The organism is Acidaminococcus sp., from assembly GCF_050873445.1.
GTDB lineage: Bacteria > Bacillota > Negativicutes > Acidaminococcales > Acidaminococcaceae > Acidaminococcus.
The window spans coordinates 1-44,057 of sequence record NZ_JBNMIU010000011.1; the positions used below are offsets into that span (position 1 = coordinate 1).

Annotated in this window: 37 protein-coding genes and 1 rRNA gene; 33 read left to right on the forward strand and 5 right to left on the reverse strand. The window is 53.4% G+C overall.

Annotation, left to right across the window (positions count from 1 at the left end):
* The first annotated feature begins 205 nt into the window (after positions 1 to 205).
* The 7 genes from ACR0QW_RS03215 to ACR0QW_RS03245 all read left to right on the forward strand — a co-directional run bounded on the left by ACR0QW_RS03215 (position 206) and on the right by ACR0QW_RS03245 (position 7,028).
* Positions 206 to 955, forward strand: coding sequence for a glycosyltransferase family 2 protein (locus ACR0QW_RS03215; protein WP_432642285.1), 750 nt, complete (start codon positions 206 to 208; stop codon positions 953 to 955).
* An 18-nt stretch (positions 956 to 973) separates the two neighbouring features.
* On the forward strand, positions 974 to 1,903 hold the full coding sequence (locus tag ACR0QW_RS03220) for a glycosyltransferase family 8 protein (protein WP_432642286.1): 930 nt from the start codon (positions 974 to 976) through the stop codon (positions 1,901 to 1,903).
* A gap of 24 nt (positions 1,904 to 1,927) precedes the next feature.
* Positions 1,928 to 3,124, forward strand: a complete 1,197-nt coding sequence (locus ACR0QW_RS03225) for an O-antigen ligase family protein (RefSeq protein ID WP_432642287.1) — start codon at positions 1,928 to 1,930, stop codon at positions 3,122 to 3,124.
* Between the two features lie 7 nt (positions 3,125 to 3,131).
* The gene (locus ACR0QW_RS03230) at positions 3,132 to 3,878 is read left to right on the forward strand and encodes a glycosyltransferase family 25 protein (RefSeq protein ID WP_432642288.1); all 747 of its coding nucleotides are present in this window, start codon (positions 3,132 to 3,134) and stop codon (positions 3,876 to 3,878) included.
* Positions 3,879 to 3,964: 86 nt separating this feature from the next.
* Positions 3,965 to 5,020, forward strand: a complete 1,056-nt coding sequence (locus ACR0QW_RS03235; RefSeq protein WP_432642289.1) for a glycosyltransferase family 9 protein — start codon at positions 3,965 to 3,967, stop codon at positions 5,018 to 5,020.
* 13 nt (positions 5,021 to 5,033) lie between these two features.
* Positions 5,034 to 6,008 carry a glycosyltransferase family 8 protein gene (locus ACR0QW_RS03240; protein ID WP_432642290.1) on the forward strand — a complete coding sequence of 325 codons (975 nt, stop codon included), beginning with the start codon at positions 5,034 to 5,036 and terminating at the stop codon, positions 6,006 to 6,008.
* 24 nt (positions 6,009 to 6,032) lie between these two features.
* A complete protein-coding gene (locus ACR0QW_RS03245) occupies positions 6,033 to 7,028 on the forward strand; it encodes a glycosyltransferase family 8 protein (RefSeq protein WP_432642291.1) in 996 nt (331 codons plus the stop codon).
* Between the two features lie 139 nt (positions 7,029 to 7,167).
* On the opposite strand, the gene ACR0QW_RS03250 is transcribed toward ACR0QW_RS03245, so the two are convergent.
* A complete protein-coding gene (locus tag ACR0QW_RS03250) occupies positions 7,168 to 8,997 on the reverse strand; it encodes a phosphoethanolamine transferase (protein WP_432642292.1) in 1,830 nt (609 codons plus the stop codon).
* Between the two features lie 194 nt (positions 8,998 to 9,191).
* On the opposite strand from ACR0QW_RS03250, the gene ACR0QW_RS03255 reads away from it, so the two are divergent.
* From ACR0QW_RS03255 to ACR0QW_RS03310, 12 genes are all read left to right on the forward strand, one after another.
* Positions 9,192 to 9,575, forward strand: a complete 384-nt coding sequence (locus ACR0QW_RS03255) for an HI0074 family nucleotidyltransferase substrate-binding subunit (protein WP_432642293.1) — start codon at positions 9,192 to 9,194, stop codon at positions 9,573 to 9,575.
* A 164-nt stretch (positions 9,576 to 9,739) separates the two neighbouring features.
* Entirely contained in the window at positions 9,740 to 10,999 is a 1,260-nt protein-coding gene (locus tag ACR0QW_RS03260; protein ID WP_432642294.1) for an ATP-binding protein, read from the forward strand.
* A gap of 12 nt (positions 11,000 to 11,011) precedes the next feature.
* Positions 11,012 to 13,039 carry an LTA synthase family protein gene (locus tag ACR0QW_RS03265; protein ID WP_432642295.1) on the forward strand — a complete coding sequence of 676 codons (2,028 nt, stop codon included), beginning with the start codon at positions 11,012 to 11,014 and terminating at the stop codon, positions 13,037 to 13,039.
* A 75-nt stretch (positions 13,040 to 13,114) separates the two neighbouring features.
* Positions 13,115 to 14,281 carry a nucleotide sugar dehydrogenase gene (locus ACR0QW_RS03270; protein ID WP_432642296.1) on the forward strand — a complete coding sequence of 389 codons (1,167 nt, stop codon included), beginning with the start codon at positions 13,115 to 13,117 and terminating at the stop codon, positions 14,279 to 14,281.
* Positions 14,282 to 14,290: 9 nt separating this feature from the next.
* The gene (locus ACR0QW_RS03275; protein ID WP_432642297.1) at positions 14,291 to 15,289 is read left to right on the forward strand and encodes an NAD-dependent epimerase; all 999 of its coding nucleotides are present in this window, start codon (positions 14,291 to 14,293) and stop codon (positions 15,287 to 15,289) included.
* 128 nt (positions 15,290 to 15,417) lie between these two features.
* The gene (locus tag ACR0QW_RS03280) at positions 15,418 to 16,824 is read left to right on the forward strand and encodes an alanine/glycine:cation symporter family protein (RefSeq protein WP_432642298.1); all 1,407 of its coding nucleotides are present in this window, start codon (positions 15,418 to 15,420) and stop codon (positions 16,822 to 16,824) included.
* A 174-nt stretch (positions 16,825 to 16,998) separates the two neighbouring features.
* Complete coding sequence (gene tig, locus ACR0QW_RS03285; protein WP_432642299.1) at positions 16,999 to 18,321, forward strand: trigger factor; 1,323 nt, start codon at positions 16,999 to 17,001, stop codon at positions 18,319 to 18,321.
* 21 nt (positions 18,322 to 18,342) lie between these two features.
* Positions 18,343 to 18,936: an ATP-dependent Clp endopeptidase proteolytic subunit ClpP gene (clpP, locus tag ACR0QW_RS03290; protein ID WP_432642300.1), complete on the forward strand. Its 594-nt coding sequence runs from the start codon at positions 18,343 to 18,345 to the stop codon at positions 18,934 to 18,936.
* A gap of 48 nt (positions 18,937 to 18,984) precedes the next feature.
* The gene (clpX, locus tag ACR0QW_RS03295) at positions 18,985 to 20,262 is read left to right on the forward strand and encodes an ATP-dependent Clp protease ATP-binding subunit ClpX (RefSeq protein WP_432642301.1); all 1,278 of its coding nucleotides are present in this window, start codon (positions 18,985 to 18,987) and stop codon (positions 20,260 to 20,262) included.
* A 69-nt stretch (positions 20,263 to 20,331) separates the two neighbouring features.
* A complete protein-coding gene (gene lon, locus ACR0QW_RS03300; protein WP_432642302.1) occupies positions 20,332 to 22,650 on the forward strand; it encodes an endopeptidase La in 2,319 nt (772 codons plus the stop codon).
* 1 nt (position 22,651) lies between these two features.
* On the forward strand, positions 22,652 to 23,281 hold the full coding sequence (gene yihA / locus ACR0QW_RS03305; protein WP_432642303.1) for a ribosome biogenesis GTP-binding protein YihA/YsxC: 630 nt from the start codon (positions 22,652 to 22,654) through the stop codon (positions 23,279 to 23,281).
* Positions 23,282 to 23,386: 105 nt separating this feature from the next.
* On the forward strand, positions 23,387 to 24,046 hold the full coding sequence (locus tag ACR0QW_RS03310) for an NUDIX hydrolase (protein WP_432642304.1): 660 nt from the start codon (positions 23,387 to 23,389) through the stop codon (positions 24,044 to 24,046).
* Here the strand turns inward: ACR0QW_RS03310 and ACR0QW_RS03315 are convergent.
* Both ACR0QW_RS03315 and ACR0QW_RS03320 read right to left on the reverse strand, forming a co-directional pair.
* Positions 23,973 to 25,217 carry a type II secretion system protein GspD gene (locus tag ACR0QW_RS03315; protein ID WP_432642305.1) on the reverse strand — a complete coding sequence of 415 codons (1,245 nt, stop codon included), beginning with the start codon at positions 25,215 to 25,217 and terminating at the stop codon, positions 23,973 to 23,975. The genes ACR0QW_RS03310 and ACR0QW_RS03315 overlap by 74 nt on opposite strands.
* Complete coding sequence (locus tag ACR0QW_RS03320) at positions 25,214 to 25,723, reverse strand: hypothetical protein (RefSeq protein ID WP_432642306.1); 510 nt, start codon at positions 25,721 to 25,723, stop codon at positions 25,214 to 25,216. The genes ACR0QW_RS03315 and ACR0QW_RS03320 overlap by 4 nt, the downstream gene beginning before the upstream one ends.
* 142 nt (positions 25,724 to 25,865) lie before the next feature.
* On the opposite strand from ACR0QW_RS03320, the gene ACR0QW_RS03325 reads away from it, so the two are divergent.
* Together ACR0QW_RS03325 and ACR0QW_RS03330 are read left to right on the forward strand one after the other, a co-directional pair.
* Positions 25,866 to 27,098, forward strand: coding sequence for a GspE/PulE family protein (locus ACR0QW_RS03325; RefSeq protein WP_432642307.1), 1,233 nt, complete (start codon positions 25,866 to 25,868; stop codon positions 27,096 to 27,098).
* Between the two features lie 9 nt (positions 27,099 to 27,107).
* Complete coding sequence (locus tag ACR0QW_RS03330) at positions 27,108 to 27,764, forward strand: trimeric intracellular cation channel family protein (protein ID WP_432642308.1); 657 nt, start codon at positions 27,108 to 27,110, stop codon at positions 27,762 to 27,764.
* 60 nt (positions 27,765 to 27,824) lie between these two features.
* On the opposite strand, the gene ACR0QW_RS03335 is transcribed toward ACR0QW_RS03330, so the two are convergent.
* Both ACR0QW_RS03335 and ACR0QW_RS03340 read right to left on the reverse strand, forming a co-directional pair.
* The gene (locus ACR0QW_RS03335; protein WP_432642309.1) at positions 27,825 to 28,316 is read right to left on the reverse strand and encodes a YajQ family cyclic di-GMP-binding protein; all 492 of its coding nucleotides are present in this window, start codon (positions 28,314 to 28,316) and stop codon (positions 27,825 to 27,827) included.
* A 9-nt stretch (positions 28,317 to 28,325) separates the two neighbouring features.
* Positions 28,326 to 29,882: a DUF4127 family protein gene (locus ACR0QW_RS03340; protein ID WP_432642310.1), complete on the reverse strand. Its 1,557-nt coding sequence runs from the start codon at positions 29,880 to 29,882 to the stop codon at positions 28,326 to 28,328.
* A gap of 127 nt (positions 29,883 to 30,009) precedes the next feature.
* Between ACR0QW_RS03340 and uvrB the strand changes: the two genes are divergently transcribed.
* The 12 genes from uvrB to ACR0QW_RS03400 all read left to right on the forward strand — a co-directional run.
* Entirely contained in the window at positions 30,010 to 32,004 is a 1,995-nt protein-coding gene (gene uvrB / locus ACR0QW_RS03345; RefSeq protein ID WP_432642311.1) for an excinuclease ABC subunit UvrB, read from the forward strand.
* Positions 31,997 to 34,816 (forward strand): excinuclease ABC subunit UvrA, encoded by a 2,820-nt coding sequence (gene uvrA, locus ACR0QW_RS03350; protein ID WP_432642312.1) that lies wholly within the window; start codon positions 31,997 to 31,999, stop codon positions 34,814 to 34,816. Before uvrB ends, uvrA begins: the two co-directional genes overlap by 8 nt.
* On the forward strand, positions 34,813 to 36,666 hold the full coding sequence (gene uvrC / locus ACR0QW_RS03355; protein WP_432642313.1) for an excinuclease ABC subunit UvrC: 1,854 nt from the start codon (positions 34,813 to 34,815) through the stop codon (positions 36,664 to 36,666). Before uvrA ends, uvrC begins: the two co-directional genes overlap by 4 nt.
* 116 nt (positions 36,667 to 36,782) lie before the next feature.
* Positions 36,783 to 36,944 (forward strand): rubredoxin, encoded by a 162-nt coding sequence (gene rd / locus ACR0QW_RS03360; protein WP_071142263.1) that lies wholly within the window; start codon positions 36,783 to 36,785, stop codon positions 36,942 to 36,944.
* A gap of 74 nt (positions 36,945 to 37,018) precedes the next feature.
* Entirely contained in the window at positions 37,019 to 37,831 is an 813-nt protein-coding gene (locus ACR0QW_RS03365) for a Cof-type HAD-IIB family hydrolase (protein ID WP_432642314.1), read from the forward strand.
* 67 nt (positions 37,832 to 37,898) lie between these two features.
* Positions 37,899 to 38,765 (forward strand): RNase adapter RapZ, encoded by an 867-nt coding sequence (gene rapZ / locus ACR0QW_RS03370; RefSeq protein ID WP_432642315.1) that lies wholly within the window; start codon positions 37,899 to 37,901, stop codon positions 38,763 to 38,765.
* A gap of 10 nt (positions 38,766 to 38,775) precedes the next feature.
* Complete coding sequence (locus tag ACR0QW_RS03375) at positions 38,776 to 40,152, forward strand: gluconeogenesis factor YvcK family protein (protein WP_432642316.1); 1,377 nt, start codon at positions 38,776 to 38,778, stop codon at positions 40,150 to 40,152.
* A gap of 2 nt (positions 40,153 to 40,154) precedes the next feature.
* On the forward strand, positions 40,155 to 41,084 hold the full coding sequence (whiA, locus tag ACR0QW_RS03380) for a DNA-binding protein WhiA (RefSeq protein ID WP_432642317.1): 930 nt from the start codon (positions 40,155 to 40,157) through the stop codon (positions 41,082 to 41,084).
* Positions 41,081 to 41,935, forward strand: coding sequence for a polysaccharide deacetylase family protein (locus ACR0QW_RS03385; protein WP_432642318.1), 855 nt, complete (start codon positions 41,081 to 41,083; stop codon positions 41,933 to 41,935). Before whiA ends, ACR0QW_RS03385 begins: the two co-directional genes overlap by 4 nt.
* Before the next feature lie 94 nt (positions 41,936 to 42,029).
* Complete coding sequence (gene scfA, locus ACR0QW_RS03390) at positions 42,030 to 42,173, forward strand: six-cysteine ranthipeptide SCIFF (protein ID WP_071142269.1); 144 nt, start codon at positions 42,030 to 42,032, stop codon at positions 42,171 to 42,173.
* Positions 42,174 to 42,251: 78 nt separating this feature from the next.
* Positions 42,252 to 43,661: a thioether cross-link-forming SCIFF peptide maturase gene (gene scfB / locus ACR0QW_RS03395; RefSeq protein WP_432642319.1), complete on the forward strand. Its 1,410-nt coding sequence runs from the start codon at positions 42,252 to 42,254 to the stop codon at positions 43,659 to 43,661.
* A 273-nt stretch (positions 43,662 to 43,934) separates the two neighbouring features.
* Positions 43,935 to 44,057 (forward strand): 16S ribosomal RNA (locus ACR0QW_RS03400); the annotation flags it as partial.

A 44,057-nucleotide genomic window follows, 5' to 3' on the forward strand; every position in this document is an offset into this window, starting at 1 on the left:
AAAATAAGCCCCTCGAGTGAGGGGCTGCCAGGAAATGTAGTGCGGTTGGTAGCCTTTAAATCTAGGGCCTTAAGGCCGAGGCAGGTAACGCGGCTTATAGCCGCAGAGCAAACTACCCGTTATACGGGTAGTTTTGATTTTGCTTTTTCTTGCCTTCCCTCTGGCTTTACGGTAAACTAATAATGAGTATATAAAGGAGAAGACCATGGGAACCTGTACCGTAGCCATTTTAACCAAAAACGAAGAAAACCATATCCTGGATGCCATTGCGTCTGCCAAACTCTGTGCGGATCAGATCTTGGTGGTGGATGCAGGCAGCACGGATCACACCGTGCCCCTGGCCCGGGAAGCCGGAGCCTGCGTGGTTTTCCGGGAATGGGACAACGACTTTGCAGCCCAGCGGAATTTTGCCTCCCAGCAGGCTTCCGGGGACTGGATTTTGTACCTGGACGCCGATGAGCGGATGACGCCGGATCTGGTCCGGGAAGTGAATGAGATCAAAGCCGGCCGTATGGATCACCAGTATTCCTTCAAGCGGATTAACCGGGCGTTCGGCCACCAGTTCCATTTCGGTGCCTTTGGCCCGGATCGGGTGAAACGACTGTTCCCACGGGATACCGTGGAATGGGTGGGGAAGGTCCACGAGCGGCCTGAATGTCGGCTGCCCATGAAGAATCTGCCGGAAGCCCTGCTACACCATACCTACGATTCCTATCAGCAGTGGTGGAACAAAGCCGGACAGTATACCACCCTGTGGGCGGAGGAAGCCTATGCCCGGGGCAAACGGGCTACGGCCGGAGCAGCGGTGCGCCATGCCCTGGGGGGAATGCTGAAGGTATATCTGCTCCAGGGCGGATTCCTGGAAGGCAGCATGGGCTTCATTGCCACCTTGCAGCACGGATTGTATACGGCTGTGAAATATATGAAACTGATGGAAAAACAGCAGGAAAAATAAACCAAAGGGGGTGCTGGTATGGAAGAAATCGCTGTAGTACTGGCAGCCGATGACAACTATGCCCAGCATGGAGCGGTGGCCTGTGCTTCCATCCTGGCCAACCATAAAAAAAATTTGCCCATCCATTTCTACTTTTTCAGTGATGGCATCAGCGAAACCAAGGAGGCGGCCCTGGCGGCTACTGTAACCCAGCAGCAGGGATGCATCACGTTCATTCCTACAGGCAGCCTGGAAATCAGGGCCCATACCAGCGGCCATGTGAACCGGTCGGCCTATCTGCGCCTGCTGATCCCCAAACTGGTCCCCCGGACTGTAGATCGGGTGATCTATCTGGATACAGATCTGGTGGTGCTGGATGATATCCAGGAGCTGTGGGACATGGACCTGGCGGGGAAACCGGTAGGTGCCGTGCCCGATCTGGGCATCCTGGCTTCTTCCCGCATGCGGCGGCAGAAGGAAGAAACCCTGGGCATCCCGGAAGGGGAGCTGTATTTCAATTCCGGTGTCATGCTGCTGGATGTGGCTGCCTGGCGGAAAGAAGGATACGGCCAGCAGGTAGTGGCATGCGTGGAAAAGGGGAATTTCCGGCATCACGACCAGGACGGACTGAACAAGGTGTTCTACCGCAACTGGCAGGCACTTCCGCTGCGCTGGAATGTAATTCCTCCTGTATTCACCCTGCCGGTGAAAGTCCTGAAGAAATCACGCTGGCGAAATCTGGCTCTGGAAGCCCTGGAGCGGCCCGCTGTTTTCCATTGGGCCGGACGGTACAAACCCTGGGAATTCCAGCCCAAGGGGCGGTTCAATGAAAGCTATTACACCTATCTGGAACGGACAGCCTTTTCCGGGGTATCGATGCCCCAGCCCGGGAGGGATATGAAGGGAAAATCCATTGCCCGGCAGCAGCTGCGGCTGAAGCTGGCAGAATTATGGAAGAAGTTGTTTTGAAAAATTAAGGGAAGTCTCACACCAATGATTATAGGGGATAAATTTGAGAGTCTGGTTTTGTTTTTATTGAATGTTTATATATTCTTTTTGAGTACGACGAACTGGAATGCGGGACTGAGTATCAGCGCAGGGTTACTGACTCTTATTGCGGGGTACGTTTACTTCTCAAAAAAAAGCACAATTCAGTGGAAAGAGAAAAATTTTCTGTATGCATTTGGCTTTTTTACGGCCATGGTTGTACTGGCGTCCTTTTTATCGGGGACAAAGAATGGAAGAACAGCCATAAAGCTGTTTTCATATTCTATGCCCATGTTTCTGTTTTATTTTTTGTTGCAAAGAAAGGATCAGAGAATAGCCAAATTATGGCCAGGCCTTCTTGCAGGACTTTGGGTACTGAATGGATATGGAATTCGGCAATTGTTTCAGCATGGTCTGAGTCAGCGAGTCCATGGACCTGTAGCTTCACCCAATACCTATGCCATGGTGTTGGAAGTGGTTATTCCTTGGTTGATTTTTGAAGCCATTAAATACAGGAGAAATCATCAAGTAGGACGCTATATCCTATCGCTTGTAACCGTGGTAGTATCAACGATGCTGCTTTTTACCAGTTTTTCCCGTGGCGGGATTATAGGCTTCCTGATTGGTGGTATTGGAGTTTTCCTGGTCCAAAAACTGGCACAGCGAGAATGGTGTATCCCAAGAATTGTCGGCCTGTTTTGTGTGCTTATTTTTATATTGACGGGGCTTTTTTTTAAAACAGCTGCTTTCTATAATAATCGTTCTTATGATGGAGAAAGAAAACTTTTGTGGACATCGGCTTATCATATGTGGGCTGATCATAAAGTATGTGGCGTTGGAATTAGTACCTGGAATACTGTATATCGTCAAAAGTATATTCTTCCAGGAGCAAGAGAACCGGGTTTGATGCTGCCGCACAATAATATTGCGGATTTCTTTTCAGCGACAGGTACCTTAGGAGGGATAGGGTATCTGGTTTTTATGGGATATACTTTTTATCTGCTTTTAAAAAAACGATATGATGAACCTGACAACAATTATCTGCTTGTCATGTTCTGGATTACCACGGCTTTTTTTATTCATGGGATGGTTGACAATACCATGTTCTCTAAATATGGACTTCGTTTATATTATGCGTTATGGGGAATCACGCTGGCATCATTTGCCTATAAAAATAATATGATTGATGGGGATAAGGAGTAAGAAATCGATGGGATTTTATCATTACGTAATCAGTGATAAAGTAATGAGCGAACGAAAAAAGAACATCATTCGTAGCTTTACTCAATGGGAAATTACACCAAACTTTTTTGATGCTGTAATTGGAAAAAATTTAACACAGAAGCAATTGAAAATGCTTTCGTGTGATTATGGATTACTTAAATTGGGTGCCATTGGCTGTGCTTTATCCCATTTGGGGATTTATAAAAAATTCTTGAGTACGGCAGAAAAGTATGTCTATGTTTTTGAGGATGATGTTCAACTTACAGAAGATTTTATCAGGCTCCAGCCTAAAATCCAACAATTCATGAACAAACGGACAGAATCTACCGTATTGGCTCTTTATAAATTTGATGGGTTGAAGAAAAAAGTCGAAAAGTTGGATGATGGTGTATATATTATGAGAAGTCTGGCAGGAACTGCGTCTCACGCTTATGTAATTAACAGGGGCGCTGCAGAAAATTTGCTGAAAGCACAGACACTTGTACGAATAGAAATGGATGCTTGGGCGATTTATCAAAAATTAGGATTCCTAAATCTTTACTGTGTAAATAAGGACTTAGTGAGGTTAAACGAAAATCTGAGTTGTGTATCTACTATCGAAATTGAATCGGATGGATTAAATAATACAAAAATCAAAAATCAAAAATCAAAAATCAAAAATCAAAAATCAAAAATCAAAAATCAAAAATCAAAAATCAAAAATCAAACAGTATCATTTTCGATATTGGTATGATCAATTATCAGTCGCTGATAAGATTCGATTTATTGTCCGGCGTTTGTTAAGACATATTCAGGAGTTATATTACGAAAAAGAGTAGAATGGAATATAAAAATATTTTTATTGATGGTATTATGCATATGGGGGATATGGTCATGACGGCATCTGTGCTGCCGGTCCTTCGGAAAAATTGTCCAGAAGCGACTATTACATATCTCTGCAGTGCCGATCTGGCTTTTGTGGCTAATCTGTTGGATGGGGTAGATCAGGTAATCCCTTACCGATATAAGAGCAAAGGCGGATATATGGATGTGTATCGTATGGGACGGCAGTTGGCTAAATACAATTTTGACCTGGGAATCTCTCTTGATCCAAGAGAACGGGTTACTTTAATGAAATGGTTTGCGCAAATCCCTGAACGAATCAGTATGGAACAGGCATTAGGATGGAAATTGGGTTGGGAAAAATTGTTTTATACCCGAGATCTTTCTCTGCCACAAGGCTGGAAGTACCAGGAGCATTCCATGGCATCCAGTTTTCAGCAGATGATGCGAGACTATTTTGGAGATCCGGAAACGGGTTTTATTCCACCCAAATTGAAGGTAACGGAAGAGGATAAGGAATGGGCACAGGACTTGTTAAAAAAAGTGCCGGCAGGCAGTAAAAAAATTGCCATTTGTTTCCAAACTACAACCCAAACGAAAGACTGGCCTGTGGAAAAATTCAGCGCTTTGGGTAACTGGCTCCAGACTCAATATGGAGCAACCCTGCTTCTTACAGGCATTCCGGCCCATACCCAGCGGGCAGAAGCAATCATGGCCGGGTTACAGAACCATCAACAGGTTATCAATCTGGTGGGAATGACCACATTTCAGCAATTGGTAGCGCTTTTGTCTCAGGTAGATCTGTTGATTTCTCTGGATACAGGGACAGCTCATATCGGGGCAGCAGCAGGATGCTCGGTGGTAACTATTTTTACTCACAATTCTCCTGTCATCTATCGAGCTCCTGGGTATCATTGTGAAACAGTGAGTGCTCATTTACCATGTTCAGGAAAGCATATCTGCATTGGGCCGATGAGATGTAAAAAGACAGACTGCGTAGATGGGGTAACCCTGGCTATGGTCCAGGAAAAAGTGAAAAAATTTTTGGGATAGAGAAAGGAAGTTTATGGAAATTCCGGCTAAATTAGAAAAGAAATATGTTTTGTTGGGAAACCAGGCAATTTTGCAAGATAATCAGGCCATCCATATTGGCTATGGAACAGATGAGAATTTTGTTATGCCTATGGGTGTTTCCATAGTTTCGGTACTGGAAAATAATCCTGCATATTCTTTTATCTTTCATGTTATGACGGAAGGTCTTAGTGAGAAAAGTGTGGGACAGCTGGATGCGCTGGCTTCCACTTATCCCAATTGTGTCATCTGTATCCATGAACTACAATTACAGATCCTGGATGGGCTGCCAGTTTTTTCTTCGCTGGGCCGGGCATCTTATTATCGGATATTCCTGGAAAAACTGGTGCCTGAAAGACTTTCCCGTGTCCTGTATCTGGATGGAGATATTGTCTGCTTGGGAAATCTGAACGAATTGATAAAAAGAGATTTTTCCAATGCAATCGTCATGGTAGTCAAGGATAAGCCCGTTACTGCGGAAAAACAGGAAAGGAAATTCCATCTGACTGATTATTTCAATTCAGGTATGCTCTACATCAATCTGGAGCAGTGGAAAAAACAAAAAGTGGCAGAGCATCTTCTGGAAGTATTTTTTGCGCACAAGGAAGAACTGAATCATGTGGATCAAGATGCATTGAATATTGTTCTGCAGGGGTATAAAAGGTTGCTGGACGAGAGATTCAATTTTATTCCGGGGGATGACCCGATTGAAGAAGTTCCTGAGGGGACAGTGTTCCTTCATTATGCAGGCACTAAACCATGGTACTATTGGTTGGATTTCCCATTACAAAGATATTTTAAAAAATATTATGCGGTATCGCCCTGGAAAAATCAGCCTATGGATCGGCCGCGTAATTACCGGGAGATGCATTACTTGTCCCGTTTTTATCGAAAGCAGGGGCAGTTTGGCAAAAGTTTCTATTGGGTACTGAAATATCTGGTGACGAAAGTAGGAACAAAAATAAAATAAGGGTGAAGATATACAGGAGATGTAATGAAGACATTTGAACCTGTTTTTTTCGATTTGAAAAATTTCATCAAAAAACAGGAAACTTTTGATGCCTTGCCGGCAGAGAGCGAAAATCCCTGGCATGTGGCCTACAATGTAAATGACCCGTTTTTCCAGATCATGGGGGCATCCATGGTTTCCGTCCTGGAGAATAATCCGGGGCAGCCTCTGGTGTTCCATCTGTTTACCGACGGGTACAGTCCGGACAACGCCGACAAGGTCCGGCAGGTGGCGGAAAAATGGCACTGCCGCTGCGTGCTGTATGAGTTGAATATGGAACCTTTCCAGGATTTCCATGTGAAGGTGGCCCGGTTCTCTCGGATTACCTACGGGCGCCTGTACATGGCTAAGGTGCTGCAGGCGGAAACGGACCGGTTCCTGTATCTGGATGCGGATACCATGGTGATCCGGTCATTGAAGCCGCTGTTCGTCCTGGATATGACGGGGAAGGCCATGGGAGCCGTTTCCGAACGGCCGAAAGATGCGGCCTACCGGGGCGGGTACCTGAAGCTGAAGAACGGAAAGTATTTCAATGACGGAATCATGATCGTGAACATCCCCGAATGGGAAAAACAGGGCATTACGGAAAAGGCTTTTTCTTTTCAGAAGGAACCACGGGAACGGTTCCTGGGCCAGAGCCAGGATGTGCTGAACCTGACCTTTGACGGGAGCAACCTGTTTCTGCCGCTGGTATACAATGAATTCGGCGGGGGCGAAGATGACCGGGGCCAGGGAGTGATCATCCACTGGACAGGACGGCGGAAGCCCTGGCAGATGGTGCTGGCATCCTTCGATGCCCAGTGGCGGAAATACAATGCCCTGTCACCCTGGGAGACCATTACAAATACCTTACCCATCAAGAAGCCGGAGAACTACCACGACTTCAGACAATGGGCCAAGTTCCGCAAAAAAGAAAGTCTGGCCGATTATCTGTGGGGTATGGGTTGGTATGCGATTTTGAAGATCCGGTATAAGTTGTAAAAGCGAAAGCTGTTTTAATGAAATGGGAAAAATTCACTTCTAAGAATATTTATTATTTTAGAAAATGAATAATATAACTAATTGTTAAGACCGGACTATAATTGACCTAAAAGGGCGGGAATGTCTTTTGCTTTTTTTGTTACTTATCTTCAGCAATATGTTTTTTCCCGTGAAGAGTCAGGGCATTTTCCCGCGTGATGGCATACTCTTCCCGAGTCAGGTCATACCGTACATCATAATAATTGGAGGGAGCCTGGAGCAGACCTGACATGGTATCGAACAGCAGATCATTGGTGAATATAGCCTGCTGATGTTGGCGCAGCACGGATGCTGTTTGCGGGTACGCCTGCTGGTAAGCCGGAGAAAGATAAATCCACAAAGGAATCCGCACCATGTTGAATTTGAAGGGTGAGGCCGTATGGGTTAGCTCTAGGTCTTCTCCGTGATCAGATACGTATACCATGACTTGCAGATCCAGTTGTTTCAATCCTGTTTCAAAGATTTTCTGCAGGATGTCATCGGTGAAGCGGAGAGAACGGTCGTACCAGATGGCTTTTTCGTTCTTGGATAGGCTGGACCAGTGCTGCTTCTGCACGTAGGCTTCCGGAATCCGTTGGTCGCATCGGAAATGGCTGCCGGTGATATGGAGAACAACAAAGTTATTCTGCCCAGCAGGTACTTGAGCCAGGGCCGGAAATAGCACATCATCGTCTCCATTCAGCCATTGGAGATGATCCGCCTGTTGTGCGATGACCGTGATTCCGGCATCGGATACGCTGCTTTTTCCCTGGGTAGAGATCCAGTAGGTTTCATATCCGGCTCGTTTTGCCAGAGTTAGCAGATCCACGGCATATTTCAGCGGCTTTCGGTTGTATTGGTTGGCACTGGTCAGGGCTTGGGTGACGGCCATGACTGTATTGGGGAAATTGGAATAGGCATGAGGATAAAAGTAAAAATTTGGATCCTGTTTCCGGCTGGCTTCCCAGGGTGTAGTATCCATGGATGTGGCAGCAAAAGCGGACATCTTGTCCCGGTTGGCACTTTCACCCAGTACCAAAATGATGGTTCCGGGAACTTTCTGGCTGGTTAGATTTTCAATGCTTTCCAGCTTCAGGGTCTGGGTACTGCGTGGCAGGTTACGGTGTAATTCTGTAAACGCTCGAAGAGGACCGCCTTTAGCATACAGGTGGGCAACCCGGTCCATGGGGAAAACAGACATCATATAATTGATAAAGAAAAACAGGATGGCCAGGGTGAGCAGCCACCAGGATTTTTTATGCCGAAAGGAAACGGCAAGGGGAAAACAGGTATTCCGAAAGGTGTGGAACAGGAAGATAAAGAACAGAATCAGAGCTGTCAGTAGTCCTAGCAGGAAAGGAAAAGAAAAAATTGAAGTCAGATAGTTATAGGTTTCCTGGGGTGTGGTAGCCAAAATGGACAGCAGGACAATTTCATCTAGGAGATTTCCGTAATGGAGAAAATAAAACAGGAATCCGCAGGCAGAGAGCATAAGAAAGAAAATTAGGGCTGTATACAGGAAGCGGAGCAGGACAGCGGTTCTTCCAGTCAGCGGAATCAGCCGTTGGAACAGGCAGGTGGTAAGGTAGAAAACGGAAGGGAAGATATAGTAGTTTCCTATATCTTTCTGGAAATAATCTGGAATATGGGAAAAAACGAAAAGGTAAGGGAAGAGCCAAAGCAGCGTACAACCCAGGGCGAAGTGGCGGCTTTTTTGGAAGCCACTTTCCTGACTGGAAAAAAGTTCACTGCTCTGCATCAGCAGGATGGAACCAAACAGGAATAGAAAGCTGCGGATGAGTCGAAGCCAGGTAATATGGTGCAGAGAATGCAGTGGAGACTGGAAAGCAGCTGCAAACAGGAACAGGAAGACAAGTGCAATCTTCAGGAAAATTTTGGTACTGTGCAGAAGCTGGGAACGGGACGGATGAGGAATGTGTATGGAATTCAATTGGAAAACCTCCATAGGTGATAATTATGTGAAATTGTGAAATAAAAATTCACTTTTCATCATATAGTATATAATCAATTCTGTCAATTCAGGACACAACCGTCCCTAGAACCAAGATTTTGTCCACATCCTCTAATAGATATGTCTTTTGCCAGTGAAACACTGAAGCAGAGAATTCACAAGGAGGGTATCGTATGGAAAAAATTCAAGAACGATTAGAACTCACCCAAAAGGTTTTGAACAAACTCCATGAATTGGCTTCTAAAACTGAATTAAGTGATGTGGAACGGGATGCATTGATCCAACGATTTGAGTTTTCTTTTGAAATCCTTTGGAAATGTGCCAAGGAATATCTTTATGCAGAAGAAGGCATCGATGCAGCATCGCCCAAAAAGGTGATCCGCTGCTGCCGGGAACTGGGTCTCCTGGATGAAGAACAGACGACACAAGCTTTGCAGATGGCCGATGACAGGAATTTGACGACCCATACATATGATGAATCGTTTGCCAGAGCTGTGGTGGAACGGATTCGGACATATGATCACCTGCTGCAGAATTGGCTGGAGAACCTTCAATGAAGAAAAATTCAGACCTGGGAACGGATGCCGGGCCCAGATTTCTTTCTTGTTTTCGTTTCAAACGCAAATGCAACGATAAAAGCTTCGTTGCATTTGCGTTTCATTTATTGCTATAATAATATGAAACGCAAATCAAACGAAAGCAGTAGAAAGGAGATGGAACTGTGGAACGAGAAAACAGCAGTCTGGAATATAAGGAAGCCATTACGAATTCGTTCCTGAAAACAGTCAGTGCTTTTGCCAATTATCAGGATGGCAGAATCATCTTTGGTGTACGGAATGACGGGACGATTTGCGGTATGGCAGAGCCGGTACAGACCTGCCTGGATATCGAAAATAAAATCAATGACAGCATCTCTCCTGCTCCTGAATATACGCTGCAGATCAATTCGGAGAACCGGACGATTACACTCTCTGTTCAAAAAGGAGAGAATCCTCCGTATCTCTATAAAAACAAAGCCTATCGACGCAGTGATTCTGCCAGCGTCGAGGTGGATCGGCTGGCGCTGAATCGGCTGATCCTGGAAGGCAGTCACCAATATTTTGAAGACCTGCCTGCCAAACAGCAGCAGCTGACCTTTTCCACCCTGCAGAAGGAAATGAAGCGCCAAATGGGGATCAGGACCCTCAATGAGGATGTTTTGAAGACGCTGGGGTTTTATGCTTCGAAAGGAACATATTCCCATGTGGCTGCACTGTTTTCGGATCAAAATCCCTTTCCCGGGATCGACATGATGATTTTCGGTTCTTCCATTGATGAAATCCGAGACCGTATCCAATGGAGCGGGGCGTCCGTATTGACTTTGTATCATGAGGCGACGGAAAGGATTATCAAAGAATACCGGGTGGAAAAAATCCAGGGAATCGAGCGGAAAACCATCGAGAAAATACCGGGAAAAGCAGTACGGGAAGCCATTGCCAATGCGCTGGTCCATCGGACGTGGGATATCCCGACGGCCATCCGTGTGGCTCTCTATCCGGATCGGGTCGAAATTACCTCGCCAGGAGGTCTGCCGGCAGGGATTACCCAGGAAGAATATCTGCAGCACCAGATTTCGATCTTACGGAATCCCAAACTGGCCAATGTATTTTACCGTCTGGGTTATATCGAAGCTTTTGGGACGGGAATCCAGCGGATCCGCTATGCCTATGTACGAAGCCAGGTGAAACCGGAATTCCATATTACGGAACATATTATCCAGGTGGTCCTGCCACTTTTGGATGCGCTCCCTTCTCTGGATCAGGAAGAAGAAAAAATCAAAGCCCTTTTTACGTCTAATACGCTTCTGAGCCGTCAAGATATCGAAAAGGAAACGGGATTTGAAAAAAATAAAGTTATTCGGCTGCTGAATCGGATGAGTACCAAGAAAGCCATCCGGCGCATCGGTAAAGGGCGGGGAACAAAGTATTCCCTGCTGCCATAAAGGAGGTCTACTTTGTTTTCCCTATTTTTTGCATCGCTGCAGCAAGACGCGAAACTGTTTTTGTTCTTTCCCATCCTGTGTGCCATCTTCCGTCTGATCTTCATCAAAGTGTACAATCCCTACCGCAGCCTGAAGGGGAAGGGTCAGGTGCTCTGGCACTGCTTCCGCTACGGGTTCTGGTGGGGCATGGATTTCAATGCCTATGTGTTCCTGATCCCTCTGGTGCTGCTGTCTTTGCCCGGGGCCTTTTTTCCGGTGTGGCACCGCTGGGGGGATACCCTGCGGCTCTTGGGCGGACTGGTGTACAGCCTGGTACTGTACCTGGCTTTTGCGGGAAAGATGCTGTTTTACAAACATTTCCATGACATCTTCAACCAGACCATGAAACTGGGGGCCAAAGCAGAGAAACACAATCTGGCGGATATCTTTTTCCACCAGGATCACGGCGCCTGGATCCTGCTTGGCGTCCTGCCTTATCTGGGGGTATGCGCTGCGTGCATCCAGGGGCTGCTCCAACTGCCCAGCTTCCAGTATCTGGACTTTTTTTCTCCCATCCTCCACTACGGCTACAACACGGTGATTTTCCTGGGGGCCATTGCGGCCTTTTACTGGTTCCGGTACGGGGGTACCTTCTGGCACGACAACAAGCCGGAATGGGATACCATCCCCAGTGTGGTGAAAAAGGATATTTTCTTTGCCAAGGCCACGGTGGACGACCTGGTGGCCCTGGAACAGGTACTGAAACACAAACTGAACCCGGCTTATGAGCATACGGATGAACAGGATCTGACAGCTGTCCAGCCTTTGCTGACGGAAAAAACGCCCATTGCCCGGCTGCCCAACCCGGCCTACGGGTTCAAACGGACGGCCGGGGGACCTCGGATCACCAAGCCCACCCACATTTTCCTGTTCGTGGGGGAAAGCTATCTGCAGCAGTTCTTTGAGCCGCAATTTGCCTGCCTGAACCTGGTGCAGGGGGGCAAATTGCTGATGGAAGACCCTCATACGGCCAGTCTGACCAGTGCCCTTTCGGCGGGGATCATTTCCCGTCCGTCCATCGTCAGCCTCATGAGCGGCATCTTCGACGCAGGCCTGGAACTGAACGAAAAGGAAAGCTTCTGGAAGAACAACCTGCCCACGGCCCTGCCCCGGCAGCTGAAGAAACTGGGCTATCATTCCACCTACTGGTACGGAGGCAATGTGACCTATGGCAACTTCAACCAGTTCGCTCCGGCCTGCGGCTTCGATCAGGTGATGACGGCCACGGACTTCTGCGGCCCGGATGCACCCAAGACCTGGGTGGGGGTCTACGACAATGTGTTCCTGGAAAAGGCGGCAGAGCTGATCAGGCAGCAGGAGGAAGCGAACGGTCCCTACCAGTTCCACTTCCTGTATACCACCAGCTACCATGGGCCCTTCAAGATCCCTCTGGCTGAGTATGGGTACGACCCGGAAAAGGTCATGCCCGATGCCCCCCGGGATATCCGGAAAAACAGGGAAATCCAGAAAAACCTGGGGACGTTCTGGTTCTCGGACCAGGCTCTGGGCAAATTCATCCGCACCATGCGGAAGGCCTATCCGGACTGCCTGTTCATCCTGACGGGGGACCATTCCGTCGATATGAGCCCGGTGCTTGCCAGGACATCCCTGATGGGCCGGGACTGCAATCTTCGGGAACGGCACAGCCCGGTACTGCTCATGAATCACCGGGAGCTGGACAAGTTCAGTTTTGCCGGCAACACCATCGGCAGCCACATGAATATTGCGCCCACCATCTTCGAGCTGATCGCCCCCAAAGGGTTCACCTATTATTCCCTGTATCCGTCCCTGCTGGAACCCATCGACCATGTGGTATCGCCCTACCACTGGCTGCGGAAGGATGCCTACGGCAGCTACGGCCAGGATTTCTTCCAGCCGCTGGGAAAGGATCATGGGCCGGAAGACCTGGCGGAGGGACCGAAACCTTATACGGATGAGCGGGAAGCCTGGCTGGATCTGACCGGCTATCTGGTCCGTCATCCGGAACTGCTGGACCGCTGAGAAAAGGGAGTGTTGCATTTGCTACACTCCCTTTTGTGGTATAATGAACGTATTGCAGGAAAGGAGTTGCCACTTATGAAAATCGCGATTGCAGGTACAGGGTATGTGGGCCTTTCCAACGGGCTCCTGCTGGCCCAGCACCAGGAAGTGGTGGCGCTGGATATCGTACCGGAAAAAGTACAGATGCTGAACGAAGGGAAGTCCCCTCTGGTGGATGCGGACATTTCCCGTTTTTTGAAGCGGAAAGACATCCGGTTTCGGGCTACCCTGGATCCCCGGGATGCTTTCACAGATGCGGCATACATCATCATTTCCACTCCTACCAACTATGATCCGCAGAAGAATTTCTTCGATACTTCCTCTGTGGAAACAGTCATCGGAGAAGTGCTGGATATCAATCCCCAGGCCGTGATGGTCATCAAATCCACAGTGCCGGTGGGATATACGAAGCAGATGCGGCAGCAGTTCCATACGGACAACATCATATTTTCCCCGGAATTCCTGCGGGAGGGGAAAGCGTTATATGACAACCTCCATCCTTCCCGGATCGTGGTGGGAGAGGATTCTCCCCGGGCCCGGAAGTTTGCGTCGCTTTTGGCAGAAGGTGCCGAGAAGAAGGAAATCCCCATGCTGTTCACCGGGTCCACGGAAGCTGAGGCCATCAAACTGTTCGCCAATACCTATCTGGCCCTGCGGGTGGCCTATTTCAACGAACTGGATTCTTACGCCGAGATGCGGGGGCTTTCTACCGTCCAGATCATCAAGGGTGTCTGCCTGGATCCCCGGATCGGTGATTTTTACAACAATCCTTCCTTCGGGTATGGGGGCTACTGCCTGCCCAAGGATACGAAACAGCTGCTGGCCAACTACCAGGATGTGCCCCAGAATTTGATTTCGGCCATTGTGGCGGCCAACCGCACCCGCAAGGACCACATTGCCGACGAGATCCTGGCCCGGAACCCCAAAGTGGTGGGGGTGTACCGGCTGACCATGAAGAGCGCCTCGGACAATTTCCGCTCTTCGGCCATCCAGGGGGTCATGAAACGGATCAAGGCCAAGGGCATCCCGGTGGTGGTCTACGAACCCACTCTCCACGAACCGGAATTCTTCCGTTCCAAAGTGGTGAACGATCTGGCCGCCTTCAAGGCCCAGTGTGATGTGATCGTAGCCAACCGCTGGTTCGGGGACCTGGCGGATGTGAAGGAGAAAGTCTATACCCGGGATCTGTTCGACCGGGATTAAGGAGTTACCATGGAATCATTTGATGCCAATCAGAAAATCTTCATTACCGGGGCTGCCGGCTTCATCGGCTACCACCTGGCCAAACGGCTGCTGAGCCTGGGAGCCCGGGTGGCCGGCCTGGACAATATGAACGCCTATTATGATGTGCAGCTGAAAAAGGACCGTCTGGCCCGGCTGGAACTGTACCCGGCCTTTTCCTTCACGGAAGGGGACCTGGCGGATGCGGCAGCTGTGAATCGGATCTTTGAGGAATTCCAGCCAGACATCGTGGTGAACCTGGCCGCCCAGGCCGGGGTACGCTACAGCATCGACCATCCCCGGGAATACATCGATTCCAACATTATTGGTTTTTTCAACATCCTGGAGGCCTGCCGTCACTACCAGCCCAGACATCTGCTGTTCGCCTCCAGTTCTTCCGTATACGGGAACCAGAAGAAGACACCCTTTGCCACCACGGATAATGTGGATCATCCCATCAGCCTGTATGCGGCCACGAAGAAATCCGACGAACTGATGGCCTATACCTACTGCCATCTATACGGGATCCCCGCCACCGGGCTCCGGTTCTTTACGGTGTATGGGCCTTTTGGCCGGCCTGATATGGCTTACTTCAAATTCACCAATAAGATCATGGCCGGGCAGCCCATCACCATTTTCAACAATGGGGATATGTACCGGGATTTCACCTATGTGGACGACATCGTTACCGGCATCCAGGATATGCTGTGCAATCCGCCCGGACCCAATGAGGAAGGGGACCGGTACAAAATCTACAATATCGGCAATAACCATCCGGAAAAGCTCATGACCTTCATCGAGACTCTGGAGGAAGCCATCGGGAAAAAGGCGGAAAAGGAATTCCTGCCCATGCAGCCCGGGGATGTGTACCAGACCTATGCGGATGTGAGCGAACTGGAGAAGGATTTCGGTTTCAAGCCCAAGACCACCATCAAAGAAGGTCTGAGTAAGTTCGCAAAGTGGTATCGGGAGTATTATCATATGCAGTGACCAGTTCCTTTTGTTGTATACTGTATTATTTTCTGCAAAGGCAGTTATAATCGTGTATAATAATATGTAATATTGTACGGTTTTTCCGATGAGGACGGAAGAACCCATGAAAGGGAGGACTACAATCAATGTCACAACTTCTCACCACGATCGATGACGTCATGTATTACCCCATCCTGATCATCGTCCTGCTGGTGGCTGGTCTGTTCTTTACGGTACGGACCCGGCTGATCCAGTTCCGGTGGTTCCGGCAATGCATCCGTGTCGTCATGCAGAAACCCAACAAGGAAGGTTCTGTTTCTTCTTTCCAGGCCCTGATGGTTTCCACCGCATCCCGGGTAGGGACCGGTAACATCATCGGTATTTCTACCGCCCTGTGCCTGGGCGGCTTCGGTGCCGTGTTCTGGATGTGGGCCATCGCCATCATCGGCGGTGCCACTGCCTTTATCGAAAGCACCCTGGCCCAGGTGTACAAACGGCGGGATGCCAACGGGGACAGCTACGGCGGCCCGGCGTATTACATCGAAATCGCCCTGCATAACAAACTGCTGGCCAGCGCTTTCGCCTTTTTCCTGATCATTACCTACGCCGGCGGTTTCAACGCCCTGGCTTCCTACAACCTGCAGTCCACCTTCAGTGTGTACGGGTTCTATGACAAAGCCACCACGCCCTGGATCATCGGGGGTGTCCTGGCACTTTTGGTAGGCTACTGCCTGGTGGGCGGCGGCAAGCGGATCATGCGCGTGACCGAAATCCTGGTTCCTTTCATGGGCGTGCTGTACGTGCTGCTGTCTCTGGTGATCATCGTGATGCACCTGAACATGGTTCCCACGGTGCTGGGTGCCATGTTCGCCGATGCCTTCGACTTCCAGAAGATCCTGGGCGGCATCAGCGGCTCCTGCCTGATGTACGGCATCAAACGGGGCCTGTATTCCAACGAAGCCGGTGTGGGGTCTGCCCCTAACGCCGCTGCTGCTGCCGATGTTGCCCATCCGGCACAGCAGGGTCTGGTGCAGATGCTGTCCGTCTTCATCGACACCCTGCTGTGCACCTCCACGGCTCTGATGTGCATGTTCTCCGGCGTGGTTCCCACCAAGGCACTGGCTGGTGCTCCCTATGTACAGAAAGCCACCCAGGTGGACTTCGGGTCTTTCGGACCAATTATGATCACTGTGGCCATGGTACTGTTTGCCTTCACCACCCTGATCGGCAACCTGTTCTATGTGGACAACTGCCTGGCCTACCTGAACGGCAAGAAGACACCCGGCAAGGGCTTCATGAAACTGTTCAAGCTGGTGGCTGTGCTGGTGATCTTCGTGGGCGCCGGCATGTCCATGGATAATGCCTGGGCAGTGGCTGATATCTGCATGGGCTTCATGTGCCTGATCAACGTTCCTTCCATCCTGGCCATGAACGGGACTGCCATTGCCGTCATGGACGACTATGGCCGCCAGCTGGATGCAGGGGTGGAAAACCCTGTATTCAAAGCCAAAAACATCGGGCTGGATGAATCCGACCTGGAATACTGGAAATAAGCGTTTTCCCAAAGCCGCTTCCGCTCCTCACGGAAGCGGCTTTTTCTGACTTTTGGTTGCGTATTTCAACCTTTTGTGCTATGCTATATGAGCGGTTTTTTAAGCAATTACAGACAGACTGTTAAGCATCCAATATGAATAATGGCTGACAGCATGTGAGGAGGATTTTTTTAAATGAGCGTTTCCGTAGAAAGAAAAGGTAATGAAGCAACTCTGAAAGTATCTTTGCCGGTAGAAGACGTAGCCAAAGCCTTTGAAAAAGCAGTTGCCAAGATCAATAAACAAGTAACGATCCCTGGCTTCCGTAAAGGCAAAGCACCCCGCCGGGTACTAGAACTGCACGTTGGCAAAGATGCCGTCAAAGAAGAAGCCTTTGAAATCGCTGCCAATGAACAATATAGAGAAGCCCTGAAAGAAAACTCCTGGGTGCCTGTTTCCGATCCTGAAATCAAAGATTCCACCTTCGAAGAAGGCAAACCCATGGAAATGACCCTGACTGTGACCCTGCGTCCGGAACCGGAACTGGGTGAATACAAGGGCCTGGAAGTGGAAAAGAAAGAAAAGGAAATCACTGACGCGGATGTAGATCAAGAAGTTGAAAATCTGCAGAAACGCGCTACCAAAATGGTAGAAGCTCCGGAAGGCAAAGCCCTGGAAAAAGGCGACCTGTCCATCATCGATTTTGCCGGCACCATCGACGGCAAGGCTTTTGAAGGCGGCGAAGGCAAGGGCTATCCTCTGGAAGTGGGCAGCGGCAGCTTCATCCCCGGCTTCGAAGATCAGCTGGTAGGCCTGAAAAAGGGCGAATCCACGGATGTGGACGTAACCTTCCCGGAAGATTACGCAGCCAAGGAACTGGCTGGTAAAAAGGCTGTATTCAAAGTTACCGTACAGGACGTGAAAGTCAAGGACGTTCCTGAAGTGACCGATGAACTGATCGCTGCCAACAGCGACAGCAAGACCGTTGCTGAATTCCGTGAAAAGACCATGGACCGCATGAAGAAGGCTGAAGCCCAGCGCGCCCAGTCCGCTTACGAAGCTGACCTGATCAAAAAGGCTGTGGACAACGCCAAATTCGAAGTCCCTGATGTGATGGTTACCCAAAGAGCCAACCAGATGATGGACGAACTGGCCATGAACCTGGAACAGCATAAGATGAGCCTGCCCCTGTACCTGCAATATCTGGGCAAAGATGTGAAGACCTACCGGGATGAACAGAAACCTGTAGCTCTGGAAAACATCAAGACCGATCTGGTACTGGATGCCATCGCTCTGAAGGAAGAAATCAAAGTTTCTGAAGACGAAATCCGCAAGGAAATGGAACAACTGGGTGCTATGCACGGCGCTACTCTGAGACAGGTCGAAAAGATCGTCAAGGAAAATGGTTCTCTGGCTGTGCTGGTTGCCAACATTGCCCGCCGGAAAGCAGCCCGTCTGGTCATCGACAGCGCCAAGAACGCTCCGAAGGCTGAAGAAGCTGCTGCTGAAGAAAAATAAGACCTGTTGGAGGTGGACGGCATGAGCTATGTGCCTATTGTGGTGGAACAGACCAGTAAGGGCGAACGGAGCTATGATATCTATTCCCGGCTGCTGAAAGACCGCATCATCTTTGTGACCGGAGAAATCGAAGATCACATGGCCAACCTGATCATTGCCCAGCTGCTGTTCCTGGAATCCGAGGATCCGGATAAGGATGTCCATCTCTATATCAACAGCCCCGGCGGCAGTGTCAGTGCCGGGCTGGCGATTTATGACACCATGCAGTACATCCGGCCGGATGTGTCCACCATCTGTGTAGGGATGGCGGCTTCCATGGCTTCTGTACTGCTGGCTGCCGGTACGAAGGGAAAACGCTTTGCCCTGCCCCATTCCAGAGTGATGATCCATCAGCCTCTGGGAGGTGCCCAGGGCCAGGCTACGGACATTGAGATCCATGCCCGTGAAATCCTGCGCATCCGGGAAGAGATGAACGAAATCCTGGCGCACCACACCGGCCAGACTCCGGAACAGATCCGGAAGGATACGGAACGGGATCATTTCATGACCGCTGTGGAAGCCGAACAATACGGTCTGATCGACCAGGTGGTCCATCAGATCAAGAACCCAAAATAAGGGGTAGGACCTTAACCATCTTGCCCTGACTGTAAGGAGGGGATCCAGATGGGATACGATGATCACAACAATCTGGACGGACCAGACTATACCTGTTCTTTCTGCGGCAAGAAGCAGAGCCAGGTGAAAAAACTGATCGCCGGCCATAATGTGTTTATTTGTGATGAATGTGTTGCCCTGTGCAACGAAATGCTGGAAAAGGACCTGAAGGGGCCGGCGGAGGAACAAATCACCGACCTGCCCAAGCCCCGGGAAATCAAGGCCATCCTGGACGAATACGTCATCGGCCAGGATGAAGCCAAGAAGACCCTGGCAGTAGCGGTGTACAACCACTACAAGCGGATCAACTACGAACAGGGACAGCACCGGGACGATGTGGAACTGCAGAAGTCCAACATCCTGATGCTGGGGCCCACTGGCAGCGGTAAGACCCTGCTGGCCCAGACCCTGGCCAAGATCCTGAAGGTACCCTTTGCCATTGCCGACGCCACCAGCCTGACAGAAGCCGGGTATGTGGGCGAAGACGTGGAAAATATCCTGCTGCGGCTGATTCAGAATGCGGATTACGATATCGAGCGGGCCGAACGGGGAATCATCTACATCGATGAAATCGATAAGATTTCCCGGAAATCGGAAAACCCTTCCATTACACGGGATGTATCCGGTGAAGGGGTCCAGCAGGCCCTGCTGAAGATCCTGGAAGGGACCGTGGCCAACGTGCCGCCGCAAGGTGGCCGGAAGCATCCCCATCAGGAACTGATCCAGATCGATACCACCAATATCCTGTTCATCTGCGGCGGTGCTTTTGCCGGACTGGAAAACGTGATCAACGCCCGTACCGGCAAGAAGAGCATGGGCTTCGGGGCCGATATTCCCACCCAGGCCGAGAAGAAGAGCGAGAACCCCTTCCGGCATGCACTTCCCGAAGACTTCGTGAAGTACGGGCTGATCCCCGAATTCGTGGGACGGCTTCCGGTGGTGGTCACCCTGGACAACCTGGACGAAAAAGCCCTGGTACAGATCCTGACGGAGCCGAAGAACGCCCTGACCAAGCAGTACGAACACCTGCTGGCCATGGACCACGTGGAACTGGACTTCGAGGATGACGCACTGAAAGCCATCGCTCATGAGGCACTGGCCCGGAACGCCGGCGCCAGAGGGCTGCGGGCCATCATCGAAGGCATCATGAAGAACGTGATGTACGAGGTTCCCAGCCGGGATAACGTGGAAAAATGCATCGTGACAGCCGATGTGGTCACCAAACACAAAGACCCCAAACTGCTGCTCAAAAAACAAGATAAGACGGATACAAGAAAAAATGCCTAGGGAAAAGGAAAAGGGGTGCTGGCATCCCTTTTCCCTTTTTCTCTATTTCGATAAGGACGGTGAAACGATATGTTGGAAGCCAATACCATGAGACTGCCGCTGCTGCCCCTGCGGGGCACCCTGGTCTTTCCGGGTATGATCATCAACCTGGACGTGGGCCGGGAACGCTCCATCAAGGCGGTAGAAACGGCCATGAATATGACCAAGCGCATCTGCCTGGTGACCCAGAAACAGGCGGAGGAGAAGAACCCCACGGCCAGCAGCCTGTACAACTTCGGTGTGATCGCGGAAGTGAAACAGCTGCTGAAGCTGCCCAATGGCGCTATGCGGATCCTGGTGGAAGGACTCTCCCGGGTGGAAGTCATTTCTGTCGTGGATGCAGCCGGGATGAATATGGAAGCCTATGTGGCCGTAAAGGAAGATGTCAACGACCATTCCGCTGAAGTAGAAGCTCTGAAGCGCATGCTGGTGGAAACCTTTGAAAAATGGGTGCTGGCCAGCAAGAAGGTGAACACGGAAGTCCTGCTGACCTTTAAAGACCAGCCCGACCCCGGCAAGATTGCGGATATGATCGCCGGGTATCTGACCATCGACATCGCCGACAAGGAGAAAATCCTGGAAGCGGCGGATGTCAAGGAACGGCTGAATCTGCTGTACGGGTTCCTGTGCAAGGAACTGGAAATCGTGAACCTGGAGAAGGACATTTCCCAGCAGGTGCGGAAACAGATTGAACAGAACCAGCGGGAATACTACCTGCGGGAACAGCTGAAAGCCATCAACAAGGAACTGGACGAAGGCGGCGAAAAGGGCGCCGAAGTCAAAGAATACCAGGACAAAATGAAGAAGCTGAAGCTGCCCAAGGATGTGAAGGAAAAGCTGGACAAGGAACTGGACCGGCTGTACAAGATGCCTCCCATGATGGCCGAAAGCGCTGTGATCCGGAACTATCTGGATACGGTGCTGAGCCTGCCCTGGAGCAAGATGACCCAGGACAACTACGACCTCAAGAAGGCGGCTGCGGTGCTTGACAAAGATCATTACGGTCTGAAAAAGGTCAAGGAACGGATCCTGGATTACCTGGCTGTACGGGCACTGACCAAGAGCAACCGGGGACCCATCATCTGCCTGGTGGGACCTCCCGGCGTTGGCAAGACCAGCCTGGCCCAGAGCATTGCCCGGGCTGTGAACCGGAAATTCACCCGGATTTCCCTGGGCGGTATCCGGGATGAAGCAGAAATCCGAGGGCACCGCCGGACCTACATCGGGGCCATGCCCGGCCGTCTGATCAACGGAATGATCGACTGCGGCAGCGACAACCCGGTGTTCCTGCTGGATGAAGTGGACAAAATGGGGGCTGACTTCCGGGGCGATCCGGCTTCTGCCCTGCTGGAAGTGCTGGATCCGGAACAGAACAGCCATTTCAGTGACCACTATATCGAATTCCCCTATGACATGAGCAACGTGTTCTGGATCGTAACCGCCAATACAGTGGAAACCATCCCGCCGGCTCTGCTGGACCGGCTGGAAGTCATCGAACTGTCCAGCTATACCGATGAGGAAAAACTGAAGATCGCCCAGCTGTACCTGCTGCCCAAGGAACGGAAGGCCAACGGCCTGACCGGCAGACAGCTGAGCCTGGGTGCCGCCTCCATCCAGCATATCATCCGGGATTACACCCGGGAGGCCGGTGTGCGGAACCTGGAACGGAAGATTGCTACCGTCTGCCGGAAGGCAGCCCGGAAAATCGTGGAGGATGGCGTGACCAAAGTTTCTGTGACTCCGGCTCATTTGAAGGAATACCTGGGACCGGCCATCTTCCTGGAAAGCGATATGCGGGCCAAATCGGAAGTGGGCGTCTGCACCGGGCTGGCCTGGACCAGTGTAGGCGGCGAACTGCTGAAGATCGAAGTGGTGGTCTGCGAAGGCAAGGGGAAACTGGTGCTTACCGGGCAGCTGGGCGACGTGATGAAGGAAAGTGCCCAGGCGGCCTTTACCTACATCCGGTCCCGGGCCAAGGAACTTGGCCTGGCTCCTGACTTCAATGAAAAGGTGGACATCCATATCCACGTGCCGGAAGGGGCCATTCCTAAGGACGGGCCTTCTGCCGGTATCACCATGGCTACGGCCATGGAAAGCGCTCTGACCAAACGGAAGGTGAAGGCCGATCTGGCCATGACGGGCGAAATTACCATCACCGGTCATGTATTGCCCATTGGCGGCTTGAAGGAAAAAGTACTGGCTGCTCACCGGTATCGGGTAAAGACGGTGCTGATCCCCCGCCAGAACCAGCAGGATCTGGAGGAAATCCCGGAGAAGGTCCGGAACGATATGACCTTCATTCCGGTGGACAGCATGGACCAGGTGACCAAACTGGCCCTGGAGGACTGATATGGCAGGGAACCAGTGGGATATTATCGGCGCCAGCTATGTGGCCTCTGCCGTAAAAGCCACCCAGTATCCCCAGGATACCATTGATGAAGTGGCGTTTATCGGCCGCAGCAATGTGGGGAAATCTTCTCTGCTGAACTCACTGGCCCGGCGGAAAGGCCTGGCCAGGGTGAGCAGTTCGCCGGGAAAGACCCAGACCATCAACTTCTATTCCTTCCAGGCCAAGCGGACCCGGGAGGAGCAGGCGGAGCGGCATACCTTCTATGCGGTGGACCTGCCCGGTTACGGGTTTGCACGGACCAGCAAGGGGAACAAGGAACAGTGGTCGGCTTTTATCTGTAAGTATATGGAGAATTCTCCGTACCTGAAACTGGTCTGCGTCCTCATGGACATCCGGCACGCACCCATGGAAAGCGATATCGACTGTTATCAGTGGCTGCTGAACCTGGGGCTGCCCATTATGATCATCTTGACGAAGAGTGACAAGCTGAGCAAGGGTGCGGTGGTCAGCCAGACGGCTCTCTATCGGAAGACCTTCGGGCTGGATGAGAATCGGCTCATCGCCTACAGTTCCACCAATCACAACGCAAGAAAAGATCTGATCGGCAGGATCATGGAGTATCTGGTATGAACAAAGCGAGGTTGTTGCAATTGCAACAACCTCGCTTTACTGTTCCTCAAAAATATTGTACAATTCTGTTATGTTCGAAACAAAATGAAAACAAGGGGGCTTACCATGACACAGGAAATGAAACAACGGACCGCACTGCAGTCGCTCTGGCCGGACCAGCGCCAGCGGGTGGACAGGAGCCTGAAGCTGTGGGAGAGCGCTGTGCTGCTGCCCCTGCGCTGGACGAAACACGGGTGGGAAATCCTGTTTGAGGTCCGGTCTGCCAAAATGCACTGGCAGCCGGGGGATATCTGCTTCCCCGGGGGCCATCGGGAGGAAACGGATCCCAGTCTGCTGGCCACGGCTCTGCGGGAAACCCGGGAAGAACTGGGTATCCCGGAAAAGGACATCCAGGTATTGGGCCCTCTGGATTATTTCTATGGGTATTCCGGCCCCCTGATCTATCCCTTTGCCGGGATCTTGCCAGATAAAGCTCCCCTTGTGATCGATCAAAATGAAGTGGCAGAGGTGTTTGCGGTTCCGCTGAAAGAGCTGCTGGCCATGGCTCCGGTGGTGGGCAAGATTTCCATCGGCACCCGCCAGGAACTGGGGTTCCCCAGCCAGTGGGCCTACGGGTTCCAGGAGGGCTGGAATGTGCGCACGGGCTATGAGGTGTTCTTCTACCCCTGGAAGGGGCGAATCATCTGGGGCATTACGGCACGGGTGCTTCACCAGTTTTTGGAACGGGTGAGGAAGATGAAGAGCCTGCCGGAGCAGGAGAAATAAGGTGAAAGCGGCTGATTGCCGGAGAATGGCCCGGTTCACTGATATAGGGTGTCAGCAGCATGCATACTTCTGTGCGGCTGCGGGCGGTGGAACGGAACTTGAACAGTTCGCCAAGCAGAGGGAGTTTGGACAGAAGAGGAACGGCTTCCAGCTTTTTCTGCTCCTGTTCGCTGATCAGACCGCCGATGATCAGGGTCTCCCGCTCCCGGAGACGGACCTGGGTATCAGCCGTGCGACTGGTGATCCGGTAGTTTTTCAGTTCGGTAATCAGTGTGGGAGTACTGACTTCCGTATGGACCCGGGCGGTGATCAGGCCGTCCCGGCTCAGATAGGGAGTATAGGACAGCCGGATGCCGGCGTCCACGTATTCTGTGGTCTGGGTGGTGGTGCTGTTGGTGACTTTTTCTGTGACCACCGGGATGTGGTCGCCGATAAAGATGCTGGCTTCCCGGCCCGGCAGGGTGATGATGCTGGGAGTAGCCAGAACCTTGGCTTTGCCCTGCTGACACAGGGCGCTGAGGATTCCCGTCAGGCCTGCAGTGTAGCTGTGGCCCAGGTGAATCGTGGCTCCATGGTCCTGTTGATCACTGGAAGCAGGCAGGGTGGTCCAGTTCCACTTCAGTCCCAGTTCCCGGGAAGCTTCTTCGTTTAGGGAAAGGATCCGGGCTTCCAGGGTAATCTGGCGGCTGGGACGGTCCAGAAGGGACAGGGCTTCCTTGAGCCGATCCACTTCTCCTGCTGTGCCCCGAAACAGCAGAGCGTTGCTCTCCCGGTCCCAGGCCAGGGGAGAGGAGAACAGGGGCTTTAAGGTCTCGGCTGTTTCTTTGGCAGAAATGTATTCCAGGGGATGGAGGGAAAGCCGGCCGAACCGGGCATCCAGTTTTTCCGGGGTGCTGACCCAGAGCGTATTGCTTTCCTCCCGGCATTCCAGGCCCTGGCTGCGGGTGACGATGGAAAGGGCTTGGCGGAAGGGAACGTCCCGCAGTTCCAGGGAGATGGTTCCGGAAAGATCAGGATCCACGACCAGGTTCCGGTCCGCCAGCTGGGCCAGGGTCTGGAGTACGTCCCGCACGGGAGCTTCCTTGACGGAAAGGGACACCGGGTCAGCGGCCAGTGCCCAGCGTACTGGGGTCAGGAGACAGAACAGGCAGCTGAGGAGCAACAGTTTCATTCCCACACCTCCCCTACAGGCAGTTCCTGCCCGTTACATTCCAGAGAGGCTCCATGGAATGCGGTCACTGGCCCTTTTCCCGGCAGTATTTCGCCCAGGGCAATCAGGGCCGTTCCCTGGGGACCGGCTACCAGGGCCCGTTTTTCCTCTTTGACCGTCAGGATGCCCAGCAGGCGATGGGGTGTAACGGGGGCTGCCGGTGCGGCTTTCTGCGGAGCTGCTCCCGGGTGGGCAGCTGCCGGAGCTGGAAGCGTCTTTTCGGGTGCTGGATGGTTCAGGGGCCGGAAAGGGTCTCGCCGGGGCAGGACTTCTTTTCGGGAATTGGACGGCTTTTCCGAGGGACTTTCCCAATTCTGCTCGGCCAGGGTGGGGACGGGCGGAAAATATGGGGTATCTTCGTCCTGGGGCCAGGCCAGGACACCGGCTACTGCCAGGGGAAGGGGGAGCAGGAGCAGGAGCCTGCGGGAAGCTGGAAGGGATTGGAGTACGGGGAAAAGCGTGAACATGGTGGACCTCCTTGCAAATAATCTGGTTTTTCTTGCTTTTTCAATCCCATTATAGGGAAAATCAGCCGGTGTTCCTACCCCTACCGGCAGCAAGTGCAAAAAGAAGGTCAACATCTGCAGTTTCGTGAAGGGAGAGACATCTATGTTCCAGTCATCTTATCATCATCCACATTCCGGGTTTCAGCTTTCGTCTCTGTCCGGGCATTCGTATCAAGGGGACACGGCGGCTCCAGCTGTACGCTGGGCCAACGAAATCCTGGATGCGGCCCTGGAAAGGGGAGCCAGTGACATCCACCTGGAGCCGGGAAAAGAACAGATGGGGGTGCGCTGCCGGGTGGATGGGGTACTGCAGGCTCTTATTACCGTACCCAAAAAGCTTCAGGATCCGGTACTGTCCCGCTTCAAAATTCTGGCAGGCATGGACATCGGGGAAAAACGGCTGCCCCAGGATGGCAGGTTCCAAGGTACCTGGCAGGAGCGGCCGGTGGATGTGCGGGTATCTTCCTTGCCCACTCTGTTCGGAGAGAAGCTGGTGCTGCGGCTGTTGGACCGGGAAGCCATCCGGCTGGATCTGGAACGGCTGGGCTTCAGTGTTGTCAATCTGGAAAAAATGCAGCAGGCCCTGCGTCAGCCCCATGGGCTGTTCCTGGTGACCGGGCCCACGGGCAGTGGCAAATCTACCACTCTGTATGCGGCGCTGGCTTCTCTGGACCGGAAAGAACAGAATATTATCACGGTGGAAGATCCGGTGGAATACCAGCTGCCGGGCATCAGCCAGGTGACAGTGAAGCCGAAGATCGGCCTGACTTTTGCCCGCTGCCTGCGCAGCATCCTGCGGCAGGATCCGGATACCATCATGGTGGGCGAAATCCGTGACGGAGAAACCGCCTCCATGAGCATCCATGCCGCCCTTACCGGTCACCGGGTATTCAGCACCCTGCACACCAACACCGCCGTGGGCGCCGTGAACCGGCTGCTGGATATGGGTGTGGAACCGTATCTTCTGGCCTCTGCCCTGCAGGCCGTGGCCGGGCAGCTTCTGGTGCGGCGGCTGTGTCCCCATTGCAAAAAAGCGTACGAAGTGGGACAATCAGACTGGGAAAGCCGGTATCTGGGACTGGAGGAGCCACGGACCCTGTACAGGGCCGCCGGCTGCGAACAATGCCGCCATACCGGATATGCCGGACGCCTTCCCCTGCAGGAAGTGCTGGTGATTACAGAAACCCTGCGCCGGGGCATCTGCGAGTGCCGAAGCGAAGGGGAACTGGCGGTCCTGGCCCGGCAGGAAGGGATGCGGCCCTTATTCGAAGACGGACGGGAGAAGGTTTTGGCGGGAGAGACCAGCTGTGCGGAACTGCTGCGGGTGCTGGGATGAGGAGGAACGATGCTTCAGTTGTGGAATCTGTTTGAAATCGCCGGGACCATTTCCTTTGCGGTATCCGGTGCCATCGTGGGCATGGTGAAAAATATGGACGTGTTCGGCATTACGGTGCTGGCTGTCCTGACTGCTGTGGGAGGGGGCGTGATCAGGGACGTGCTGGCCGGGTATACGCCGCCCATGGCCCTGGAGAACCCGGGGAACCTGCTGCTGTCCGTGCTGACAGCACTGGCCATGTCCTGGCTGTTTGCGTCTTATCGGATTGCCGGGCGGAAGAAGCAGATCATCACTTTTTTCTATGTGGCGGCGGATACAGTGGGCCTGGCTTCTTTTACGGTGACAGGCACCCTGACCGGGTTATCCCAGGGGAACATCCATACCTATGTGTATCCGGTAATGCTGGGGCTGATTACGGCTGTGGGCGGCGGTGTGCTCCGGGATCTGATGGCCCAGCGTGTACCCAGTGTGCTCACGGCAGATGTGTATGCCACAGCATCTCTGGCCGGGAGCCTCATGATGTGCCTGTGCTGGCATTTCGAAAGCCAGGATCTGGCACCCTTTCTGGGTGCATTCATGGTGGCAGCCCTGCGTTTCTTTGCCATCCGCTACCGCTGGCAGCTGGTGCATCCAATGGAAAAAAGAAAAGGGGGAGTGAAAAAATGATTTTTCACTCCCCCTTTTTGAAGGGTTCTTTCCTTCGGCCAGTGGCCAATGGCTCGTGGCTTATCTCAAATTGATGAACTGCAGATCGATGCCGAAATCCTGGCCTCTTACCAATTGGATCACGGCCTGCAGATCGTCTTTCTTCGGACCGGAGACCCGGACCTGGTTGTCCTGCACCTGGGCAGTGACCTTGATCTTGGCGGCCTTGATGGCAGCGGTGATCTTCTTGGCGGTTTCTTTGTCGATGCCTTGTTTCAGTTTCAACGTCTGGCGGACGCTGCCTTTGGCGGCCGGTTCCACTTTGCCTGGTTCCAGGGCCCGCAGGGAAAGGCCTCTTTTAGCCATGCGCTGCCGCAGGATATCCAGGATGGCGCCCAGTTTGTATTCATCTTCGGCCGCCAGTTTCAGTTCATCGTCGGCCAATTCCAGGGAGGCATTGGATCCGCGGAAATCATACCGCTGGGAGATTTCCTTCCGGGTCTGGTTCAATGCATTGTCCAGTTCCTGCATGTCGATTTGCGAAACAATGTCGAAAGAGCTGTTTTTTGCCATAATATCCTCCTATTTTACCTTTATATCCACCTCGAACATCCGGTTCCAGGGGAATTCCACAGTAAAGGACGTTCCTTTCAGGGTGGGTTCATCCTCCACGTACTGGCGGAACATCCGGTTGGTTCCGCTCAGGATACGATTATAATATTTTCCCAGGTCATATTTCAACATGAAATCGTGCTGATCGATGCCCAGGCTGATCCGGTACCGCACATTGGCCTGATAGATCCAGTCATCCAGCAGCCGGGTCTTCAGTAACCGCTCCCGTTCGGCGGGTTTCATCCGTTTGCTCAGGATGCCCTGGCTCAGGGCGAACCCGATGCTGTTGTCTGCGGTGTTCCAGCCGGAATAAGCCGTCAGGCCCAGCAGGCCTTCCGTATCGGTCATAGCCTGCATAAAGCCGTTATCCGCACCGTTGGCAAAGGAAATATCTGCCAGGGCCACGGGCTTCTGTTCCTCCAGATCCGCCAGGTCATTGGCAAATTCCCGGTTGGCCCTGCTGGGGTAGGGGGCGTTGTCATTGGCCGTGGAATCCAGGCAGCTGCCGTCTTCCGGGGTGTTCACCGCCAGCACCAGGTCAGCTTTTTTCAGGTGGCTGGTCTCGATGCCGCCGCTGGCCAGAATCTGGTTGTGTACGGAATCGGCCGCCCGTTCATCGGAATACAAGGGGATGGTGTTGCCGCCCACGCCAGGTGCGAATAGGGGATAGACTCTGGGCTTTTCTCCGCGGATCTCATTGATGGCCCGGGTCACCAGCAGCAACCCCACCTGATCCACGCCGGGCAGGATCTGGAACCGGTTTTCCGTGACTCCGTCGCCTACGTATTTCAGGTGGCGGGCTTCCATATGGGTCTGGGACAGGGGTGCATCATCGTCTTTGCCCAGGGCGAAGTAATGGAAAGTGCCGTTCTGGCACAGCCGGATCAGTCGTTTGTTGGTCTGGAAATTCATCAGCCGGCGGGTCTTCCAGTCACGCATCACCGAACTGGGAATCTGGGCCAGCAGGGTCTGCCGTTCCTGGATTTCCGGAAAGGTCAGGGAACCCTCCTGGTCCTCTTTATCCTGCAGCTGGGACAGCCGGAAGATCTTGGGACCATATTGCTGATAGTAGCCCGGCTCCACCTTGCCGATGCTCTGCTGGGGGGTCCGCATGATGGTGCTGAACGCATAGATCTTCAGCCCCGGATTGTCTTTCTTCAGCTTTTCCAGGCGCTGGACTTTTTCCTTCAGGTATTTTTCCAGATGGTGGTGCTTCCGGGAAGCCACCAGTCCGCCGTAGTTCAGGCTGTCCGTGGCGATGACGGCTGCCTGGGCATGGGGCGCTTCCTGTTCCAGCCAGTTCCACAGGGCTTCGTTATTGCCTTCGCTTTTCTGGTCAGACAGGTCTTTTTCCGGAGGCACGGTCAGGGGATAGCCGGCTGCCTTGGCCGTATCCGCAGTATATTCCAGACAGACAGGACGGTTGTCCAGGGGCACATACAGGATCTTGGGTGAGGCATCCGCCCTGGATCCCAGCGCCAGGCAGAGAAAACCGGCCGCCAGAAGCGATTTTAATGAAAAATGCATGTCTTCCTCCTTTTTCGTATCGTTTTATTATACACTATCTTTCCATGGAAAAGAAAGACTCTCCAGTCAGTTGCCTTTCCTCATATGGTATAATTGAAAGTGAATCGAAACCCAAAGGAGAAACATCATGCCATTTACAATCCATGCTCCCTTTGCTCCTGCCGGGGACCAGCCGGAAGCCATCGATGCCCTGGCCAGAGGGGTGGAGGAGGGGCTCCATACCCAGGTGCTGCTGGGGGCTACGGGGACGGGCAAGACCTATACCATTGCCCAGGTGATCCAGAAAGTGCAGAAACCCACTTTGGTCATCGCCCACAACAAGACGCTGGCCGCCCAGCTGTGCAGTGAATTCAAGGAATTCTTCCCCGACAATGCGGTGGAGTATTTCGTTTCCTATTATGACTATTACCAGCCGGAAGCCTACATCCCGGCAACGGATACGTATATCGAAAAAGATTCTTCCATCAATGATGAAATCGATAAACTGCGCCACTCGGCCACTTCGGCCCTGATGGAGCGGCGGGACGTGATCGTGGTGGCGTCCGTTTCCTGCATCTACGGGTTGGGCGCCCCGAAAGATTACTACGACAGTGTGCTGTCTCTGCGGGTGGGACAGCAGGTGGATCGGGATGCCATCCTGGAAAAACTGGTAAAGATCCGCTATGACCGCAACGACCTGGTGCTGGAGCGGGGCAAGTTCCGGGTGCGGGGAGATGTGATCGAGGTGGTCCCCTCCAGCTACGGGGAAAAGGCCATCCGCATCGAGCTGTTCGGCGATGAAGTGGACAGCATCAGCGAAATCGATATCTTGAACGGGGAAGTGATTGACAGGCGGACTCATGTGGCCATCTTTCCGGCCAGCCATTATGTGACCAGTGATGAGAACATGGAGCGGGCCCGGCGGGACATCCGCAGGGAACTGAACGACCGGCTGAAGGTGCTGAAGGGCGAGGATAAGCTGCTGGAGGCCCAGCGCCTGGAACAGAGGACCAACTACGACCTGGAGATGATGCAGGAACTGGGGTACTGCAGCGGCATCGAGAACTATTCCCGGCACTTGACCGGCCGGAAACCCGGGGAACCGCCTTTTACTCTGGTGGATTATTTTCCGGAGGATTTTTTGACAGTGGTGGACGAAAGCCACGTGACTTTGCCCCAGCTGCGGGCCATGTACGCCGGGGACCAGAGCCGGAAACAGCAGCTGGTGAAGTACGGGTTCCGGCTGCCTTCTGCCCTGGACAACCGGCCCCTGACCTTTGACGAATTCCAGGCCCGCCGGAAGCAGATCATTTACGTTTCTGCCACCCCCGGTCCCTACGAGATGGAGACTACGGACAATGTGGTGGAACAGATCATCCGGCCTACGGGTCTCCTGGATCCCAAAATTGAAGTGCGACCCATCAAGGGGCAGATCGACGACCTGCTGGGCGAGATCCACAAGGTGACGGCCCAGAAGGAACGGGTACTGGTCACCACACTGACCAAGAAAATGGCGGAAGACCTGACGGAATACCTGACCACTGCCGGTGTGCGGGTACGCTACCTCCATTCGGACATTGCCACCATCGAGCGAGCGGAGATCATCCATGACCTGCGGGCCGGCAAGTTCGACGTGCTGGTGGGCATCAATCTGCTGCGGGAAGGCCTGGATATGCCGGAAGTGAGTCTGGTAGCCATCCTGGACGCTGATAAGGAAGGCTTCCTGCGCAGTGACACGGCCATGGTCCAGACCATCGGCCGGGCGGCCCGGAATGCTCACGGACGGGTCATCATGTATGCGGATACCATTACCGGTTCCATGGAGCGTGCCATCAGTGAAACAGCCCGGCGGCGGGAAAAACAGGAGGCCTTTAACCAGGCGCACGGCATTATCCCCAGGACTATCCAGAAGAAAGTGGTCGATCTGATCAAGCTGACCAAGGTGGAAGAGGATGATACGGCCACCCGGGGTTATACCAGTAAGAGTGTGAAGAAATTGACACCCAGGGATCGGGATAAGCAGATCCGGCTGCTGGAGAAAAAAATGAAGGAAGCCGCCAAAGAGCTTGACTTTGAACTGGCAGCGGAATATCGGGATCAGCTGATTTTGCTGAAAGGAGAGCAGCGGAAAGCTCATGAATGAAGACTATATCGTCATCCAGGGTGCGCGGCAGCACAACCTGAAAAATATATCATTGAAAATTCCCCGGAACAAGCTGGTGGTGATCACCGGCCTTTCAGGCAGCGGAAAATCCTCCCTGGCCTTCGACACCATCTACGCCGAGGGCCAGCGGCGGTATGTGGAGAGCCTGTCAGCCTATGCCCGGCAGTTTCTGGGCCAGATGGACAAACCGGATGTGGATTACATCGGCGGCTTGTCCCCGGCCATTTCCATCGACCAGAAGACCACCAGCCGGAATCCCCGGTCTACGGTAGGGACGGTCACGGAAATCTATGACTACCTGCGGCTGCTCTTTGCCCGGATCGGGGTGCCTCACTGTCCCAAATGCGGCAGGGTGATCGAACGGCAGTCGCCCCAGCAGATTGCGGATAAAGTGCTGGAACTGCCGGAGGGGACCAAGTTCATGATCCTGGCACCGGTGGTGCGGGGCCGCAAGGGAGAACACAGGAATGTGCTGGAACGGATCCGCCGGGCAGGGTATGTGCGGGTGAAAGTGGATGACCAGATCCTGACCCTGGACGAGGAAATCATCCTGGATAAAAAGAAGAAGCACACCATCTCCGTGGTGGTGGACCGGCTGGTGGCCCGGCCCAATCTGGGCAGCCGGCTGACGGATTCCCTGGAGACGGCCCTGAAGCTGGGTGAAGGTACGGTGGCCATCGAACAGATCGGCGGGCCCACCCAGGTGTACAGCGAAAAGTTCGCCTGTGCAGAATGCGGCATCAGCCTGCCGGAAATCGAACCCCGGCTGTTTTCTTTCAACGCCCCCTACGGAGCCTGTCCGGACTGCATGGGCCTGGGGCAGCACATGGAATTTGATCCGGATCTGATCATTCCTGATAAGAGCCGTCCCTTCGACCAGGGGGGCATTGCGGCGGTAAGTTCCAATGTAAAGTCCTATTTCCTGCGGCAGCTGGATGCGGTGCTGAAGAGCCGGGGATTTACCCTGCAGAACTGCTGGAAGGAGCTGCCGAAAAAGTTTCAGAAGGAACTGCTGGAGGGCATCCCTGATGAAACATTCACTTTTACCTATGAGAACATGATGGGGGAAACCAACGAGCACCACACTCCCTTTGAAGGCATCATCCCTCTGCTGAAGCGGCGGCTGCGGGACGCCATGAGCGAGAGCCAGCGGCTGGACTATGAATCTTTCATGACGGCCATCGAGTGTTCCACCTGTCATGGGGCCCGGCTGCGTCCGGAAGTACTGGGCATCACCGTAGGCAATCAGAACATCCGCCAGGTGTGTGATCTGCCTGTGCGGGAGTGCCTGGACTTTTTCAACAACCTGCAGCTGTCGAAACGGGATGCGTTCATTGCCAAACAGATCTTGAAGGAAATCCGGGCCCGGCTCAGCTTTTTGAACAATGTGGGACTGGACTATCTGACTCTGAACCGGGCGGCGGCTACCCTGTCCGGCGGTGAGGCCCAGCGGATCCGGCTGGCTACTCAGATCGGTTCCGGCCTGGTGGGCGTGCTCTATATTCTGGATGAACCCAGCATCGGCCTGCACCAGCGGGACAATGACAAACTGCTGGAGACACTGAAGAACCTGCGGGATATGGGCAATACCTTGATTGTGGTAGAACACGATGAGGATACCATGCGGGCGGCGGACCAGATCATCGATATCGGACCCGGCGCCGGCGAGAACGGAGGGTATGTGGTGGCCCAGGGCACAGCGGAGGAAATCAGCAGGGTGCCTGAATCCATCACCGGCCAGTATCTCAGCGGGGCCAGGAAGATCCCTGTGCCGGCAAAGCGGCGGAAGGGCAACGGCAAGAAGCTGACCATCAAGGGAGCCCGGGCCAACAACCTGAAGGACATCGACGTTTCCATCCCGCTGGGCACCCTGACCGTGGTTACCGGGGTCAGCGGCAGCGGCAAGAGTACTCTGGTGAACGATATTCTGTACAAGGCCCTGGCCAAGAAACTCATGGGGGCCCGGGAACGGCCAGCCCTCCACGATAAGATCCTGGGCATCCAGAACATCGACAAGGTCATCAACATCGACCAGAGTCCCATCGGGCGTACGCCCCGATCCAATCCGGCTACGTATACGGGTACTTTCGATTTGATCCGGGCTCTGTTCAGCACCACAAATGACGCCAAGCTGCGGGGCTACAAACCGGGCCGGTTCAGCTTCAATGTGAAGGGGGGCCGCTGCGAGGCCTGCCACGGCGATGGTCTGCTGAAAATCGAGATGAATTTCCTGCCCGATGTGTACGTGCCCTGTGAGGTGTGCAAGGGGACTCGCTATAACCGGGAAACCCTGGAAGTCCATTACAAAGGCAAAAATATCGCCGAAGTGCTGGATATGACCGTCAGCGAGGCCTGCCAGTACTTCAGCAACCAGCAGCGGATCCTGCGGAAGCTCCAGGTCCTGGAGGATGTGGGGCTGGGCTATATCCGGCTGGGCCAGGCGGCCACCACTCTGTCGGGCGGCGAAGCCCAGCGGGTGAAACTGGCTACGGAACTGGCCAAGGTGAATACGGGGCGGACCCTGTACATTCTGGACGAACCGACCACCGGACTCCACATGGCCGATGTGCACAAGCTGCTGGAAGTCCTCCAGCGCCTGGTGGATGCGGGCAGCACTGTGGTGGTCATCGAGCATAACCTGGATGTGATTAAGAGCGCCGATTACCTGATCGATCTGGGACCTGAAGGCGGCGATCGGGGCGGCACGGTGATTGCCACCGGCACGCCGGAAGAAGTGGCCCGGGTACCGGAATCCTACACGGGCCAGTATGTGAAGAAGGTCCTGCAATGAATGAAGCCATCAAGGAGACCCTGGCCGTATTGCCCAATGCGCCGGGGGTCTATATCATGCACGATGCCCAGGGCAAGGTCATCTATGTGGGCAAGGCGGTCATCCTGAAGAACCGGGTGCGGAGCTATTTCCGTCCGGCCAGCCAGGTGTCGCCCAAGGTGCGGGCAATCAACGCCCATGTGGCTTCCATCGAGACCATTGTCACCGCCAGCGAGATGGAAGCCCTGATCCTGGAGTGCAACCTGATCAAGAAGTACCGGCCCCGGTACAACATCGACTTAAAGGATGACAAGACGTATCCGTACCTGAAGATCACGGTGCAGGAGGCTTATCCCCGGATGGTGCTCACCCGGCGGGTACTGAAGGACGGGGCACGGTATTATGGCCCCTTTGCGGATGCCGGAGCCCTGCGGGATACTATGAAGCTGATCCGTACCATGTTCCCTCTGCGGCACTGCCGGAATCTGAACGCCAGACGGCCCTGTCTCCAGTATCATCTCCACCGGTGCCTGGCTCCCTGTACGGGGAAGGTGCCGGTGAGCGAATACCGCCAGCTGGTGGATTCGGTACTTATGCTGCTGGACGGCAAAGTGAGCCAGCTGGAAAAGGAACTGAAGGAGAAGATGTATGCGGCTTCGGACAAAATGGAATTTGAGGCGGCGGCCCGGTACCGGGATTCTCTGCTGAACCTGAGAAAGCTGGCGGAGAAGCAGAAAGCCACCACGGAAGGCGGCGACCGGGATGTGGTGGGTCTGGCCATGGATGACAGCGGCGTCTGTGTGCAGGTGTTCTTCATCCGCAGCGGCAAGATCTTGGGCCGGGACAGCTTCTTTTTGGACCAGGAAGTGGGTGAACCGGGCAGTGAGATCCTGGCGGATTTCCTGAAACAGTATTACCACGAGAACCATCGGCCGCCTCGGGAAATCCTGGTGAGCCAGGAACTGGAGGACAGTGACCGGACCCTGCTCTCCCAGTGGCTGAGCACCCTGAATGAAAAGACAGTGAACCTGCTGGTGCCCCAGCGGGGCCTGAAGCACGAACTGGTACTCATGGCCGTGAACAACGCCAAAAAGAACCTGGAGGAGCGGCTGCGCCGGGGCCATGCGTCCCTGGACACCGGCCTGGATGCGGCGGAACAGCTGCAGAAGGCTCTGGGGCTCACGAAACCCCTGGAGCGGATGGACTGCTTCGATATCTCCCACAATCAGGGCCGGGAAACCGTAGCCTCCATGGTGGTGTTCCGCAACGGAAGTCCCAGCAAAAAGGATTATCGGCGCTACAAGCTCCGTTCCACGGAAGGGAAGCCTGACGACTTCAAATCCATGCAGGAAGTGGTGTACCGGCGGTATAAGGAACTGGAAGATCTGCCCAGCCTGATTGTCATCGATGGCGGCAAGGGGCAGCTGAGTTCGGCTTTGGAAGTGATCCGGGGGCTGGGCATCAGCGATGTGCCGGTCATCGGCCTGGCCAAACGGGAGGAAGAAATCTTCAAGGAAGGGGCCCATACCAGTATCCTTCTGGACAAAATGTCCCCGGCTCTGCACCTGATCCAGCATATCCGGGATGAAGCCCACCGGTTTGCCATCACGTACCACCGGAAGCGGCTGGCCAAAAGGAATCTGGTTTCCGTGCTGGACCATCTGGACGGCATGGGACCCAAACGACGAGCCGCTCTGTGGAAACGGTTCGGTTCCCTGGATGCTATGCGTCAGGCAAGCATCGATGACCTGGCGGCAGTAAGCGGGATGAACCGGGTGGTAGCCGAACGGGTCCACACCTTCCTCCAGGGGGATCTGCAGAAGAAGCAGGAATTAATGGAACAGGGGAAGGGCCGCCTGATCAAAGAATAATGAAATATTCCTTTTCAATAATTTTTACTAAAAACTCTCAAAAACGGTTGCGCTCCGGTGGTGACTCTGGTATAATCCTAACAACAAGAATAAAAAAATTTGAGGGGGAACATACAATGAAAAAATACGTTTGCGAAGTTTGCGGCTATGTATACGATGAAGCTGCCGGCGATCCGGAACACAACATCGCCCCTGGCACGAAATTCGAAGATCTGCCTGAAGACTGGGTTTGCCCGATCTGCGGCGTAGGCAAGGATCAATTCTCTGAAGAAGCTTAACATTGCCGGAAGGAGCTGTCGCACGAAAGTGGCAGCTCTTTTTTGTTGGTTTGGTATAGATAAAGGAGGAAACCATGAGTATCAAATGCATCGCCCTGGATCTGGACGATACCCTGCTGGACAAGAACAAGGACATTGCCCCGGAAGATGCGGCGGCCGTGAAGAAGGCCATCGCAGCCGGGTATTATGTGACGCTGGCCACCGGCCGGATGTACCGGTCTGCCCTGCCTTATGCGAAAGAACTGGGCATGACCCATCCGCTGGTGGTCTATAACGGAGCCCTGCTGAAAGACCCCCGGAGCGGGGAAGTGCTGGGCGCCTGGCCGCTTCCCCTGGAGGTGGCTCAGCCCCTGCTGGACGACTGCCTGGCCCGGGGCATCTACATCCAGGCCTATGTGGATGACTGCCTGTGGACGGAAAAGGACTGCGAAGAGGTACGCTTCTATTCCAAATTCTCCCGGGTACCCTACCAGGTCAAGGGGAACGAAATCCATCATCTGCCCCAGGCTCCCCACAAGCTGCTGATCATTTCAAAGCAGGTGAAGGAGCTGCGGGAAGAACTGGAACAGAAGTATGCCGGCCGGATCAAGATCGTCAGCTCTTCCAAGGGGTTCCTGGAAATCACGGCTCCCGCCACCAACAAATGGCATGCCCTGCAGGTACTGGCCAGACGGGAAGGCTTCCAGGAAGACGAACTCATGTGCGTGGGGGATTCGGACAATGATCTGGATATGATCACCCATGCGGGCCTGGGTGTGGCCATGGGGAACGCCAAAGATTCCGTATGCCGGGCGGCCCGGGTGGTGACGGCTCCCAATGAACGCCATGGGGTGGCCGTGATCCTGAACAGCATCCTGACAGAACAGGTGCAGGTACCGGAAGAATAAAACTTTACATAAACTTTTTGGTCATTGTATAATATTCTGTATCAATCTTTTGCCTCCAGGGGGTGGAATGTCAATGACGAGAACGTTACTTATCACAGGGATGTCCGGCGCGGGGAAGACGCAGGTTATGCGTACGCTGGAAGATCTGGGCTATTTTTGCGTGGACAACCTTCCCCCGACTTTTATCCCGAAGTTCATTGAATTGTGCCTGCAGACCAAGAACCAGGATGCACAGCTGGCGCTGGTGGTGGACATCCGGGGCGGGAAATTCTTCAAAGATTTCAGCAAGGTGCTGGATCAGCTGACCCAGGGAGGTATCCATTACGAGCTTGTCTTTCTGGATGCGGACGATGCAACCCTGGTGCGGCGGTATAAAGAGACACGGCGGCGGCATCCGCTGGCCGGCGAAAACGGACTCAGTGCGGATATCGCACGGGAACGGGAAATCCTGAGTCAGGTGCGCCGGCGTGCCACCACTATCATCAATACGTCCCGGACTACGACGAAGCAGCTGCGCAATAAGATTGTCCAGCTGTTCGGCAAGGGCGGAGAACTGCCTCCCATGAACATCCTGGTCCAGTCCTTCGGATTCAAATATGGGATTCCGCTGGACTGTGACATGGTCTTTGATGTGCGGTTCCTGCCCAATCCGTTCTATATCCCGGAACTGAAGAACCTGTGCGGCAATGACCAGCCGGTGATCGACTACATCCAGGACAAACCTGTGACGGAAGAATTCGAGAAGCGGCTGTTTGCCCTGATCCAGTTCCTGCTGCCCCAGTACGTACAGGAAGGGAAGAGCCAGCTGATGATCGACGTAGGCTGTACCGGAGGACGGCACCGGAGCGTGTTCATTGCCAACCAGCTGGGAAAATTCATCAAGAGCTGCGGCTACGGAGCCCAGGTGCTCCATCGAGATTTGATCAAGAAATAGGTGAATGTATATGAAATGGATAAAGTGGTTATACCCGGGGCTGAACCTGAAGCGCTGGCTGTTCCTTTTTGCGCTGGGTACGGTGCTGGCCTGCGTGGGAGTCACTTTAATCTTCAACTATCAATTCGTGGGGCTGCTGGAGGCATTGGTCCTGAAATTCATCAACTATTTCGGGGGTGAATATTACCAGTCCACCATGACGGCACTGGGAGCCTTCAGTGTGTTCCTTGGACTGATATGCATGATCCTGGGAGCTGCCCATGTCATCAAGACGGTCATCAACGCCGTCATGCCCGGAGAAAAGGAATCTCTGCGGGAACTGATCTTTACCCAGCAGAAGCTGGACAAGGGGCCAAGTGTGGTGGTCATCGGCGGTGGCACCGGGCTTTCCGTGCTGCTCCGGGGTATCAAACTGATCACCAACAACTGTACGGCGGTGGTGACCACGGCTGACGACGGAGGTTCTTCCGGCCGGCTGCGGAAAGAACTGGGCATCCTGCCGCCCGGGGATATGCGGAACTGTCTGGTGGCATTGTCCGATACAGAACCCCTGATGGAAAAAGTGATGCAGTATCGGTTCAAGAGCAGCGCCCTCAGCGGTCACAATCTGGGTAATTTGTTCATTGCGGCCATGAGTGATGTAGAGGGCGGAGACATGGAAAGAGGCATCGCTGCCACCTGCGAGATCCTGAAGGTGCGGGGCCATGTGTGGCCCAATACCACGGACAACATCCAGCTGAAAGCCCTGATGGACGACGGCAGTACGGTCATCGGGGAAAGTTCCATTACGGCCTCGCCCCACAAGATTGTGAAGCTGATGACGGAACCGGAGAATCCCCGGGCCTCCCGGCGGGCGGTGGATGCCATCCTGAAGGCCGACGCCATCATCCTGGGGCCTGGCAGCCTGTACACCAGTGTGCTGGCCAGCCTGATCGTGCCCGGCATCCGGGAAGCCGTAATCAAATCCAAGGCTGTGAAGATTTACGTGTGCAATGTGATGACCCAGCCCGGAGAAACAGACGGTTACGGGGCCTACGAACATGTGCAGGCTATCATCCGGCATATGGGCTGCCAGTGCCTGGACTATGTGATCGTCAACGAACAGAAGGCGGCACCGGAGACACTGGCCAAGTACGAAAAAGAAGGGGCTATGCCGGTATCGCCGGATGTAGAGAAAATCGAGAATCTGGGAATCGACTGTGTACCGGCCAAACTGCTGAATGACAGCGACCTGGTACGGCACAATCCGCTGAAACTGGCCAAGGCCATCATCGCCCTGATCTACCGGCTGAAACTGTTCGGCAAGGGCATCCGGTTCTTTGATTACTTCTTTGCCCGGCAGACCATGCAGGAACTGCGGAAGCATGCCCGTAAGAAGGAGGCCTGACCATGTCATTTTCCCATGATGTGAAAAATGAAGTGGCCCGGCTGGAGGGGGAAAACCACGGCTGTGAACAGGCCGAACTGTTCGGTCTGCTGCGCATCAGCGGCTCTGTTTCTCTCAGCGGCCGTAAGGTGGGTATCCATTTCACCACCGAAAATGCGGCTCTGGCCCGGCGGGTGCTGCGGCTTTTGAAGAACAATTTCCCGGTACAGACGGAGGTCATCGTGACCCGGAGCCGACGGTTGAAGAAGAACAATCGGTATCAGGTCCACGTGATCCCTTCTGATGCAGCCCGGGCAGCTCTCAGCCGGCTCCATCTGCTGACGCCTTTGGACGAGGCGGGACGGGTGCTGCTGCGGAAAGAGGAGGAAAAAAGGTCCTTCCTGCGGGGCGTATTTTTGGCAGGGGGGTCTGTGAACAAGCCCATCAGCGATTACCATCTGGAACTGATTTGTGACAATATGGACATGGGCCAGTTCATCCAGAAAATCATAAAAGGCTTCGGCCTTCCAGCCCGGATCGTGGACCGGAAGAATTCGTATATCGTCTATCTGAAGGAAGGCAATGCCATTGCCTCGTTCCTGTCTCTGATCGGTGCCCAGAATTCCTACCTTGAATTCGAGAATGTACGGGTGCTGAAGGATATGCGCAACCAGGTGAACCGGCAGGTGAACTGCGAGACCGCCAACCTGAACAAGGTAGTGAAAGCGGCGGTGCGGACTTTGCGTGCCATCCGGGTCATCGAGGATACGGTGGGGCTTTCCACCCTGCCTGAAGCCCTGCAGGAGGCAGCCCGGCTTCGGCGGGAACACCAGGACCTTTCGGTGGGGGAACTGGCGGCTTTGACAGAAGACAATGTGGGGAAATCCGGGTTCAACCACCGGCTGAAGAAGTTGGAACAGATTGCAGAAAAATTGAAGGATGGGGAGCAATGAAAAAACTGATTATCGTGTTGGCAATTCTGGCTGTACTGTGTGGTATCGGGTATGGCGGGTATGAGTATGTAAAGGCGGATTTTCCCCGCTTCTGCGAGGAAACCGTGCCGATTTTCGCCTATCACAGGGTGGAACCGGGCCATGACGATCCGTATACCATGCCGCCGGAAGCCTTCGAAGAGCAGATTAAATACCTGAAGGACAGCGGCTGGAAGACCATTACCCTGGCGGACTATGTAAAGGGGCGCAAGGAAGGAAAAAAATTCCACAAGACCTGCGTCCTGATCTTCGACGACGGGTATCTGGACAACCTGACCTATGCCGCACCCATCCTGAAAAAGTACGGCTTTGTGGGCAATATGTACATGGCCGTGAAATATGAGGGATGGCCGGGATACCTGGACTGGAACCAGGAACATGAACTGCTGAAATACGGCTGGACCCTGGGTTCCCATACCTTCAATCACAAACCCCTGGAGAATATGACGCCGGAACAGGTGGATTACGAATTGACCACTTCCATGGAGCACATGAAGGGCATCTATAATCCGCCGGAAGGCCTGACTTTCTCCTATCCCAATGGTTCTGCCAGCGATGCCATTGCGGCTCAGGTGGAAAAAGCCGGGTATATTGCCGGGGTGGACGGCCGGGTGGGGGTCAACACCGATAAGACTCCGCTCATGCGGCTGCGCCGGGTGAATGTGTTCCAGAACAAACCAGAAAATCTGGGCTGTTTCCAGTACGACCTGAAAAGGGCCCAGATCCAGGGCTACATCGACCAGACCGGCTTGGATTCCAATTGGATCATCAGCCATTATTACCAGCTGCGGGCCAAACTGCACCTGAACTGAGCACTCCGAAAAAGAATATCCGGGAGAAGGACTTGCGTTCTGGACGAAAAACATATACAATGAATTAGAAACTTGAGATAGGGAGGAAACGATGATGGCAAAAAGAATCAAAACTGTGAATAAAGAAATGCTGAAAAAGACCCTGAGAACCGGCGGCTGCGGCGAATGCCCGGCATCCTGCCAATCTGCCTGCAAGACTTCCTGCACGGTAGGCAACCAGGTTTGCGAAAAAGCATAATTTCGGTTATGCAATGGAGGCTCCCTGCATGAGCGGGGAGCCGTTTTCTTGTAACTTGTAACAGAAGGGCGGATAATTTTGCTGATCCATAGAATGCATCTGGACGACAACTATGTGGTCCTGGACGTGAACAGCGGCGCCGTGCACATTATCGACGCCATGATTTATGACTTGCTGGGCTTTTACGACGGCAAGAATGTAGAAGAGACCAAGGCACACTTTGCCGGAAAATATCCCCGGGAAGATATCGATGAAGCACTGGAAGAACTGCAGGACCTGCAGAAGGCAGGGCTGCTGTTCTCCCCGGATTTCCCGGTCCCCGATACCTTTTCCGATGAACCGGTGCTGAAATCTCTGTGCCTGCATGTGGCCCATGACTGCAATCTGCGCTGCGGCTACTGCTTTGCCGATACAGGGGACTTTGGCGGCCATCGTGCGCTCATGAGTAAGGAAGTGGCCTGCAAGGCCATTGAATTCGCCATCAAGGGCAGTAAACAGCGGCATAATCTGGAACTGGACCTGTTCGGCGGTGAACCGCTGATGAATATACCCGTGGTGAAGTACATCGTAGACTATGTACGGCAGCGGGAAAAAGAAACAGGTAAGAACATCAAACTGACTCTGACTACCAACGGGACTCTGCTCACCGATGAAATCGTGAAATATCTGAACGACAATCGGGTGATGCTGGTACTGTCTTTGGACGGCAGCAAGAAGACCCATGACCATATGCGGCCCTATCCCGGTCATGTGGGATCCTATGATGCGGCTGTGAAAGGCTTCCGGAAGGTGATCGAATCCCGTCACGGGAAAAACTACTACCTGCGGGGTACCTATACCCATTACAATCCCCATTTCTGTGATGACGTGCTGGCCATGCTGGATGTGGGTTCCGAGATTTCCATGGAACCAGTGGTGGGTACCACGGAACCCTGGGTGCTGACCGAGGAAGACTGGCCCATCCTGGATCAGGAATACGAAAAACTGGCACGGGCTTACCTGGCCAAAAAGCGGGCAGGGGAACCTTTCGATTTCTTCCACTTCAACGTGGCACTGGACAATGGTCCATGTGTAGCCAAACGGCTGGCCGGCTGCGGCGCAGGCCATGAATATTTTGCCATCACTCCGGAAGGGGACATTTATCCCTGCCATCAGTTCGTAGGCCGGGAAAAGTATAAGATGGGTACCCTGGATACAGGCATCGTGAAGAAAGATATGGTCCAGTATTTCCGTCATATGCACGTCATGAAGAAGGCTGACTGCCGTACCTGCTGGGCACGGTTCTTCTGCAGCGGCGGCTGCCATGCCAATGCGGATCTGGTCAACGGGACCATTGAGAAACCGTACGCTTATGGCTGCAAGATCCAGAAGAAGCGGCTGGAGATGGCCATCATCGTACAGGCACTGCTGACCGAAGATGTAAAAGAAGGCGGCACGGATCACCGGCCTGTGATCGACAATTTCAAATTCCAGGTGGAGAAGAAGTAATTGCCGGTGATGAGGGACTGATTGCCGGAGAAAAAAGGTGGCGAAAAATTTTTGCCACCTTTTTTATTTTTATTGTTGACAAATTACGGGACCCGTGATATTATAATCAAGTCGCCGATGAGGCGGCAAGGGTGAACCTTGAAAACTAAATATTGTTGACAGATGTGCGGGTCAAGTCACTTGAAGTGATGAGACCGAGTCACCTGGATGAGAACCAGGTTAAAAAAATCGAAAGCTAGTATTTGAGAGCCAAGCGGCTCTTCAAAATAATCTATTTTGGAGAGTTTGATCCTGGCTCAGGACGAACGCTGGCGGCGTGCTTAACACATGCAAGTCGAACGGAGAATTTGCTTCGGTGAATTCTTAGTGGCGAACGGGTGAGTAACGCGTAGGCAA

Coding starts and splice junctions, on each gene's coding strand:
- ACR0QW_RS03215 (WP_432642285.1), top strand. CDS start 206: ATGGGAACCTGTACCGTAGCCATTTTAACCAAAAACGAAGAAAACCAT.
- ACR0QW_RS03220 (WP_432642286.1), top strand. CDS start 974: ATGGAAGAAATCGCTGTAGTACTGGCAGCCGATGACAACTATGCCCAG.
- ACR0QW_RS03225 (WP_432642287.1), top strand. CDS start 1,928: ATGATTATAGGGGATAAATTTGAGAGTCTGGTTTTGTTTTTATTGAAT.
- ACR0QW_RS03230 (WP_432642288.1), top strand. CDS start 3,132: ATGGGATTTTATCATTACGTAATCAGTGATAAAGTAATGAGCGAACGA.
- ACR0QW_RS03235 (WP_432642289.1), top strand. CDS start 3,965: ATGGAATATAAAAATATTTTTATTGATGGTATTATGCATATGGGGGAT.
- ACR0QW_RS03240 (WP_432642290.1), top strand. CDS start 5,034: ATGGAAATTCCGGCTAAATTAGAAAAGAAATATGTTTTGTTGGGAAAC.
- ACR0QW_RS03245 (WP_432642291.1), top strand. CDS start 6,033: ATGAAGACATTTGAACCTGTTTTTTTCGATTTGAAAAATTTCATCAAA.
- ACR0QW_RS03255 (WP_432642293.1), top strand. CDS start 9,192: ATGGAAAAAATTCAAGAACGATTAGAACTCACCCAAAAGGTTTTGAAC.
- ACR0QW_RS03270 (WP_432642296.1), top strand. CDS start 13,115: ATGAAAATCGCGATTGCAGGTACAGGGTATGTGGGCCTTTCCAACGGG.
- ACR0QW_RS03275 (WP_432642297.1), top strand. CDS start 14,291: ATGGAATCATTTGATGCCAATCAGAAAATCTTCATTACCGGGGCTGCC.
- ACR0QW_RS03280 (WP_432642298.1), top strand. CDS start 15,418: ATGTCACAACTTCTCACCACGATCGATGACGTCATGTATTACCCCATC.
- tig (WP_432642299.1), top strand. CDS start 16,999: ATGAGCGTTTCCGTAGAAAGAAAAGGTAATGAAGCAACTCTGAAAGTA.
- clpP (WP_432642300.1), top strand. CDS start 18,343: ATGAGCTATGTGCCTATTGTGGTGGAACAGACCAGTAAGGGCGAACGG.
- clpX (WP_432642301.1), top strand. CDS start 18,985: ATGGGATACGATGATCACAACAATCTGGACGGACCAGACTATACCTGT.
- lon (WP_432642302.1), top strand. CDS start 20,332: ATGTTGGAAGCCAATACCATGAGACTGCCGCTGCTGCCCCTGCGGGGC.
- yihA (WP_432642303.1), top strand. CDS start 22,652: ATGGCAGGGAACCAGTGGGATATTATCGGCGCCAGCTATGTGGCCTCT.
- ACR0QW_RS03310 (WP_432642304.1), top strand. CDS start 23,387: ATGACACAGGAAATGAAACAACGGACCGCACTGCAGTCGCTCTGGCCG.
- ACR0QW_RS03315 (WP_432642305.1), bottom strand. CDS start 25,217: ATGAAACTGTTGCTCCTCAGCTGCCTGTTCTGTCTCCTGACCCCAGTA.
- ACR0QW_RS03320 (WP_432642306.1), bottom strand. CDS start 25,723: ATGTTCACGCTTTTCCCCGTACTCCAATCCCTTCCAGCTTCCCGCAGG.
- ACR0QW_RS03325 (WP_432642307.1), top strand. CDS start 25,866: ATGTTCCAGTCATCTTATCATCATCCACATTCCGGGTTTCAGCTTTCG.
- ACR0QW_RS03330 (WP_432642308.1), top strand. CDS start 27,108: ATGCTTCAGTTGTGGAATCTGTTTGAAATCGCCGGGACCATTTCCTTT.
- ACR0QW_RS03335 (WP_432642309.1), bottom strand. CDS start 28,316: ATGGCAAAAAACAGCTCTTTCGACATTGTTTCGCAAATCGACATGCAG.
- ACR0QW_RS03340 (WP_432642310.1), bottom strand. CDS start 29,882: ATGCATTTTTCATTAAAATCGCTTCTGGCGGCCGGTTTTCTCTGCCTG.
- uvrB (WP_432642311.1), top strand. CDS start 30,010: ATGCCATTTACAATCCATGCTCCCTTTGCTCCTGCCGGGGACCAGCCG.
- uvrA (WP_432642312.1), top strand. CDS start 31,997: ATGAATGAAGACTATATCGTCATCCAGGGTGCGCGGCAGCACAACCTG.
- uvrC (WP_432642313.1), top strand. CDS start 34,813: ATGAATGAAGCCATCAAGGAGACCCTGGCCGTATTGCCCAATGCGCCG.
- rd (WP_071142263.1), top strand. CDS start 36,783: ATGAAAAAATACGTTTGCGAAGTTTGCGGCTATGTATACGATGAAGCT.
- ACR0QW_RS03365 (WP_432642314.1), top strand. CDS start 37,019: ATGAGTATCAAATGCATCGCCCTGGATCTGGACGATACCCTGCTGGAC.
- rapZ (WP_432642315.1), top strand. CDS start 37,899: ATGTCAATGACGAGAACGTTACTTATCACAGGGATGTCCGGCGCGGGG.
- ACR0QW_RS03375 (WP_432642316.1), top strand. CDS start 38,776: ATGAAATGGATAAAGTGGTTATACCCGGGGCTGAACCTGAAGCGCTGG.
- whiA (WP_432642317.1), top strand. CDS start 40,155: ATGTCATTTTCCCATGATGTGAAAAATGAAGTGGCCCGGCTGGAGGGG.
- ACR0QW_RS03385 (WP_432642318.1), top strand. CDS start 41,081: ATGAAAAAACTGATTATCGTGTTGGCAATTCTGGCTGTACTGTGTGGT.
- scfA (WP_071142269.1), top strand. CDS start 42,030: ATGGCAAAAAGAATCAAAACTGTGAATAAAGAAATGCTGAAAAAGACC.